Genomic DNA, 57,671 nt, shown 5'->3' with positions numbered 1-57,671 from the left:
TAAAAAAGAGCAAACAGGGAAAATTTCAGATCATCGATGTAGTCAAAATGATGCATCCGCTTACCAAGTATACCAGACAGGTAACCCATAGTTCGCACATTCCGTCTATGGTCCGGGAGGCATTTCGGCTGGCGCAGGACGAAAGGCCCGGAGCGGTCCATATAGAACTGCCCGAGGACATTGCCGAGGAAGAAGTGGAAAGCTCCAGGATATTTGAGGTGGTAGATTTTAAAATACCTTATGCCGGGGAAGATACCATTCAACAGGCTGCAGACATGATCAAAAATGCAGAGAAACCCATCTTGCTCATCGGTGCCGGAGCCAACAGGAAAAGGGCCAGTATGGCATTGACTGCCTTTGTCGATACTATAGGGATCCCTTTTTTCAATACGCAAATGGGAAAAGGGATTATAGACGAACGCCATCCGTTGTACCTGGGAACAGCGGCATTGTCCGATTACGATTTTTTGCACGAGGCTATTAACGGATCGGACCTGATTATCAACGTAGGACACGATACCATAGAAAAACCACCTTTTTTCATGCATATCGAGGATAAACGTAAGGTGATTCATCTCAACTTTTTTCCCGCCGAGATAGACGAAGTCTATTTCCCGCAATTAAATGTTATCGGAGATATAGCAAACAGTGTTTCGCAATTGACAGAGAATCTGGAACCCTTTGCCAATAGCTGGAATACCGATTTCTTTTTGAAGATAAAAGACAACGTATCCACCCACCTGACAAAATATGGAAAGGATAATCGTTTTCCGATTTTACCGCAGCGTGTGGTGAAGATTGTGAGGGATACCCTCCCCGATGACGGTATCATCACTTTAGATAACGGAATGTACAAAATATGGTTTTCGCGCAATTACCCGGCTTATGTGCAAAATAGCCTGCTTCTCGATAATGCATTGGCCACTATGGGAGCAGGACTCCCCTCGGCAATGATGGCAAAAAAACTGAATCCGGATAAAAAAGTAATATCCGTAAACGGTGACGGAGGGTTTATGATGAACTCCCAGGAATTGGAAACCGCCATACGTCTGCAACTTGACCTGGTAGTCATTATCCTGAACGACAATGCTTATGGCATGATACAATGGAAACAACAGGATGAAGGTTTTGTGAAGTATGGTCTGGATTATGGGAACCCGGACTTTGTCAAGTATGCCGAAAGTTTCGGGGCAAAAGGATATCGGCCTGCTTCCGTAGAAGAATTTCAACAGATCCTGGAAAATGCTTTGAATTCCAAAGGAGTACAGCTTATTGATTTATCTGTGGATTATTCCCTGAACCATGAAATTTTGAATATATTAATAAAAAAATATTCCAGTAAACTTAAGAAATAAGATGATGAGTAAAGCAACAACGATAAATCCCGTAAACGGGGAAATGGTAGCCGAATACGAAAGGATAGATACCTCAAAAGCCAAGGAAAAGATATCTCAGGCCAGGAAAACGTATACTTCCTGGAAGAAAACAAGTTTTGCGGAACGTTCGAAACTAATGCATGCACTTGCCGATCTGTTCGACGCCAATAAAGAAGAATACGCCCGGTTGGCTACAATAGAAATGGGAAAAACCATTGTACAGGCCAGGAAGGAAATAGATAAATGTGCCTGGGTTTGTCGCTATTATGCTGATAACGCGGAAAGTTTTCTGGGGAAAGAGATGGTAGATACCGAGGCAACGAGGAGCTATGTCACTTTTCAGTCGATGGGAGTAATTCTGGCCGTGATGCCGTGGAATTTTCCTTTTTACCAGGTCATACGTTTTGCTGCTCCGGCATTGATGGCCGGCAATACCGGGGTACTGAAACACGCATCCAATGTACAGGGAACTGCTTTTGCCCTGGAGGATGCTTTTGTAAAAGCAGGATTTCCGAAAGGAGTATTCACCAACCTGAATATCAGTGCCGGTAATGTAAAAGATGTTATCGAAGATAAAAATATCGTAGCGGTAACCCTTACCGGAAGCGACCCCGCGGGACGATCAGTTGCGTCAATTGCAGGAGCCAACCTTAAGAAAACGGTATTGGAACTCGGAGGAAGCGATGCATATATAATCCTGGATGATGCCGACCTGGAAGAAGCAACCGATCTGGCTACGTTGGGAAGATTGCAGAACAATGGACAAACCTGTATAGCAGCCAAGCGTTTTGTAGTTCTCGATGCTATTTACGATAGATTCCTGGAACTCTTTACCAAAAAGATGCGGGAAGCGAAAATGGGCGATCCTATGGACGAATCAAACTATTATGGTCCTATGGCCAGAGTAGATCTGCGCGATGAAATACACGAACAAGTCACCAAAACCATTTCACAGGGGGGTCGATTGCTGTTAGGGGGAAATATCCCCGAAGGAAAAGGAGCCTATTACCCTGCAACCATCCTGGCCGATCTGCACCCCGGTATGGAAGCTTTTGACAATGAACTTTTTGGTCCGGTGGCTTCGGTTATACGGGCTAAGGATGAAAACGAAGCCATAGCACTGGCCAACAATTCCCAATTTGGTTTAGGATCGGGGGTTATTACGTCAGATAAAGAACGTGGAGAAAAAGTGGCGCTGCAACTTGAAGCCGGAAGCAGCTTTGTAAACAAACTGGTGGCTTCAGATCCCAGACTGCCTTTCGGAGGTATTAAAAACAGTGGATACGGAAGGGAACTTTCCGGTTATGGAATACGGGAATTTGTGAATATCAAATCTATCTGGGTAGATTAATCTATCCTGTCTTGATAAAGAAAGGAATATAAGGACTATTGCATTTTAGGTAACCGGCTTTTAAGTCAGAAAAAGGTTTTAAAAGCTGGTTCTTTTGCGTTTTTCTATCACCGCGAATCTTAATTTTAGAATGTGCCGTTTCAATCTGATTGAACTCATAGTTTGTTAATTCCTTATTTTCGGCTCCCGGATTTTCTTAAATTCGATGCAATTTTCTTGAGTCCGGAATGGGTGCGATAAAGTCTTTTTTATGCAGTATCCGGGCCAATAAAATCTGTGCAGATGTGGCATTTTTTTTGCAAAATGACAAAATCAACTATCTTGTGGTAAGCCCGATATTATGAGGACGAAAGGCGTATTCAAATGAACAAACAACCTTAGCTCATTTCGATGCAGAGCCCTTCGATATCCCGATATTCTTATGGATCAGGACAGGCGTTGTGGAATAAGGCCCGTTTAATGGGATTTAAATGTGAAAAAATATTGTTGTGCACTTATACTTATTGCTTAATCAATTCCACTCTTCGGTTTTTCGCTTTACCCTCCTCTGTGCTATTATCCGCAATGGGGTTTTGAGAACCAAATCCTCTTGCAGACAGCCGGGCTTCGTCCACACCTAACCTCACCAGTTCGGTCCGTACAGATTGTGCCCTGTCTTCAGACAACTTCTGGTTGTGGGTGTCACTTCCGGAGTTATCCGTATATCCATGAACCGCAACCTTGAGGTTTTTGTTGCCCTGCAAGGTTTCGGCTATTTCAGCTACAGCTTCTTTTCCTTCCGGTTTAAGTATAGCTTTGTTCAGTTCAAAATTGATATAGAGTATAGCTTTACCGGTCTCCTCCAGGTCTTTTTGAATCCTGGATGATCTCAATATGGAAATGGTTTGCTTAAGCCCTTCTTTTTGGAGGATATTAAGGTTTCCGGAAATGGAATCCCCGGTCATTTGTATGTAAATATCACCACCATCTGCACGCCGAATAACATATACCCTGATCTTTTGCCCCACATAACCAATAGAACCGTCTTCCCCTAAATATTGGGCATCATCGTGATACCTTTCATACTCTTCATAACTTATTTCTCCATCAAAGATCTTAACGCCCCCTACCGATATAATAGCATCGTCATAACTTTTGAAAAAATAGGGCAAAGACCATTCGTCGTAGCCCCCCTCTGCGGAAATGTATGTTTTCCATACCTTTCCTTCCAATGGGGTCATTATACTGTCTATGGGAAAATACAATACGTCATACTTTCTTTGGATAGGTCGGTTGGTTGTCTTAAGCCCTTCAGGTAAACTGAAAAACGGGAAATCGCCAAGATCAGCATCGGAAACCGGAATATTGTTGATATCAAAAACGGCATTTTTTTCTTCCTTTCCCGCTTTTTCTTCTTTTGATGTCTCATCACCCAAAGCATCTGCTGTAATCGGTGCATTGTGCTCTTCTGTGTCATCTGTATTTTTACTGCTCCTGTCATGGCAGGCCCAGAGGAGTGCCACTGCAAAAAAGCCTATTGATAGTTTTTTCATGGTGTATCGGAGTTTTGATAATAATTTATTTCAATTTGACTTTTACAGTTTCATTATCAGGTTCTACCTCTATGATCCGCATCAGGAAATCGCTGTGCGATACGGTATAATATTGACGTTCATAATAGTCCACCCGCCCCCCATAAGAACCATAACCACTTCCCGAATATTGATTATAAGAACCACCGGATGTCCAGGGTAAAGTTCCCATAATGATATATTTTCCGGGTTTCATTTTGGGAAAAGTAAATTCTCCCCTGGAATTGGTTTCACAGTATAACCTATATTGATAAGCTATACTGTCCATATAGACAATTTTGTTTTTCTTCACATTTTCCTTCTTTTTTTTAAGGTTGTACCATTCCTCAAAATAAGGTGTATAAGGAAATAACTCTACCGTAATATGATTGGCAAAGATCCTGTCGGCCAAAGGTGCTTTGAATCCCAAATTAGTTTTAGGTTTCGTAAAAGCAACCCCTTTTACGGTTGTTGTACCCTGAACCAACGCGTGCCTCGCTGCAACGGAATCGAACTGTTGTTGCGGAAAAATCTTTTGAAGTGGGTGTTTCTGATACTCTTCCTGTTTGTATTGGGCATTTATGTGAACCATACCCATAAAAAGAAAGACGATGGATAAAAGAATAGGTGCTTTTTTCATGTGTTCATTTTTTTATCTTACGGATAGTTAATCTCCATGGACCATTATTGTTCCGTCGTTATAATAATTGACCAGAAAAGAAAGGGATCCATCGGCATCCACCGCCCCGGTATGTGAGGCAACCAGTTCATCATCCCGGTAAATTTCGATGGAAACAATCTCTCCGGCTACACCATCATCAACACTAACAGAAAGGCCCACCCCGGAAGCCAGGTGATGCAGGGATACCTCTTTTGTCCAGGGGAGCGTGATGGTTTCGTCATATTCCAAATCATCCAAATCTTCATAAGGATCTGAAATGGTCGGTGTATATTGGACCTCAACCGGGCCTGTGACCGTTCCCGATACTTCATAGCGAAAATGACGATATTCCCGGGTAGTGTCATCATCGTTTGTACACGCGGTTGCTAAAATGGTTAGCAATGCAATAAATACAACGGTTGTATAATCTTTTCTTTTCATGGGAAATGGTTATTGAAATTATGTTATCAGTTTCCGAACATAATTCCCATCAGTTTGGCAGCTATGGCTTCGGTATCTGACTTTGCCTCGTAAACCGGTTGGCTTTGCCTGATTTTCATATCCGAATCTCCTACTGAAACCGGGGTTACTTTTTTAAATTCGTAAACCATGGGTATATCCGACTGCATATCCTGGTAAATGGCAATTTTCATGATCCCGTGTTCCTCTTCCAGGTAGAACGGGTGGATAAAGTTGAGCGATTCAGGCATTTGCCCTGAAGTCCAGACCTCCAGTTTCCCAATGCCCGCTGCGGAGGTATTTTTTAATGTATATACAGCTTTATTGCATGTGTATCCTGCTATTTCTCCGGTTTCATCAGTCAGCTTTCTATCGTACATTTCCATGTCTATCTTGGTTTGAAGCTGGCTCTCTCCAAAATAGTCCTTATCGTAATGGAACGTCACCTGACGGTTCTTATCGGACTGCGATTGTACAAATACTGTCCCGGTCTCCTTACTTGCGTTTAATGTATTTTCCAGGTGATACATCAAACCATCACATTTTGCCGTAACCTGATCTCCCTTGACAAAAATTTCATTTTTCAGCATCGGGGCAAACATGATCTGCATGGCAAGCATGGGATTAGCTCTCATTACTTTTTGTACGTTTTCCGCTTCTCCGGCCGACAGTTCTTTAGTATACTTTTCCAACTGTTGCTGTATATCTCCTTTGGAAGGATCTACTTTATTCAGAATTTCACTTAAACGGTTTCCGGGAAAGTAAATCTGTATGTCTATTTTTCCTTCTGTGAAAAATCCTTTTAAATCCCCTGCTTTCACGGTTTCCTCTCCCTTCAAAGAAAGTAGCCGCTCTTGTACGGGTTGTACGGGTTCCTTTTTGCACGCAATAACGCACAAGAAGAACACTAAAAGCACGATTCCTTTTTTCATTTTTAGCTGGTGTTTAGGTTTTTGCAGGGATTTAATTGAGATTGAATTTTATCCCGGCAGCAATAACAAGCTGGTCATAGTCCCCGAGAACGTATTTGATCTCCGCAAAGGGCAAAAAACGCTGTCCTATGTGAAAATTAGCGCCCGCCCCCAGATTCAGGCCAACCTCTCCATTACTACCGCTCCCACTGGCAAAGTCATTGTCGATCTTTACTTTCACATGCGTATAGTTCAACCCTCCCAGGCCGTAAAACCCAATGGTTTTCGCTTCAACAAAGTAGTAGTTTACATTTCCGTTGACCTCAAATACATTGGTCTTTATGCCTTGCTCATTTTTCGGAAAATAGAATCCGATATCCGGGGCAATTACCAGTTTGTCAAGAACAGGAATTTCAGCCGTGGCCCCTATCCCTATATTCTCGATCTCGCTTCCGTATATCAATTTCCCACCGATACGGGTATCGTTCTGGGCGAAGGCAAACCGGCATGTCAATATCAATAATCCCATGCTTAGTAAAAATAATCTCATTTATTGAATATTTAAAGTTATAATTGATAAAATTATGTATTGCTTCCTATACGAACAGCGTAACCTCCTGCTATTTTTAGCATACTACCATAATTAATGAGAATTCTAAGTGAAATAGCAATTCTCTTAGAATATCCATATGAATTCATTAGGCTGTTGTAAAAATATTTTCCCTGGAAACAGGTCAAAATTATGAGGTATCCCCTAATAGGGCAATCCTCAAAAACAGGTATTTCCTTCTACTGGTTTTCCAGTATTTTTAACAGGAAAGAATCGAATGAACAAACTAATTTTTAAATTGCATATATGAATCGCAATATTTTCTCCTTTTGTCTTTTATTCTATGGGGCTTTTGTCTGTTTTGCACAGACGCCATCCTTAGATATGTCTGCTTATGCGGATAGCCTGGATCAGCATCTGAAAAATACAGAAAACGACAGCATCAAAGCAGGGGCGAGTTTTCAATTGATCAACTACTGGTTATATAAGGACACAGTCAAAGCAAGGCAATATTTAGATCAGGGCAGGGCATTAAGCAAAAACTATCCCTACTTATACGCCATGTCCTACTACAGTGAAGGCCTCTTCTATTTTAACCATGACGAACATAAAAGTGAAGCAGCCTTCCTTAAGGCCGATAGCCTGTTAAGCAGGTTACAAACCAAAGAAGCCTATGTGAGCAGGTCGAACATATGGAACAACATGGCCGTACACCGGCAACGAAATGACGACGACAGGGCACATATTAGAATACTTATAGACAAAGCTATCCCTCTAGCAAAGCAAGCAGGAGACCGTGCTACTATGGGAGCGGAATATCTCGCCGTAGGGCTGTCTTTTATGAATATGGATCAATACGAAAAAGCAGAAATATACCTGGATAAGGCCATCGATATGCTGAAGGGAAAACGGTCCCAGCTTTTCCGGTTGGTATCGGCTTATGGAAGGGCTGCTGAAAATTACATTCTACTAAAAAAATATTCCGAAGCCAGGTCCGCATTAGACAGTCTTCATACCATTTTGGCCCCTTATCCCGACTCCGAACATCACTCTTTGTATTATATGGCAGAGGGTATGTATTACCACGAGACCAAAGCATATGACCAGGCGCTTGCCAGTTTTAACAAAGGGATACAGTCTGCAGACGGCACAAATAAGCTATACAAAATACAGGAGCTGAATTTTTATAAGGTAAAGACCCTTATGGCTGCTCAAAAATATCAGGAGGCAAGACTATTACTGACCGGATTCCTGAAAGAGGAAGACATGATGGAATTGTATGGGAACCGGGCAGAAATATATGCGTCCCTGGCAGAAACTTATGCCGGACTGGGGAACACACAGCAGGCCTACCATTGGCAAAAACAATACAGCACTCTGAGCGACAGCCTTCACACCAGTAAACTGAAAAACGACATAAATGCACTGGAAATAAAATACAACAACGCAGAGAAAGAAAAGCGGATAACCCAGCTGGAAGCAGAAAAAGAAATGGCATCATTATCCGCCAAAAACAATCGGCTGGTGAATTGGCTGTTGGGTACTATCAGTCTATTTTCCTTTATTATCATCGTCTATTCTTACTTCTATTATAAAAAAGACAAAAAACTCGCTTTTGAGAAAGAGCAGAACTATCAGAACCAGCTAAATAAACTGGAACAAGAACAACAATTGCTCTCCACCCGGGCCATGCTTAAAGGAGAAGAACAGGAACGAAAACGAATGGCCCAGGACCTGCACGATGGGCTGGGAGGCATATTGGCAGGGGTACGCATGAACCTTTCCGAAGTAGAATCCGGGTTGACCAGCACTTTCCATACGGAGATCAACAAGATTATCTCTAATGTGGATAAATCCATGAAAGAACTGAGAAGGATAGCCCGCAACCTGATGCCCGAATCCCTGTCGCGAATAGGATTGGAGGGCGCTCTGGAAGACCTGTGCAAGTCCTACGAAACCGCTTCATTCAAAGTGGATTACCAGCCTTATGAGATCGGTGTCACTCTTACGGATAGCGAAAGGCTTACCATCTACCGGATTGTCCAGGAATTGCTCAATAATGCTCTGCACCACAGCAAAGCTTCTTTGGTCATTGTACAATGCAGTCAAAATGAGAACGGATTTTACATCACCGTGGAAGATGACGGAAAAGGGTTTGACCCCGAAAATCCCAAACACAAAAAGGGGTTGGGATTACGTAATCTGGAACACCGTGTAAAGACCATGGATGGTACATTGGAGATCATTTCCGGGAAAAACGAAGGAACCACCGTAAATATTGAACTTTATGTGGGCGGATAAAATTTCTTTAGTCATCGTCGATGACCACTCCATTGTTATCGAAGGGTTAAAGTCTTTACTGGTACTTGATCCGCGTCTGGATGTTACGGCCCATTTCACGACCGGTAAAACGGCATATAATTTCATCAAGCGGGAACATCCCGACGTGATACTGCTGGATATCAATCTTCCGGATATTAACGGCATAGACCTATGCCAGAAAATAAAGACCGTAACACCCACGGTAAAAATACTGGCATTGAGTAATCATGCCGAACGCAATATTATTATGCAGATGCTTCAGAACGGTGCTAACGGATATATGCTGAAAAATGTATCCCAACAGGAACTACTGAAAGGTATTTCTGCAGTAATGAAAGGGGAGATTTATTTCAGCAACGAGGTCAGGGAAATCATTGCAAACCCCGCTAAGTCCGAATTAAAAGGTGTTCCACGTCTGACCAAAAGAGAAAAACAGGTGCTCATACTGATCGCCGAAGGAAAAACCACGCCGGAAATCGCAGCACAGTTGAATGTAAGCCCCCTTACCATTGAAACGCACCGCAGAAATCTGCATTATAAATTCCAGGTTAAGAATGTGGCTGAACTGATTATGGTCGCAACACGGTATCAATTGTTATAATTCTATGACCTTTTGTATGGTGTTTATACAACGCCTTTATAGTAATTCGATACCGTCTTCCTTAATTACAATTTGTTTGTCTTTGTAGAGGGTACCTATCGCCTTTTTAAAACTCTTCTTGCTCATTCCCAAAAGGTTCTTAATTGAGTCCGGATCCGATTTGTCGTGAAGCGGCAAAAAGCCACCAACGGCTTCCAGTTCTTCACGAATCAAGTTTGCGTTCGGCTCTATACTTTTATATCCCGGCGTTTGCAACACAAGGTCAATTTTATTGTCGGGACGTATTTTCTTTACGAAAGCTTTCCTTAGATCACCTGTATGGATGTCTTCAAAAATATCCTCGATATAGATAAGCCCTTTGTGAATGCCGTTTACAATTGCGCTTGCGCCTTTCTCCGTGATATGCGTCACCAAAATATCAACTTCCTGAAAAGGTTCAACCGTCAGGTTTTCATTTTGAAGGAAATGGTTCGTCTTGCTGGAACCTACCAAACGATCGGTTTTTTCATCAATGTATAAATAAATAATATACCAGTTTCCCTTTTTCATTGGGCGCGCCTGCTCCTTAAAGGGAACGAACAACTGTTTTTCCAACCCCCAATCGATAAAGGCCCCGTATTCCGTAATCGCGCTGCAGCGCAGATATCCAAAAGTGTTTAACTGAAGAAAAGGATCCAAAGTTGTGGCAATAGGGCGCTCTTCATTGTCAAGGTAAATGAATACAGTAATTTCATCCCCTATTTCATATTTCTCCGGCTTGTATTTATGTGGCAGAAGCACCACATTTTCCTCGTCATCGCCCAAATATAGCCCCGGATCAGTTTCCCGAAGGATTTCCAGGGTATTGTATTCACCAAGTTTTATCATAGTTGCAAAGGTACTGCTTTATAGTGATAAAATAATGTGAAACACTTACATACACAAGACAAACGCATTATATTGGAGAGGAGCGGTAATTGGTAATCTGAAAGAGGAGTCCCGATATATATCGGGATGGAATTGAAGGTTACAAGTTGCAAGTTACAGGTTACCAGTTACATATATAGCCGTACAACTTGTAACCTGGAATTTTAAACCTGCAACCATCGTCAGTTGCAATTATAGTTTTTTTAATGCGTTTACCCTGCTTACACACAAGTGAACCTTAAAAAGTACATTCACGGTAAAGCGGAATATTATAATTCTATAACCTTTTATCCGGCTTTCCAAACCTGGAACCCTGACCAGCTTTACCTACTATCTCCTAAGGGGAGTAGCCAGTGTACCGGAAACTGAGATCCTAAAATATTCTAAGCTTAATATATGTTAAAAATATTTCAAACTTTAATTGTATTGAGTCTAAATAAGTATAAATTTGCAGCCAAATCCGAAAAACTAATGAAGACATTCAGACTATCCCTGTTATTCACTCTGTTTACATACGGAATTTATGCACAGGAACAATTTTCCATATCGGGCACAGTAAAAGATACGGAAGGAAACCTGGTAATGGGAGTTAACGTTTATATCCCTTCTTTGGAAAAGGGGACTATCTCCAATGAAAATGGTTATTATGCTTTGGAAGGCGTCTCCCGGGGAAAATACACCGTTATAGCCAGTGCCATGGGTTTTGAAAAGGTGGAAAAAACCGTCGGAGTGACCAAGGATATAAGGGGGTATGATTTTACTTTGGCCGAAAATGTACAGTCGCTTTCGGAAGTGGTCATCAGCGCATCGCGTACGCCCGAATCCAGGGATGAACTGGCTACCACCGTCACCATCCTGTCCAAAGACATAATAGAGCAGGAATTAAAGATCTCCACGAATATTTCGGATATCATAAGCGCTAAAGTGCCAGGTTTGGCCCCAGGTACCGGAACATCGAGCAACTTCGGGCAGAAGCTGAGGGGAAGGAATTTCGTGGTTATGGTAGATGGCGTATCACAATCCACTCCCCTGCGTAACGGCCAACTCGATATCCGTTCGTTAGACCCCTCTATCATAGAACGGGTGGAAGTGATAAAAGGAGCAACCGCTATATACGGGAATGGAGCCGAGGGAGGGATCATTAACTACATTACCCAAGACAACTATGGCAACAAAGCCCTTTCGGGAAGTACGGATTTAAGCGCTTCCGGTTCCTTCACCAATATAGATAATACCGTAGGCGCCAGGTTGAATCAGAATTTATATGGAAAAACCGGTAAATGGTCTTACCTGGTCAACGGTACCCTGGAACAGACCGGGGAATTTAAAGATGCCGAAGGTGATGTCTTGCCTCCCACCTATGGCCTGGGGGAAAGTAACAATTTTAGTGCTTTCGCTAAAATAAGTTATGACATTACAGAAAACCAGAAGTTGCTGTTGAGTTATAACCATTATACTACCAGGCAGAATACTAATTATGTTCAGGTGGACGGGGATTACGATACCCGTCAAAAGTCAACCGCAGTATTGGGGACTCCTCCCGGGGTGCCACAAGGGACAAAAAACGAAAATATACACCTGACCTATGACCACAGGCACCTTTTCGGGAATACCTCACTGAATGCCGACATCTATTATCAAAATTTGAAAAACACCTTTTTCTGGTCCGATACCTTTGAATTTGGCGGACAATCACGGATTGATTCCGAAAAGAAAGGTATCCGCTTTGTACTGAACACACCTTATGATTTTTCGCAAAACATATCAGTATCCGCAACATATGGAGTTGACCTCCTCAACGACATCACTTCACAGCCCCTGGTAGACGGACGTATATGGGTACCGGAAATGGACATGGTAAATTTCGCTCCCTTTGCACAGCTGAAATTCAATCTGTTGCAAGACCTTATCGTCAAGGGAGGGATACGCGTAGAACGCATTACCATCCATGTGGATGATTATACCACCCTTCGGACCGTAAATCCCGTAACCGGGGAGATAGACAACCCGGGATTTGATGTAAACGGAGGAAAACTCGATTATACGGCGACTGTTTTTAATGCGGGTATTCGATATAACAAATTCGACTGGCTCAGCCCCTACTTTAGTTTTTCCCAGGGATTTTCCGTCTATGATATAGGTAGTATTCTACGTGCTGCCAGGGTAACGGATATTAAGGACATCAACACCGAGGCATCTATCGTAAACAGCTATGAACTGGGGCTTGTCAGCAAGCTGTTCCACAAGGTTCGTCTGGAAGCGGTAGGTTTTATCAGTACCTCGAAACTGGGTTCGAGCGGAGAATTTCGGGAAGGGGTTTTTAACATACTCCGGAGCCCCGAGAAATTGTATGGCTTTGAAGGTACCGTGGATTATCGTCCCCTGTCCAATTTAAGCGTAGGGGCCACGTACAGCTATCTGGAAGGTAAACGGGATGTCAATAACGACGGGGATTTCTCAGGTGATGAAGATGTATACCTCGGCGGGGACAGGATTGCCCCGTCAAAGATCACTGCTTATGCGAAGTATAGCCCGACGGAAAAACTGGATATATATACCGGGATCGTCCGTATAGGGAACCGGGACCGTTTTTCACAGAACGATAGCGGCACCTATGATGTATATCAGGGACCTGTTGAAGCCTATAACATAGTGAATTTGAACCTCGGGTATAAGCTTACCAAAAGTACCGCGGTAAACTTTGCTATTGAAAATGCCTTTAATGAGGATTACTTTCCCGCACGTTCGCAATGGTTCACCCGGGAAAACCTGTATACCAAAGGAAAGGGCAGCAGTTTCAGGCTTGGGCTAACAGTAAACTTCTGATTTTTTCCCCCTTCTTCGGGAATTTTACGGTGTTTCTTCCCAATCCGGAACGCCCTGAAATATTACAGTTGTTTTGGTGAAAAGCAAAATTTCATAATCTCCATTCCCAAAATGATCAGGAATTTTGTTCTATGTAAAACACGGGGTTTTATCCACCCCGTGTTTATTTCAAAAGAAACCAGTAGCTAACTCAAATACTAACTTACATGAGAACAAAAGTTTAGTAATGTTTCTTTTGACAACCAGGTTTTACCCTACTAACAAAATTTACAGTTAAATACTGTATGCGTTCTTATTCAACGGCACTCCATTCAACCGAAGATAAATAGCGTTCGGCTTCCAGTGCAGCCATACACCCGGTCCCTGCCGCGGTAATCGCCTGCCGGTAAACGTGATCGGCCGCATCTCCACATACAAAAACACCTTCCACACTGGTCTGTGCCGTGCCCGGAGTATTAATAATATACCCTGTTTCGTTCAGCCGGAGATGGTCTTTAAATATATCTGTATTCGGTTTATGCCCTATGGCCACGAAAAATCCGGTTGCGGGTATTTCCGTGATCTCACCCGTGACATTGTTTTTAACACGGACACCGGTCACCAATTGTCCGTCACCCAGGATTTCTTCCGTTTCCGTATGGAATAAAATCTCAATACTTTTTGTTTTGCGAACTCTTGCTTCCATTATGTCGGAGGCCTTGAATTCATCACGCCTTACCAACATGGTTACTTTACTGCACAATTTGGAGAGATAATGGGCTTCTTCACAAGCGGAATCACCAGCTCCAACGATAACCACTTCCTGGTTTCTGTAGAAAAAGCCATCGCATACCGCACAGGCCGAAACACCTCCTCCTGATTTCAGGTATTTTTGTTCCGACGGTAATCCCAGGTATTTTGCCGAGGCTCCGGTAGCTATGATCACGGTATCGCAATGAAGTTCTTCCGTATCGTTTATCCATACTTTATGTACAGTACCGGTAAAATCTACTTTGGTAGCCCAACCATCCCTGATGTCTGTTCCGAAACGTTGGGCCTGTTGCTGTAACCGGACCATCATTTCAGGGCCTGTTATGCCCTCCGGGTAGCCGGGAAAGTTTTCCACGTCATTTGTCGTTGTTAACTGTCCTCCCGGTTGTGTACCCTGGTATAAAACGGGGGTCATACCTGCCCTGGCGGCATAAATTGCCGCCGTGTAACCTGCCGGCCCCGACCCGATGATAAGGCATTTTATATTTTCTTTCATAATACTTTTTATTTTCAATTTTAATGGCCTTTTCTTCTTCCCCTTTTTACGAAATATTAAACACATTATCTAAGTTTAGATTCCGGTCAGGCATTTTAAAAGGTTCAAATTCATTGTTAGCCGGGTTGTATTTATAATCTTTTCCCCATTCTACCTTATGTTTTATGATCTGTCGAATGGCCATTGCGATATATCTGACCTCTTCGGGCTCCATGGTAGGATGTAAAGAAAGGCGCACCCAGCCCGGTTTGTTTCCCAGGTTTTTCCGGGCAATTTCGCTCATCACAACCGATGAGGATGATTTATCAAGGCCAAACAGGTAGTGTGCGAACGTACTGGCACAGGACCAGCCACCCCTCACCTGGACCCCGAAACGGTCATTTAACAACCGGACCACCAGATTGTAGTGTACGTCTTCAATATTGAAAGACACACATCCGATACGTTTAGTTTCAAAGTCTCCCAGGTATCTTATTTCCCGGGTACCTTCCAACTCCTTGTAAAACAGGGCAAGCAGTTTTTCTTCTTTTAAAGCCATCAGGGCGGGATTCATTTTTTCCTTTAGTTTCATCGCCAGAGCAGCCTTTATCGTCTGTAAAATCCCGGGGGTCCCACCATCTTCTCTTGTTTCAATATCTTCGAAATAGGAATATTCTCCCCAGGGGTTTGTCCACTTTACATTTCCCCCTCCCGGGTGATCGGGTACTTCATTTTTATACAGGCTTTTATTGAAGACAAGGACTCCACAGGCCCCCGGCCCTCCTAAAAATTTGTGAGGGGAAAAGAAAATGGCATCCAGGCGTTCATCCTCGTTTTCCGGGTGCATATCCATATGTACATAAGGGGCAGAGGCTGCAAAATCGAGAAAACATAACCCGCCATAAGCATGCATTAATTCAGCCAGTTTTCTATAATCGATGATCTCCCCGGTTACATTGGAGCAAGCGGTAAATGAGCCTATTTTCAGTTTGCGGTCTTTGTATTTTTTCAATAGTTCTTCCAAATGACCTACACCGGGTTTTAAATACTCGTCCGGTGGTACAATGACGACATCGGCATGGGTCTCCAGCCACGACACATGATTGGAATGGTGCTCCATATGGCTGATGAACACGACCGGTTTTTCTCCGGGATCCCGGTACTGGTATTTCCGGATTCCCAAAATCCTTTGAAGGCAGGCCAACGCACCTGTCATTCCCGAACCTGTAGTGACCAGGATATCATCATCGTTAGCATTGACATGCTTCTTTATCACGTTACGCGCCTCTTTATAGAGAGCGGAGGTTATTTTCCCCGTTTCACTGGAAAAGGAATGCGTATTGGCAAAAAAGGGGCCGATCTCTTCCGCAATCTTTTTTTCTATCGGACCGTACAATCTTCCGGTAGCAATCCAATCGGCGTACAATACTTTTTGCAGGCCGTACGGCGATTGAAAACTACACTGATGTCCTATAATATTATTTCGAAAAGCCTTAAAATGTTCTTCTAAGTGTACTTCCATGCTTTTAAAGGCAGTTTAAGTTTTTTTGAGTTATACTTTTAATTTCTATATCTTTTGTGAACCTCTGTGCAACCTTTGTGAGTCTCCGTGTAATAACATAATGAATGCAGGCGCTATTACACAGAGAGCCACAGACACACAGAAAAACACGAAGTCAGGATTTTTTTGAAAAGCTTTTTCATTTTATAAAGCATATGAGTTTTAATATGTTGATCATGATCTGAAAATAAATGTATAACTCAGAAGCTGTTTTTACGGTAATTAACTATTAGCTCCGGCCATTTCGATCATAGCGGACAGCTCTTCGACCAGGGTGTCATCTCCTCCTCCGCTGAATCCAACAACCTGAAACCGGATGTTTCCCTGAGCATCAATAATCACTTTTGTCGGTATACCATTTATACCAAAAGCTTTTGCTACATTATTTTCTTTGGTCTCCTGGTTTTTATAGTCCATATAGAGATCAAAGTCATAGTTATTATCCTCCAGATATGTCTGGGCCTCTGTCAAAGAGTCCTCCCCTTTTTCAAAGGTGTGGACAAATAAGAATTTAACCTGCGGATCATTTTTATATTTATTTACAGCCATCTGCATCCCCGGAAAAGATTTTTTACAAGGGCCGCACCATGTTGCCCAAAAATCCAGGACTAAAATTTTGCCTTTAAGGTCCTCATTGGTTACCGGTTTTCCTTGCGCATCCCTTAACTCAAAAGAAGGTGACGGTTTATCGACCATAATTTCTTTTAGGTGCTCTTTGGTTTTTTCGGCCAGGGCGGACTGCAATTCTTTTAAGTATCCGTCGTAATCTTTCTTTCGCAGCGAGGTATAGGCCAGCTTTAAATATTCCTTAATATCTTTTGTTGCAATGCCTTCGGAAACGGCCTTTTCCAACAGGGGAAAGGCTTTTTCATAATCTCCGGACCGGGTTAACATGGCGGCATAGGTCAACGTTACCGCATTGCTTTTCCTTTCGGAGTTCGTATACACATCCCCGATGATATTCACGGCTTCTTCCGGATTACCGGCTTCTTCCGTCAGGTTGGCCAGACTGAGTTTCAAATCGTTAAAAACATGTTCTTTGCCCATACGATTTCCTTCTTCGAGAACCAGGTAAGTCTCTGCATTCTTTAGCTCTTCCTTAACAAAGTTGAGCTTATCCGTAATGGAATCATCATCCATACCATTTACAATAAATTTCGTAGCATAATACCGGAACCTGCTTTTTTTGCTGTTTTTATCGTAGTAGGCTAATGCTTCTTCTTTCCTTCCGGCTTCCATAAGGGTTGCCGTCACATCAAAATAGGCCATGCCCGGATCTTGATCCGGGAATTCACTGCGGTAGGTGTTTAGTTTTTCGATTTTCAGGTCCGGGTCTTTTTCCGTATAGATCGTGTTTGCCATCCTGATAGCCGCAAATTCTCCCTTAGGAAACTTTGCAATGGCTTTGTCCATGATCGTTTCTATTTCTTTGTTGTTCCCTGTGCTCCTGTAATAATTTACCGCCAATTGATAATCTTTCTCATCATCACTTTCCAGTAATTGTTCGATCTCTTTCTTAACTTCTACGGAATCCATCTGTTTTAAATCTTCCAGGGTCCGCTCCTTTTTGGAGGAGGTATTGCAGCCTGCAAGGAGAAATCCCAGGACCATTACCATTAAACTCAGTTTTTTCATCGTTATTCGTTTTTAGTGTAGTTTTGAATTCCTTCTTTTAACCAAGTCTCATATGCGTCAATATCGGGTGTATACCCGACAGGTTCATTAAGGTTATTCCCTTCGTTATCTGCCAGCACATAGTACGGTTGTGCATTGGCTCTGTACCTGGTGATCTGGAAATCACTCCATTTATTCCCTATGGTCTTTATCTCCTTTCCGGTGGTTTCGGATACGTACTGCCCGCTTTCAGGCAATTCGCGTTTATCGTCAACATACAGGGAAATGAGCACGATCTCGTTGTTCAGGATGTTTAATATTTCGCTTTCGCTCCATACGCGCTCTTCCATCTTCCTGCAGTTTACGCAGGCATGGCCGGTAAAATCTATCATCACCGGTTTATGTACTTTTCGGGCATAGGCCATCCCTTTTTCATAATCGAGGAAGGCTACAATATCGTGAGGGCCATAGTGTGCGCCTTCGGGTAATTCGGCATGTGCAACACTGCTTCCCCCGCTTTTGGTATAACCTACTCCGTACGGGGACTCGCTATAGTGCATGGGCGGCGGGAAACCGCTGATGAGTTTTAACGGCGCCCCCCAAAGACCGGGGACCAGGTAGATAGTAAATGACAATACCAATAGCCCTAAGCCTAACCGGCTCACGGAAATGTGTTTTAGCGGTGAATCGTGTGGCAGGGTGATCTTCCCGAAGAGGTATAGTGCCAGAATACCGAAAATGGCAATCCAGATAGCGATAAACACTTCTCTTTCCAGCCAGTGCAATTGTAATACCAGGTCGGCATTGGATAAGAACTTAAAGGCCAGGGCCAGTTCCAGGAAGCCTAAAACGACTTTTACCGAGTTCAGCCATCCTCCCGATCGCGGTAAAGAATTTAACCATCCCGGGAACATGGCAAATAACATGAATGGCAAGGCCAGAGCCAGGGAGAAGCCCAGCATCCCGATGACGGGGGCCAATCCGCCTTTGCTGGCAGCTTCCACCAACAGGGTCCCGACAATGGGACCGGTACAGGAAAAGGATACAATAGCCAGGGCCAGGGCCATAAATAAGATGCTTATGATTCCCCCTTTATTGGCCTGACTGTCTACTTTATTAGCCCATGAATACGGCAGTACGATCTCAAAAGCTCCCAGGAACGAGGCGGCAAATACCACCAGCAGTAAAAAGAAGATCACGTTAAACCAGACATTGGTGGATAACGCATTCAGGGAATCTGCTCCGAAAACAGCTGTTACTAATGATCCTAAAAACACATAGATCACAACGATGGAAATACCGTAAAATACAGCATTTTTAATCCCGGCTGCCCTTGTCTTGCTCTGTTTGGTAAAGAAACTTACGGTCATGGGGATCATGGGAAATACACAGGGTGTTAACAGGGCTGCAAAACCTGATAAAAAGGCTATGAAAAAAATACCCCAGAGCCCTTTCCTGCTTTTACGGGTTTTCGCGCGTTCTTCTTCCGTAGCTTTAACAGGTCCGGAATCTTTCGCGGTCTTCATCGTATTGGTTCCCTCACTATCCTTCCCGGCAGGAATCACTGCCTTGTTTCCTTTTCCGGGAATGGTGAAACTCAACTTTTTTGTTTCCGGCGGAAGACAGCGCTGTTCATCGCAGACCATGTAGGTGACTTCTCCTTCAATGGTAAAGCCTTCTTCGCCGTCAGTTTTGATCTTTTGCGAAAACGCGGTCGAATCGGAAAAATAGGTGATCTCCATATCAAATACAGGGTCGTGGACCGTATGGCCTTTTTCCTCTTCGACAGTATTTACCAGGCTATATGTTCGGGATTCCTCAAAAGAAAATTCCGTAGCTACCGGACCATTGTCAGGAACGGACTGGGAATACATATGCCAGCCGGGCATTATGGATGCTTTTATCCATAAAATATACTCGTGACCGGAAACGGCTTCAACTTCTGTCGTCCACTTTACGGGATCGTAAATTTGCCCCGAGGCGTTTAACATTCCGGTCAGTCCGATAACCAGGAATAATGCAAAGCGTTTTATATGGCAAAACCTTGTTTTTCTCATACGGTTAATCTTTGTTTTCCAGTGTTCCTGCTTTTATAATAACCAGTTTTTCAGGGTCCAGGTATTTTTTGATGGCTTTGTTTACCTCATCCAGACCGGGTTTCATTATTCTGGACGGATACTCATAAATGTACTCCGGTTCATTACCCTTATTTACAACATTCAGGATGGTACCGGCCAGCCTTCCTGTAGTTGACATCCCTACTTTGTAGCTTCCCACGAGGTAGGATTTTATATTTTCCACTTCTTTCTTTGTCGCTCCATCGGCATACCATTTATTGATTTCCCTCATGGTGGACTGGTAGCCTTTATCCATCAAATCCGGGTTAAAAGTGCCACTTACAGTCCAATATCCACCTGTCAGATCATCGCCGGAATGCCTGGAGCCTATTCCGTAAGTAAGGCCTTCATTATCGCGGACAGTTGCCATGAGCCTTCCTGAGAATCCGGACCCTAAAATCGAATTTGCCAGGTAAAACGGTATATAATCCGGATCTTTTTCATTCAAACCGGTATATTGACCGATCAATAATTCCGCACTGCTTTTTTCGGGAATAAAGACTTCCTCTACTTTCCGGGATTTGATCTTTGCTATCTCCTCCCCTTTTCTAACGGATATATCCTCCTGAATTCCGCCCTTCCAGTTGGAAAAACTATGGCGCAGTGCCCCGTACACTTCTTCCTCATCGACATCGCCGACTATCACCATGCGGAACGAGGCCGGGCCGAAATACTTTTGGTGAAAGGCTTTTACTTCTTCTATCGCAGCCTTGTCGAGCAATTCCAGGTTTTTTTCCGTCGATTTTGCGTAATTCGGGTGACCGGGTTTGTAAATGGTCTGCAACAGCTTGATCCTTGCCTGTCTTCCCGGGTCATTGATCTGTTCGCTCATATTGCCTTTAAGCTGTCCCTTCAGGAGGTTAAATTCATCGCTCTCGAACAAAGGGGTCTTCAATTCTTCGGCAAGCAGGCTTATTACTTCGGGAATATCTTTCTTCAGGCATTTAAAGGAAAAATTGATGTTCCGGTCGGAAGCCGATGCAAAGATATTCACCCCTAATTTTTCCAGCGCCTGGGAAAATTCTATCTTATTTTTTTGCTGTGTTCCCTTGTTTAGCATGTATGCAGTGAGCATGGGGATCAACTCATTCTCCCCGGATTCCATATAATCGCCGATCGAGAGGCTCGCATTTACGGAAACAAAGTTTTTGGCAGAGGTTTTCAGGCTAATGACATCTATATCCGCCACTTCCTTTCTTTTTATTTCAGAGTCAATTCCCGTAACAGCATTGAGATCACCTTCTCTTCGGGATGGTACTTCTGCTTCTGTTTCCACGACGAGGCCGGGATCCCTGAAAAATAATTTCGTTCCTTTCTCATTCTCCTGCGAACCGGGATTTCCTCCTTGTTTTGAATCCCTGTTTTCAGGAATAAAATACCCGGTGGTACTTTGATCTATGTCCAGGTATTTTCGGGCTACCCTTTTAACGTCTTCCCGGGTCACTTTCTTCAGTTTTTCAATATCGGTAACATAACTGGTCCAATCACCGGATGCAATGGCTTCGGTCAGCGTGGAAGAGATCACTCCGGAGCCATCTCTGTACAATGTATTTTGTGCTACCTTTTTGGAAAGGATACGATCGATATCACTTTGGTCAAAATCCAGGTTTTTAATACTATCTATAGCCACTACCAGTTTTGAATCAATGTCTTCGTGTTCTTTTTCGGTGTTTATACCCAACTCAATCGTAAATAACCCGGCACCTTTGAAAGCGTTTGCCCTGGCCCCGGCATACAAGGCTATTCCGGTATCCACATAGGTTTTGTTTAAAATTGAAGAAGGACCTGCCGCCAAAAGATCGGACAAAATTTCAAGGGCGGGATAATCGTCATGGAGTTTCCCCGGGATCTTATATGCCCTGGTTATAATACCGACGGTTCCGGGCTTTTTGACTACAAGTTTACGGGGGCCTAACTGTTCCGGTTCTGTAGTATAGGATTGCGGGATCTCCTGCGGAGACCTTGAGATCTTTCCGAAATATTTATCCACCAACTGAAAAACCTCATCCTTTTGAAAATCCCCGACAACAGTAAGTGTGGCATTGTTTGGCCAGTAATAGGTATCGTAGAACTCCCGGAGTTTTTCCATAGGTACATTTTCTATGTCTGATCTCCAGCCTATGGTAGAATGATGGTATGGACTGGCCATATAGGCCGTAGACCATATCTGGTCTTGCAACAGCCTTGCAGGGCTGTTCATTCCTTGCTCAAATTCATTGCGCACCACCGTCATTTCACTTGCCTTATCTTCTTCCAGTAAAAGGGAATTTCGCATCCGGTCGGCCTCTATTTCCAGGGCCAGTTCGAGTTTGTCACTGGGGATGGTCTCAAAATAGTTGGTACGATCGTACCATGTTGTCGCGTTCATTCTAGCCCCGACGTTCTGAAGTGTGAAAAAAATGGCCGTGCCTTTTCTCTTGTTGAACTTCGGCGTTCCCTTGAACATCAAATGTTCGAGTAAATGCGTGGCCCCGGTCGTTCCGCTGACTTCGTCAGTGGAACCCACGTGATATACGATCTGTACGGTCACCACCGGGGTACTGTTGTCCGGCAGTAACAATATGTTTAAACCGTTGGGCCGGTATTCGTATTCCTCGATCCCTCCCAATTCCTTATTTTTTTTGAATTTGTCCGAAACCTGGGCCGGGACGACTGCTACGATTAAAAAGCAGAGCAATCCCAAAATATTGTTTTTCATGATAATTTCTTTGTTTAGATTCGATAAGATTATGCAAACAGCTCCCTGTTCACCTGGGAACTCCCGGTGAAATTTCTGTATGCCGATTTTTAAATGTGTATTTCAGTGCTTCTCTGTGTAACAGCCTGTATTCATTGTGTTATTACACGGAGACTCACAAAGATTGCAAAGAGGTTCACAAAGGGTAATACAGAACTCAAAAGGTCTAATAAACGCTATTAGCCGGATTGCCATTACCCCACTTAGGCCCGAAACTTTAAATGCTGTTTGACACGGACTTTGGTCAGTTGACTGGTTCAAAAACTTCCTTTAATTTTTCCTGCAGGTCTTCTCCCTTTAAATCTTTACCGATAATTTGTCCCTGCGGGTCGATCAAAAAATTCTGGGGAATGGCCTGAACACCGTATTCCTGGGCTACTTTATTTTCAAACCCACTGAGGTCCGAAAGGTGAAGCCATGTCAATCCGTCCTCTTTAATGGCTTTTTCCCACTTGTCTTTTTTGTCATCCAGAGAAACAGCCACGATCTCTAAGCCCGCTTCATGATATTTCCGGTAAGCTTTTAAGACATTGGGATTCTCTTTTCTGCAAGGCGCACACCAGCTTGCCCAGAAATCTAGAAAAACATACTGCCCTTTGAAATCCGAAAGACTGACCATATTTCCATCCCGGTCAGGTTGGGTAAAGTCAGGGGCATTACTCCCCACAGCCGTTTTCTTCATTTTCGTCAGTGAAGCATGCAGCTGTTTCCCATAATAGGATTCCTGAACTTCCGGGGTAAGATTGCTATACAATTTGTCGGCCACTTCTAAATTCGGGTACATAATATACCTGTCCTGAATGATCAGTGCCGAGGCTATGGAATTGGGATGCTCAAGTACGAAATCCGTAGTTATTGAAATTAATTTTTCGTCTAACTCATTCCATTTTTTATCCATCATGGTTCTTTGCTCCGGAGTCATTTCCACTTTTCCCTGCCGGGTGATCGAATCTGATAATTTGTAAACAGGCCCTGCCATGTCCCGGAGTTCTTCAAATTCATTATTGTAATAACTCCGGTACACTTCTTGTGTTGAAGCTCCTGTAACCTTTCCCTTGAAAAGTGAGTCTTTTTTAACCTGAATTTCAATAGCATCATTACTCAGAATAAAGTACAACCCGTTATCTTCTTTCCCTTTTAGCGTTAACCTGTAACGGAGCGGTTCTTCCAATACCCCGTCAAAGCCAAATTTGCCATTTTCGACAAGCGAAGAATCCCGTTTTCCTTCTTCGTCTACCGGTTCCAGGTACACGACTCCGTTATTCAAATCTTGAATATTTCCTGTAATTGCATATCCTTCCTGTTCCTTCTTTTCCGCACACGACACTAAAAGAACGACACCAAAGCACAATATGCTCCATTTTATTGCTTTCATATTTTATAGATTTTTAATTTTTGACAGTTGTGTAAATAGAGCTTGTCTAAAAAGTTTCAAAAATAGTTAAAACCACAAAGAGCATGGAGTAGGCACAAAGCACTCAAAACATTAAATATATCATAATCAACAACTTAAAGATTTACGTTCTTTGTGTATTCTTTGTGATCTTAGTAGTTAAAAGACTTTTTAGACATCTCCTTTGCTCAGACTTCCTCTTTTATCCGGTTATTATTTATCTACATTTTGGGTTATAGTACCATTTCCCGGGTTATCCGTAGCCCCCTGGGGAAACGGCATGGTCCATAAATGGGAATCCGGGGTCAGGGAATATGTTTCTCCTTGATAGTTTTTGGTAAAACCAGTGGTATATATACCTTCAGCATTTAAACGACGGGTATCGCAAAAAGGAATTAAGGTTAAAATAAGTTCGTTCTTTTTGGTTCTTAGAATAACCTCCATGGCCTCTGCTTCGTTTGCTGCGGTTAAATCCTGGTAAACATCCGGTAAAATCCGGGTTTTGCGCACCTTATTTAACACTGCCATGGCATCACCTATTTTAGCCTGACGGGCTAAACATTCGGCTTTTATTAAATAAACCTCCGCAGTGGTAATTCCCCCCTTATTAAAATATCCTGACAAGGTCGAGTTATAAAACGTCTCTGCGCCTACAGTCCTGATTTTCCAACGGGATAAAAAACAGGCATCTCCTTCTTCAAATCGTTGTGCCCGTTCTACCGGGATGTTATTCTCGGTACTAATCCTGGAAAGGGCTCCATGGCGATAATTATAGTTTTCGACATAATCGAATCCCATTGGTGAAGGCGTACTTATATAAGTGTCCGGGTCTTCTATAATAGATTTATTGTCGTTATAATAGGCTGTCCAGTCGTATAAGCTATTATTTTCCTCCAAGGCCTTATCGGCATAATTCAATGCCTGTTCGTAATTGCTCATTTGCAAATACACCCGCGCCAGAAAGGCGTAACCCGTCCCCAGGTTTGGGTGCAATACGGTTGAAGAACCCCCTGGCAAATAAGGCAAGGCTTCTTCCATATCTTTCAATATAAAATCATATAATTCCTGAATACTCACCTGTTCACTCGGTGCATTGATATCTGCACTGGTAATTACGGGTACAGACAGTTTTTCGGATGCGGTAGAGGTTTCATAAGTATCGGCATAATAATTAGCCAGATTAAAATAGCTCATGGACCTTAATACTTTGGCCTGCGCCCAAAGCGCTCTTTGTTCGGCTTCCGTGGCTTCTGTTGTTTCCAAAGCATTTTCAATGATTAAATTATAGGTGGAAATTGCAGCATAGCCTGAATAATATGTTGCTTCATCCGCCCGGTTCAAAGCGATACGATCTGCGGATTCATCCCAGAGATAATTGGCTTTATATAATGGATATAAGGACAGTGTCGATTCTGTTAAATAACTGTCATTCAACAGGTACAAAGCCTGATTTACATTAACCATATGATTGGTGTATTCATCCCTTATCAAAGCTTCAAAATCGGCTAATGCTTGTGGTACTTTAGACCCTTTTGGTATATCGTCTAAATAATCTTCGCAGGAAGTTATCCCGACGGCTAATAACAAAGGACATATGATGGTAATATATATTTTTTTCATCTGTTCATTTTTAAAATTAGAGATTCACGTTAAACCCAAGCACAAAATTCGGAGTTTGGTACCCTCCCAACAGGTACTTCGCATCCCTGCTTCGGGCTATGGTAAAAACATTTTCCACATTAAAATTTATGCGAATATTCTCTATACCCAGTCCGAAAGCCAGTTCAGACGTTTGATAGGCCAATGACACATTGCTCAACCGCAGGTTTGAAGCATCCAGGATATTCACGTCTGCATAGGAATAAATGGATTGCAGGTCGTAGCTATAATCCGGATCGTATTCATATACCGTACGGGGTACATCCGTATGTGCCTCGTCCCCGGGGTTTAACCAGCGGTCCCTGATACGATCGTTTACCGTTCTTATATTGGTAATATAGCCCCCCGTAGCACCTGAGTAACTGTTATTGAACATGGGTAAAAACGTATTTCTGATCTTATGCCCTAACTCGTAAATAAAAAGGGCTGAAAGCGAAAATTTCTTATAAGATATTGATGTTCTGAACGATCCGCTTTGCACCGGTACGGTTGTACCGTAATCTTCAATAGCTTCCAGGTCGGCCGGGTTATAAGATACCGCAGCCCCCGATGCGTCATAAACCTGTGGTAGGCCAGTATTGCTCAAACCCGCCCATTTGTATCCGTATATGGAATTAAAGTTCTTCCCGACCCTGGGATAGGCTGAAGAATGATCCAGCTGCAAGTAATACGCCGGGGCTTCTACATTTACATAAGTTACCTTGTTTTTATTGTAAGCATACAACAGTCCGGCATCCCAGGAGAAATTCGGGGTTCTCAAAATACTGCCATCAAGACTGATCTCTATACCCCGGTTGGTCATTTCCCCATTGTTCAGCGTATAGGTAGAATATCCCCAACCTTCTGTCGGAACGCCATTACTGTTAGCCAACAGGTCTTCTCCTTTTTTATTATACAGATCTACGGTTCCCTTTAACCGGTTATTGAATATGGAAAAATCAATCCCTATGTTGGTGGTGGTTGTTTTTTCCCAGGATAATTCCGGGTTCGGCCTGGATTGTACGTTTCCCTGTATACCCCCTACATTATTGTTAGACCTGTAATATGCCGTTAAATACGGCGCTGAATTTTTGGCAACATTCCCCCCGATACCATAAGAAAAACGAAGTTTAAGCATATTTACCCAGGACGGTTTAAAAAAGGTTTCGTTGTCTATATTCCAACTCGCCCCGGCTGACCATGTCGGTTTGTTTTGATACTTGTTATCCGTCCCCCATAAGTTGGATCGGTCCCAACGCAAACTACCCGTAACGGTATATCTGGCATCGTAAGTATACCCCGCATTACCATAAACAGAAACGTAACGGTTGAGCAATTCCCTTTCGGCTGAAAAATCGTTTTGAGACATATATCCTCCAAAAACCGAACCGTAGACCTGTAGCAAATCGGCCTGGTTAACAGGTGTGAAAGTTAAGGTCTGGGAGTCGTAGCCATAACGGGTATAATCGCTGTATTCTAATTTGGAATGGCGCATTTCCGTTCCGGCAATGATACTTACATCGTGAATATTATTAAATAATTTATCAAAATTCAATTGCTGACGGAAATTATATGCATTTGAATACTGATTGCTATTAAAGGAGATGTCTCCATAAGGCAAATTATACACGGCCATATTTCCCGGTGAAATGGTAGCCAGGCTATTCACCCGCTGCCGAACCTCATATGAATTTTTATCTTTTAACTGGTTTATACGCTCCACGCCATATTCGTATTGGAACATAGCGCTATAAGAAAAAGCATCGCTTAGTTTGACATTGAACTTCGCATAGGTCCTGTTTAAAAAGTTTTTGCGTTCTCTTATGTTTCTTCCCAATTCATCCATTGGGGTTATATCCATATTATACATATTATAGGTATCCAGGGATTGAAGGGTTGAATTATTGTACCGTGATGCCGCAGTAGAGGTAAATGAAGTTCCATCTTCATTTACCAGCCTGTTGTAAGGCTGGTATACAAAGCCGGGGTTTAAAGCATCGTAGGCCTGTTCATCCGCATTGTTGAAATGGATATAGGTTCCGACATCCATGGTCAGCCAATCCGTAATTTCAGTAGAATTCCTCAAATTGATCCCCAGGGAATTGTCTTCCGAATAACGATCCTCGAACTTATTGTCCTTATAGGTCACCGAGGCGTTGAAACTATTATTTTTGGTAGCCCTACCGAAGCTAATATTATACTGTTGGTAGTATTGATCCCTTTTGGCATATTTATCCAGATCATCATAGTATTGAAACCCGGATGCTCCTAATCTGCCTAAAACACTATTCGATTCGCTTTCTGAAATATTCCCTGCATAATAATTTAAAAGTGTTTGCATCCCCTGGCTGGTATATACGGCATTATCCAGTAAGGAGGAAGCATAAGCCGCTGAACCGGCACCTTGAAGGTTGGGATTACCATTGGCCCATTCCTGTTCTAACCCGATAATATCAGCCGAATTGGTCAGATTGCCTGTGTAATATTTATAAGGGGATACCGTCAAATTGCTAGAAAATGAAATGTTCGTTTCTCCTGCTTTGGCTTTTTTAGTTGTGATCACAACGACACCATTGGCAGCACGGGCGCCGTAAATGGAGGCGGCGGCGGCATCTTTAAGAACAGTTATACTCTCAATATCTTCAATATTTAAATCCGGTAGATTTTCCTCCAGGCCATAAATTCCATCATACCTGGTCTTTTCAACAGGAAATCCATCTATGACATACAATGGTGTTGTTAAACCATTCATGGAGGTTACGCCCCGAATAACCCCATCCTGGTATCCAACGATCCGGCCTTCCAGTACGGCATCCAGGCTGTTCAGGCGTTGCGATTTAAAATCATCGGTTTTTAATTTAGAAAACGAACCTGTAGTTCGTTCACTCGAAATGGTCTGGTATCCTGTAACCGTGATCTCGCCGAGTTCATTGGCTTGTTCGGTTAACCTCACGTTGATCTCCTGTTCCGCTCCTACAGGTATTTCCCTTTTCGAAAACCCGATATAACTGAAGACCAGAATATCGCCCTCCTCAGCTATAATTTCAAAATGTCCTTCTTCATCTGTTGAAGTCCCTTGCTGTGTTCCCTTGATCAATACCGTCACGCCGAGCAAAGGCATGCCATTTTTATCCATGACCCTCCCGGAGATCAGCTTCTCCTGCAGGTCATCCCTGCCATCCGATTTAACGGTTTTTGAGGTAAATGTGTTTAGCACGATTTGATGATCAACTACGCGGTGGGAAATGTTCGTGTCTTTAAAGACCCTGTTTAACACCAGGGATAAAGGCTCTTTCCAGGCATATACACTGATCTTCCGGGAAATATTCACATCCCTGTGATTATACAAAAACCGATAGGAGGTCATGGATTCCACAGTTTTGAAAAATTCACCCACTGTTACTTGTTCCAGGTCGACAGAAATTTTGACGTTCTGTGAGTAAGAGCTTGCCTGAATGCGGAATAGGGAAATGAAAAGAAGTAGTAGTGCAAGTCTCATTTTCAGGTCAAATTTTAAGGCAAAAGAACTTTGCCTCATTGTGTTAATGAGTTTTTTCATACTTTTGTTTTGAATTAGTTGGTTTATTTCTGTAAATCAATGAACACAAATCGGGAAATGCGGCTACATTTTCCGATTTTTTTGTTCAAGGCCCGTGTGTACTTTAGGTTTTCATTTTAGTTTTTATTGGTTAGTTGATAATTATTTTATTCTTCTTTATCGTATATTCAAAAGGGTAGCTTTGCTGAAATGATTTTAAAATCTGCTGAATGGATTCTTCTTTGAATTTAGCCGTAAACTTCTCTTTCGCCAACCCGCTGTTCCGGTTTTCTATTTCCACATTAAATTTCCGTTCCAGGCTCTGTATGATGTCAGAAAAATGAGCACCTTCAAAGATCAATTCCCCCTGCATCCATGAAGTGTATAACGAAGTATCCACAGTATGGGTATTGACAGGTTGCCCGGCCTTGTCAAAAACGGCCATTGTTCCGGGACGGATGACGAGGGACTCTTTCTCGTCATAGCGATCTGTATCTGCATAGAGTGCCACTTTCCCTTCCACAAGAACCGTATTGACCGTGGTATCGGATTCGTAATTATTGACATTAAAATGCGTTCCCAGCACCCGGATATTGACATCATCAGCATGTACCACAAAGGGCCTGGACGTATCTCTCGCCACATCAAAATAGGCCTCCCCTTTTACATAGACCTCCCGGGTACCGGTAACTCCTGCATTCCGGGGAAATTTCAGCCAGGTCCCTGCATTGAGTGTAACACGACTGCCATCACTCAAAACTAAAATTGCTGTTTTTCCATGCGGGACATCTATTTCGTTATAGGCCAGGGTACCTTTTTCTCCGGTAGCCATATATTTTATCGTATCCCCGGCCTGTTCTACCTGTATATCTTCCGAAGCGTTGATCATGGTATAGTCCGTTCCCTGTAAAGATTTTATCAAGGTATCCGACAAATGGAGTATCACCGGGTTGTCTTCTACGATCAACTGGCCCGGAGTATTTGACCTCTTGTTCGTCATTATAAAACCAAGTCCAAGTAAAACCACGACGGCTGCTGCATATTTAAAGAATACAGGGATCGTAAATACTTTTCTTTTTGTTCCCGGATGTTCCATGATCTTATCCAGGATCACTTTCTTTTTTTCCGGAGGTGTTGGTTTATACGACAATTCCGAAATACGTTTGTTTAATCGTGCATAGGTTTTAAACTCCTCTGCATAAGACTCGTCCTTTAACAACTCGTCAAGATCATATTGTTCTTCATCCGATATATCACCGGAGAAATACTTATGTAATAAATGTTGAAATCGTTTTTTTTCCATAATACTACGACAAGGGGCTTTTTACAACAAGACACAAAGGTTTTAAAAAACCCCTACGCCGGATTCATATTTTTTTTTTCATTTTTGTTAAAACAAAATTATTTTTTCTTTAAATAATGATTTACACGGAAGTTAATGAAGTATTCCCTTGAAAATAGCACCGAATTAATAACCGCTCTTAAATCGGGAAACGGCGATGCCTTTAAATTTATTTTTGAAGCGTTGTACGACGATTTGGTACGTTATGTATTCAGTTTGTGTAACGACAGGGCCAAAGCTGAAGATATCGTCCAGGGGACTTTTGTAAAAATATGGGAACAACACCAATCACTTGCTATAAATTCGTCCGTAAAAAGCTATCTCTTCCGCTCTTGCCATAATAGGTTTATCAATAGCCTTCGGGGGGATAAGAACACTGTTTCCCTTTCGGATAACATGTATCTCGAAAATTTCCTGGAAGATAAGAGTGATCTAAAAGAGGCTTCCCGGAACTATGAAATACTTCAAAAAGCCATCGAAGATCTGCCTCCGAAATGTAAAGAGATTTTTACACTACACAAATTCAATGGATTAAAATACAGGGAAATAGCGGAAAAATTAGACATTTCCATCAAAACTGTGGAAAACCAGGTATCGAAGGCGTATCAAAGGCTTAGGGAAGTTTTTTTTGACGATAAAATATAGAGTTTCCGGAGACTTTTTTAAATTTTTGTTTAATATCCGTTATATCATCATATCACGTGCTATATTCTCAAAACACGAGGTGTTCTACCCCGTGTTTATTTCAAAAGAAACCAGCGGCTAACTCAAATAGCAAACTTTCTGGAAAATAAAAGTTCAGGGCCTGTGCACATGTCTGCCGCATCTCCACATACGAAAACTGGTCTGTGCCGTGCCGGGAGTTTTAATAATATCCGGATTCGTTCAGGTGGAGATGGCCTTTAAAGATATATCGTATTCTATAAGCAAAATCTTGTTTTTTTAGAAAGGATTGAATGAAATGCCTATATTAAAATAACCATTGATATCCTGCGTAGTGGTAATAATTTGATCAACCGAGTTTATTTCCCGTAATTGTCCACTGAAAATGGTTGAAACTCCCCCCTGAAATGTGGTGAAAATTTTATTACTCAATTTATATTCATATATGAACCCGGTTTTTATTTCATTTCGTCTGTATGCATAATCATCCTGAAAACGGGGCTGGTTTGGGTAAGCGAATACATCTTCCCCGTCAAAATTCAGACCAAGCGACAGGCGGTCACGACCAAATAAAGTCCTTCTAAAATAGACATATTTGGGCAATACTACATCCAAGGTCCAGGGCGAACTTTGAAATTTGTGCTCATAAGAAAAAACAGGTAACACCGGAAATATGGATGTCCTTTTGGTTTGCACCAGTAAACCTGCAGTTATTGTTGTCTGTTCTGTGCGTTTGAGTACCAGGCTTCCTATAAGCACGGCATTTATTCGTTCATATCCTTTATCGGATCCATCAGCGGTAATGGAACCATTATAGATAAATGTTTTTCCAAATAACTTGGAGAAATAAGTAAAATTCAAAGCGGTACTGAAATAATGAAAGTTTTCCTGCCCGTCGTGAAACAAACTGTTTTCCGGATCCAGTTTATTTTCCACATCCGAAAATTCGAAAGAATCATATTTATATCTTACAGAACCACTTATTACATATTTCTTTTTTTTGACGATAGGAAAATTTAAAGCGACTTTAACCCGTTTTTGGCTTTTTATGGTTCCTTCTTCTAAATCTCTGTTTTCCAATTCCGAAGTATAATCAGTAGGGGTGAATTGCTCGTACTGAATGTCTAAAAAACGAGTGCCTGGGAATTTATCTGTAATTTCTTTTGCTACCTTTTTCTTAACGGAATCATTAGATTCCTGTGCATAAATAGCTGACGATGATAGTAATGCTATAAACAAAATCTTTTTCATATTTTTGAGAATTACGGTTATCTGGTTTGAATATCAATTTTTATCGGGTGTTTTATGTAAAGTGACTGAAGGCGCTATTAGTTTATAAACTACGGGAGTTACCAATCTTGTGAGTATGGTAGAACTTATAAGACCGCCTATAATAACCAAGGCTAACGGGGAGTAAAAAGGGGAGTTTTCCAGTACCAGGGGCACAAGTCCCAATATGGCGGTACAAGAAGTTAAAATAATGGGTAAAAACCGGGTTTCTCCTGCAAGTTCAATGGCTTCATCTATGCCCATTCCTTCTTCGCGGAGCTGATTGGTAAAATCGACCAAAAGGATGGAATTTTTAACCTCTATTCCCGCTAAGGCTATTATTCCTATGGTAGCCATGAACGAAAGGGTATTTCCGGTGATAAATAATATGGCCACCGCTCCTACTATTCCCAAAGGAATAACCGATAGTACAATAAGGGTACTTTTGAAGGTTTTGAATTCTAAAAGAAGAATAGCAATAAAACCGAAAACGGTGATCAGGATAATTGTTCCTAAACCTGCAAAGCTTTCCTGGCTGCTTTCCAATTCTCCTGCCGCCATAAAACGATAACCTTCCGGGAGTTTTATCTGTTGGATTTTTTCAAGTATTTCGTGGGTTACTTCCTGAATATTATACCCGTTCTTTACATTGCTGGTTACCAGTGCATACCTGTTTTTATTATAACGCTTAACCAGGGGAACAGAAGTTTTGTACTCCAGATCTGCCAGGTGATTTAAAGGGACACTCTCATTTGAAGGCGTTTTTATATATAGTTCCTTAAGAATATCCGGCGTGGGAGTTCTGCCAGCATCCATGATAGAAAGATTGATTTTGTAGTTGTCACCTTTTTCATCTTTATAATCCGCAATATTAAGGCCGCTTATCGCCATCCGGATCATCCTGTCAATCGTGTTTACGGGTATTCCCAATAAAGCGGCTTTGTCCTTATTGATAGCTATCTTTAAATCTGTCTGGTATGTCTGAAGTAAGTTGTTCGGATAAATTATGCCTTCCGTTTGCTTGATGATATTTTCAACTTTTTCCGAATACACCCGCAGGGAATCCAGGTTGTCCCCAAATATCCTTATGGCAATAGGCGCTTCTACGCCGGGACCTTGTTCAAATTGTTTGACTTCAATTCTGGCCCCGGGATAATTGTTAAATTTTCCTCTGAACTTTTCAATGGTGGCTTCGAGGTCTTCAAAATCCATTACCTCTGTACGGATAAATAACTGGGCGAAATTTTCGGCTGTTTCGTGGGTATCCACGTTATAATAAATCCTTGGATTTCCTTTCCCGATATTCGTATGGACGGCTTTTATCTTTTCATCTTTTAAAACCTCATTTTCGATATTTCTGGTAACCTCTTCTGTTTTATAGAGGTTAGTGCCTAAAGGAGTTTCTATATTGATCAGGAACATCGGTTTTTCCGACTTGGGAAAAAGGCTAAACCCAACCACATTCACCAGGGCAATGCTTCCGACAAATAGTGCTACAGCAATAAAAATAGTAGCGTATGGACGTGATAACGCAAGGTGCAATACCGGACTGTAAACTTTATTGATGCCTTTTTGCAATTTTCTCAGAATAATATTGCCTCCTTCATGTTCATGCTTTTTCAATAATAAACTGGCTAAAAAAGGAACTATAGTCAACGATACGAAAAGGGAAGCTAATACCGTAGTAATAACGGCCATGGGCATACTCCTGATAAATTCTCCCGAGGTGTCCGGTAAAAACACCAAAGGTATAAAAGATACGATGAGAATGGCGGTACAGCCTAAGATTGCCACCCCGATTTGATGGGTTGCTTCAATAGCTGCCTTATATGGAGAATACCCGTTTCTTAAATAACGTTCAATATTTTCAATGACCACGATACTATCATCAACCAGTATCCCCAGGGCTACGATCAAGCCTACAATAGTCAACTGATTAATGGTATATCCTAAAAAATCTAAAAGAAAAAGTCCGATGGCTATGGAAAGGGGAATCGAGATCATAACCACCAACGATGCCCGCCAACCAAGCGGTGTTAATGTGAAAATGACCAAAATAATGGCGATAGCAAAGTCCCTGAAGAAATGGTCTAACCGGTGTTTTACATCATTTGCCTGAATAAAATTATTTTCTAATGTGATATGGCTGGGCAGGGTTTTCGAAAAATCATCTATAATCGGGGCAATTTGATCATAATCCTTTATGATATTGGTCCTGCGTTTTTCACTTACGGCTATATATATACATCGCTTACTGTTGTAACGGCCTAAGTAACTTTCCTTTTCATACCCGGACCGAACAGTAGCTATATCTTTAAGAAACAAAATATTGCTCCCCGAAGAGCCTACAATCGTATTCTCTATTTCGTTTAGGCTTTGATAGTCTCCACTGGTTTGTACATTATATTTTTTATCGCCGGAATGCAGACTTCCTGCCGGAAGATTTGCAGCTTCTCCACTTATAGCCGCCATGATCTGGTCTACAGAAATATTATTTTCTGCCAGTTTTACGGGGTTAATATTTACCTGGATCTGTTGTGTAGGATAAGCCAATAATTCAACCCGTTTAACGGCTCCAACCTTTTCTATTTGCGTTTTCAATTCATCGCCCCGATCATACAATTCTTTATAGGAAGCCGTTTCGCTAACCAGGGCAATTTGATACGTATTTACGTTCGAAGGGTCCGATCTGTTAATTTTAAGTTCCTGTAGATCGCCAGGTAACTGATCCCTTAAGCTGTTTACCTCCCGTATGACTTCATTGTACTTTTCATCAACATTTACTCCATAATCAAATTTTACAGACGTTTTTGAAACCCCGTCGTTTATATCCGATGTTATTTTTTGAACATCGTCTAAACTGTTTATTTTTTCTTCTATAGGTTTTACAATGAGTTTTTCCATATCCTGCGGACTCGTACCGGGATAAATGGCAGTAATGGAAAAGGATGGAGAATTGATCACCGGGTCTTCCCCCCTGGGCATATTCAGGAAAGAATTCAACCCTAAGCAGCTCGAAAGCAAACATATAACGATGGTAAACTGATAGTTTTTAACTGAAAAATCTACTATTTTCATTGAACGCAGGAATTATGGATTGCTGTTTTTTACAATTATTTGAGCGTTAGGACTGAGGTAGGAAGCCCCGTCTGTAACCACTTCTCCGGCATCTTCAAGGCCAGCGGATATAGCAACCCGATGTTTGTCGATAAAGGCAATTTCTACTTTTCGTTTTTCAACCGTTTTTTTATCTTTTTTAAGAATGTAAACACTCCCTGCATAGCCATTTGCTTCCGTAAGGGAAATACTGGGGATAAACTGTAGTTTCGCTGTTTGAGAGGGGGATATTTTAACTGAAGCCACCAGGCCATTGACCAGTTGGTAATTACCGGGATTTATTTTCAGCTTGATCTTGAAAGTTCCGGTGGAAGGATTTGCCGCACTGCCTACCTCTGAAACAGATGCTTTAAATTCTACCTGTTTATACGCATCTATGGTAACTACGGCAGCATCACCAACTTTAACTTTTGTCCAGTCTTTATCTGAAATGCCAAGTTCTATAATCCAATCGTTTTTATCTGTTGAACTTATCCGGTAAACTGAAGTTCCTGCCGGAACAAATTCGCCTTCATTCATAAATTTGTTTAGCAAAGTTCCTGAAGTATTGGCATAAATGGAGGTATATTTCTGATTGAATTTTGCAATGTTATATTGTTGCAGGTTACTGCTCAAAACGGCTTTTTTCTGATCAAATTCTTCTTTGGTAGCCGCACCTTCTTCATAAAGGTTTTTTATCCTTTCAAAATCCTGTGCTGTCATTTCGTAATTACTTTTTGCAATGGCTAATTGGGCATTGATTTCTGTCGGGTTAATGGTGGCCAGCAATTGTCCTTTTTTTATGGCTTCCCCTTCCTTTGCATATAACCTGTTTATATATCCCGCCGTCTTAAAAGAGAGGTTTGTTTCCACGTCAGAGGAAATAACACCACTGGATAAAATGGGGGACGCATAGTTTTTTGAAATTACTTTAGCGGTTTTTATCGGAATAACTTCGGTTTCCGAAGTAGGTTCTTCCTGATTTTGGCAAGATAAAATCAAGCTTGTAAGACTTGAGTAAAATATGATTTTAAATATTTTCATGGAGAATGTTTTTTTAATTAAAATGGATAGGATGCGGTTATTTGCTCAAGGGCTGTTTGTTTGAACAATACATCGGTTTTTGCTTGTTCATATTCTAATTGTTGATTAATCAACTGATGAAAAGCATCGTTCAGTTCAATTAAAAGCATAATCCCCTGGTCATAGCGAGCCTTTATTTCCCTGTAATATTTTTTGAGATCTTCTACATTTTGCCGGGTGTTTTCCAGTTTGGTTACTGCGCTTTCCAGGTCACGCAGCACATTTTTTGTATCCAATTGGTATTGTTTTTCGGCCTGGGAAAGTTCGTTTTGTAATCTTTCAACATTAATCTTTGAAATGCGTACGTTGTTTTTATTGCGAAATCCTGTAAACAAGTCCCATTTTAAAGAAACCATTCCCTGTAAATACTGATCTTCGGGTTCAAACTTGAAATAACTGTTTTGATACCCCAGATCAAGAGAAGTATAAATCGTAGGTAGGAATGCCGATTTTTTAATTTTCACATCGTATTCGGCCTGCACAATCTGACTTTGTAAAGATTGCAGTTCGGGCCTGTTGGCAATACTGTGTTCTTGAAATAATGTATTATCCGAAGTATATGAAAATCCGCCGGTATCCATGTGGATGGTTCTGGTTAAGGGTTGGTTGGTAAGGAAATTCAAATATGCACAGGCATTCTCAAAATCATTTTGTGCTTTTTCGAGCGCTGCACTGTTGTTATTTATCTGGGTGTGTATTTGCAGCGCGTTACCTTTAAGGGCCGTACCGTTTTTCACCTTTGACAACGTGTTGTTGTAGTTATCCCGAAGGAGTATATCTGCCTTTTGAAGTGTTTTTATTTGATTATTTGCCTTAATAATATTATAATAGGCCTCTTTAATATCTCTTACTAATTTTCTCTTATACACAAGTACTTCTGCCTCTTGTTGGGAGATATTTTCCTTCCTTAATTTCTTCTGTACAAATATTTCTTTATCTATAAGCGGAACTGCCAGGGAAAGCCTGTGATTGTAAAAATCATTAGCGTTTAAATTAAAAGTAGCGTTGGGTATATTTTGAAAGTCGTTGGATTGCGTAAGCTCATTTAATGAATTATAGACCGGATTAAGAAGATCTCCTATAGGAAATGTAAACGCCCTTCCGCCGGAACTATAAGTATAGTCACTTTTAAAGGCCAGTGTGGGATAGAACATCCCTTTAGCAACTTCTAATCGGTAATGTGCTTCTTTTAGGCTTAATTCTTCATTCTGTAAGGCTATATTATTGTTTAACCCTTCTTCAATATAACCTTGAATAGTTTTATTTTGCGCAAAAGAAGAAATACAAACCAAGAGGAATGACCAAAATATTCCTCTTCTTTTAAAGCTTTGTAAAAAGCTTCCTTGAGAACTTACCTCAAGAAACTTATGGTATATCATTGAAAGTATCCTTTTTAAAAGACCGAAGACCGGTCTCGATTATCTGGATACAAATCAATGCATTGCTGTACAATTAAGAGTTTCGATTTATCGGAACTCTATAAATCGGGACATATTTGTGAAGAAAGATAGATTGAAGGAGTGGTTCCCGTTTCTTTTTTAAAGGCCTTATAAAAAGAAGATTTAGAATTAAAACCGACTTCATAAGCTACAGAAACGATGTTATATTTTGAAAACTCAGGATGCTGTAATAGCTCCATAGCTTCTTTGATCCTGTAACTATTAACAAGACTGCTGAAATTTTGATTATAATTGGAATTTATGATTTCCGATAAATATCCGGGGCTAATCCCTATTTTTTCCGCAATATACTCCCTACTGAGATCAGGTTTCCTGTACAACTTACCTACATTTAGCAACTCATCAATTACTCTTACATATTCGGGCTCATTTCCCCTACTGGTTTTTCCCGAGCCGGAAAATGCCCGCTTTCCGGGATTATTTGAAGCAGGTTTTAATTTTTGAGTTATTTCATTTCTTTCATCCTTAATCCTCAGTTCTGAAATTCCTCTGAAACAAAGCCAGAAAAAATAAACGGAAGTGAATAGTTTTAAAATATTTGAAAACCATTCGACCTTAAAATCGAAGACCAATTTATAACAGTTAAAGCTAATAAACAGTAGCGTTAGTAAATAGCTGACCCCTTTGATTTGATTTAACCAGTTTTCATCGAGTTTTAAAGTGTTTTGTGTTTTCTCGGCCTTAATTGTACCAGAGATCTTATAGAAAAGACAGGAAGAGAATACAAATAATGAAATATTTTCAAACCAATACAGGTAGCTGAATTTAAGCCGGGTGACCTCAACATAAACGTCATTATGTAATTTAAAAATTACACTTAAGGCCGTAAAAAAAACAAAAGGGATAAACAATAAAATACTGTTCCTTTCTTTATCACTTTTCACAATATTTGCTATGAATAAATAGATAAATACCGGAAATATAAAAGCGAGTCGTACCCCCTGAAAAAAATTAATAAGAGAATTTCCAAAAAAGTCTTTTTGAAGGTATAGGTTTTCGGTTTTATCGATCAATAAAATTGAAGTAATGGTAAGAATAGCAAACAATATATATTTATTGTCTTTAAAGTTGTATTCTTTATAAAAATAGAGAACACTACTCAGAAAACAGGTGAAAATTGAACTGATAATAAGAGAGTAATTAGAAATTTCCAATTCTTATTGATTATGATTCGTCTGCTTCTATAACTCCAATTCATTTATTTTATTTTATTCGAATAAATCGCTGTGTTTTAAATTGTTGTTAAACTTAGTTCTTCTCTCTAATAGAGTTCAGTTTCACATAGATCCTGTATGAATTATTTTAGTTTTTTTGAAATCAATTCGTGGAAATTGCATTTTAAGTGCAGGCTTTCATACTATAAAGTACTTTTGAGAAATATACACATATCAAGTATCCTGTCTACGGAAAGGATGAGCGCTATTTGTTAGTTCTCGAGGGGACAGCACTATTTTTGACCCAAGCACCTTATAACCAGCATATTTGGTCTTATCTTAAATCGAACTCAAGTTAAATTACTGTAAAAGAACACGCGTAGAGAAGCAAGTGGTACACATCACTTTGTTCCTTTCTACAGGGATTAATTCTGTACAGAACAAGTTTATGTAATAGGTCCGCCAGGCAACCAATTTTCCCGACGGACCTGATATTAATAAGCCAGTTTTATTATTTTTCCATGTCTGGTAACTCCTGGCTTAATATTCCCGGATAAACAACACCTTCGGATCCGGGGAGATCGATATTGAGCAGAAAAGCTATTATGGACGGAATATCTTCCAGCTGCATAAACGGAATATTTTTCCCTTCTTTGAATCCGGCCCCGTACCCTATAAAGCCGGTATATATTTCATGAAAATCCGGATAATAACCGTGTTTGCCACCTGTTTTTTCCTTTAAAAGCGGCCCTTTCATATCGTTATCAAAACAAAATCCCTTGTTTGCTGAGATAGCCAGGGACACACCAGGGGTGCTTTTTATCTCTTTCAATTGTTCTGCATCAATAATTTTGAACATACTTTTCCAGGCCAGGGGTAAACCCTTCAACATCTGTTTCGTTTTTTCAATTGTCTTTTTATCATTTTCATCCCGTAAATGTAAAAATGCAGATCCTCCGGTAGAGAAGAAAAATGCTTTATCCGCAAGGCCGTTTTCCTTTAGCCACAGGTTGGGTGAAATACTCGTATGTGTAGTTACAAAACCGTGGTCACCGGTAATAATGATAGCGGTATTCTCCAGAATCCCGGCTTTTTCCAGGGCGTCATAAATGTAGCCAACGCTGTTATCCGCTCCTGCTATAGCCCTCTTTACCTGGCTTCCCCGCCTTCCTTCTCTGTGCTGTGCCCCGTCCGTATTGGGCAGGTGTACCGTCAACAGATTGGGTTTGTATTTTTCCACGATATAACCGGCAATTCGCCCGAGATTCGCATCCATTCTCAGGGAGGATAAGTTGTATTCATCTATTTCCAGTTTTCCCGTGACCTCGGATACCGCTTCTTCAAACAGGCCTTCCGGATGGGCATACTTTGCTGTGGCTCCTCTCCTGTCCATTGGATTATCAAAAGACCATATTTCCGGTATATTATAATCTATATATGGATTATTGACCGTTATAGGCCAGGAAACCGAAGCTGTAGTCTTCCCCTTTTCTTTGGCTGCCTGCCATATGGTTTTCGCCCTGATCTCTTTATGGTCGTATATCCAGTTGCCTGGTTTGCCGTCCTTATTCACACTGGTATTGTAATAAATACCGTGTTCCGCGGGCAAAACTCCGGTTGCCAGGGTAGTATGTGAAGGATAGGTCACCGATGGAAAAATAGTTCTTACTTCATCGGCATAAATTCCTTTTTCCGCCATTATTTTCAGGTTGGCCGTCGGCCAATAATCATCTTTATAAAATTCCGGCCGGAAACCATCGATACTTATCAATACTACGTGTTCTACTTTTTGGGCACTGCTTGAAGCAAAGGTAAAAACAGCCCCGAAAATCAGTATGGTCCTTATTATGTGTTTCATTATTATTTAGCTTTAAAAGAACGGAACAACTTCCGTCGCGCTTTTGTTTTCTACAATTATTTTGTTCATATCCACATCCATGGTAATATTTCCTTCGGCATCCGTCCGGAAATTATCCAACTGACCTCCTTCCGGAATAAAGGAAGGAATCTGTGCCACAGTATATTCGTCGGGGACATTGGGATTGTTGTCCTGTTCTGTCTGGGAAACAGGATATTTGATCCCCAGGTCCGTCAACCTCCTGCCTTCGCTGATAAATATTTCCTGACGGAGCTGGTATACCAGGTACAGGAGTTTATCTACCGTGACAGCGTTTTCAATGTCATCACTTGTAATGCTGGTTCCGGAAACAGTATAAACGTTTACATTTCCAACCTGGCGATCCAGGACGTATCCTTCCCTATAAACACTTTCACTATCGAACCTGACCAATACTTCTGTTAAAGGATAATCGTCCCGGTTACCACCGTTCCTTGTCTCTCCGCTATCATCAATAAGTACTACGGGGCGTTCTGCCACTAACGTCAATAAAGACTGTAACACAGTTTTGGCTTCAGTCATGTTTTGCTGTGCCAGATAGGCTTCGGCCATGATCAGATAGGCTTCTTCTGATTTTGCCAGGGCAACAGGTTTCTGATCGGTTTCGGGGGTTCCTTCCGAATAATATTTCGGATCGAGAAAATCCAGTCTCGGTAGCGGAGCCAAACGATTGGGCAACGCATCAAAAATGGCGTTCTGCATTTCATTCCGTACTCCGTTCTGACCGTCAAATTGTATATGGTACAGCAGGGAAGGGCTGGATAAAGATGCCCTGGCTGCTTCGATGGCATTGGACACATCTCCTACGTTATAATACACCCTGGCTTTCAAAAGCTGGTACACGGCTATCCGTTCAGGATCGGTTTCCAGGCTGATAGCAGCTTCCAGATTTAAAATGGCATTGCCAAAAATTTGTTCGGGGGTAAGTACTGTTCCCAGGTTTGTCTCCGGTAACCCGGTAAAGAGTTCTCCTCCCAGGATATTGGCGTATCCCAGGCAAAAATGCATAAAAGCCTCGTCTTCTGCCGTGGCCGAGGCGTCGGCAACAACAATATGATTTATACCATATACGGCCATTTCCCGCAACGCCTGTACATCAGCCTGGAGACTATTGACATCCACATCAAAATAATCGATCTGTGGAATATCAAAAACCTTACTGTATTGCGAATAGTTGTTGAAATAATTGTCGGAGGTAATGGCAACATTTACATTTACGGTATTGGCAGTAACGGCCAGCTGGCGTTTTAATCCTACAATCCAACTGCTTACGGAATTGGGATTTTCGAGATAAACATCCTCCGTAACGTTGGGATTCTCTACACAAGATGTTATACAGATCAAAAGAAGTAATAGATATATGCTGTTCTTTTTCATCATCGTTTTTTTAAAAGTTAATTTTTACAGATGCCAGAAATTGTCTCGGAGCCGAATAGGTCGCGTAAGAGATCCCCCCGGTGCTTGCCCCTCCCTGTCCCTGGGCGGCACCACTTATGGTAGCTTCCGGATCAAATGTCGAGGAAGTAAAATTTAGCGGGTTTAGGGCTGTAAGTCCAAAAATCATATTATTATAAAAACTTTTTTCTTTTGGTCTGAACATATAGGTCATTCCAATTGTCCGAATTTTAAGGTAGTCTGTTTTTTCCACAAAACAATTGGTGAAATTTAACCAGTTTGTCCTTCCGTTGGTCTCGATTTCTCCTTGCGGAATAAAATCTTCCGAAGCGCCGTAGTAGTACCGGAATTGTGCATCCCAGTTAGCGGCATAAGCCCCGGTCTGGTAGGAAGCATTACTGAACAGACTGAAATTTTTATAGGAAAAATTCAGTCCGAGATTACCAAAAACCTTTGGGATAGTGGAACCGAGATAGGATTGTGGCGTGGTTTCTTCGAGTACACCGTTTTCATCAAAAACACCATAATTCCCACGGATGAAGCCTACGGGATGCCCTTCCTGTACAACTGTTTGCAGTGTCCTGGAACTGAATCCGTTAATATTGAATGCAGGTGCTCCTCCCGCGTCGATTACTTCATTGTGTAGGGTGTTTACGGAAGCATTGATACTCAGGGTTATGTCTTCGGTTTGTACCGGAACTACAATGGCACTGATCTCCAGACCATAGTTTTCTATTTCCCCGATATTATACAACTGGCTTACCCTGTAGCCTCCGGAAGGAGCCGGCGGTACATAAAACAACGCATCCTTTGTAAGTGCACGGTAATACCCGGCAGAGAGGTTTATCCTGTTGTTCCAAAAGGCTATATCCACACCTGCTTCTGTTGTGGTTGTTTTCTCCGGTTTCAGGTTATCATTTCCGGGTTGGCCGAAAAAAGCGGCTTGTTCTCCCAGAAAACCGTCAAATGAGATTGTCTTTTCGTTGGCGTATGCAGGTGGCAGGTTTCCGGCAACACCATAACTGGCACGAAAACGCAGCGAATTTAATACCTGTGATTTAAACCAGGGTTCGGAGGAAATCATGTATGATAATCCTGCTTTAGGATAAAACTGAGTCCCTATATTATCCCCGAAAGCAGGGTTACGGTCCCCTCGGATACCCAGGTCGAGAAACAGTTTATCGGCATATCCTATATTTTCCTGGAGGTATATTCCATAGTTCAAGACTTCATTGAGGTATTCGTCACTGTCTTTTATGGCTGCATCGCTTATGGTCTGTGCACCATCCCGGATGTTGGTCCCGCTGAACAATATCTGGCGGTCCCTGGTCCGGAAAAATTGCCCTCCCAAAGTGCTTATCAAAGAAAAATCCCCGGTTTCATAGGTGTGTTGTGCCGTCAATTCCAATGTTACTCCCAGATAGTTGCGCTGTACGTTTTGTATACTCCCCTGGTCGGTAATCTCCTGCCCCCGGGTAGCGGAGAGGTATTCATTGGTCTGTACGACGTTTTGCTCCTGCATCCGGAAATCAATACCTCCCGTAAACTTCACTAAAAGGTTATCAAAAGGCCGGTACTTGAAAATTTGTGATGTCGTAAAGCGATTTACAACAATACTGTTGTCCTGAAGCCTTTCCGCATTGTCCACAAAATCCCTGATCTCCCCGAACTCTTCGTCCGAAAGCTCATCGAGCCTGTTATTAAAACCAGGCCCGGTAATAGAAGAAGCCCCGTCCTCTGCAAACCAAAGCCCGGTATACCCTCCCTGGTTACCGTTACGGCTTCTCTTGTACTTGTTATAAACATATATAAAGGAACTTTCGTAATCTACGTTATCTGCCAGTTTTGCCCGGAACCCGGTACTGAAATCGGCTTTCTGATTTTCGTTCTGATCGTGTATCTGTACCCCTGAACTGTTCAGAAAACTTCCGGCAAAATTATATCCGAACCCTCTTTCGCTCTCCCCGTTGACATTAAGCCTGTATTTCTGGTAGGCTCCTGTACGGAACAAAAGGTCTTTCGTACGGTCGAAATACAGAAAATCGGTAGTAGGCGTTTCAAAACCTGCTTCGGTTCCTACTGTGAGATGGGTTCCGGGCCTACCCCCTTTTTTAGTAAATATCTGGATGACCCCGTTAGCTGCATCTGATCCGTAAAGTGTGGTTGCAGCTCCCCCGTTTATATATTCTATCTTTTCAATATTATCCATCGGAATATCGGCTATGGCACTCATGGAAGCCCCCTGGGAAGTTCCTCCCAATGCCGATTGGGTATTGAGATTATCCAGGCGAACACCGTCCAGGTAAATAATAGGCGTGGAATTCAGAAAAGCAGAGTTCACTCCCCTTGCCCTTATGATAGATGTAGCTCCCGCCTGTCCCCCGGTAAGATTGATCTGCGCATTAGGTAATTTAGCCGATAACTGCTGGTCGATACGTTGTGCCGGCAATTGCTCCAACTCATCTGAACTGATGGTGGTTACCCTGGTAGACAGGCGTTTTTTACGCACATCTGCTCCCTGCCCCGTTACAACCACTTCATTCAGACTCTCAAAAGAGGGTTCCAGACTAACCAGTATGTTACTTACCGGGTCTTCTACAATCTCCATGTGCATCTTGTATCCGAGGTAGGACACCTTGAGTTCCACAGGGAAAGACCGGATAGCAAGCTCAAAATTTCCATCGAAATCCGTTACGGTACCTAAACCGGTCTCCTCAACAAACACATTGGCGCCGAAAACGGGTATATCATTTTCATCCAGTACTTTACCACTTATTATGCGTTGTTGTGTTTTTGGTGTAATTGTCTTGCGCTTTAAAGCTATAGTATGCCCTTCAATAAGGTAAGAAATCGGGGCCAGGCGTCCCAGATTGTTCAGATTTTCACGAATTCCCAGTTCTTTTTTCAGTTTATAGTCCTTTACGCTTATGTCTTTAAAATTGTCGGGGTTATAAACAAAGTTTATTTCCTGGTAATTTGCTTTCAGGAGTTCGAGTATCACACTTAATTTTTGTGTTTCATAGAACACGGTTGAAAGACTGGCAGCGGTAGCCGATACATGTACCGAAAACAGGATTACACACCATATTTTCAGGGTAAAAAATTGTTTTAGTTTCATCTTTAATACTATGTTACAGATTGTTTTGGCTATCACAAGGGCCGGTAGTGATAGCATTTACAGTAGCTTAGACGATACCTCCTTTTTGGAGTAGTCTTTTTCTTTGGTTTTACTTGAAATTTCTCATGAGATTAGTTATGTTTGGTTATTCTTTATTACTATGTAATTTCAGATACTCAGGAGGGGGATCGGGCCGGATCTTCCTCTTGTTTATTCACAGGAACCGGAAACCAGCCGGTATTGGTTCGTTCCTTTCTTTTCAAAATCTATGTTGTGAGAAAAACGGATAAGGCGAAACAAATGCGATATATCGTCTTCTATTTTGAAAGTTCCCGTTATCCGACACTGTTGTATGCTATCCGCATCATATAGCAACTTTATGTGATAGTAATTCTCGATCTTTACAAACAGTTCAGACAACGGAGTCTCCGAACATTCTATGGAGGAAGAAGTCCAGGCTATGGTACCTCTTTTATGAAACTCTCGTATGTACCCGCCGGCATTCGTAAAATCATAGACAAATTCCCGGCCGGGTGATAATTGTTCTTGCAAACCATTGGCCATGCCTATTGCTACTTTACCGGAGTACAGAGACACCCGGATATCCGGGTTTTCCTTATAGGCATATACGTTAAAGCTGGTACCGAGTACGGTAACGGCCAACGAGTCGGTCTCTATCCGAAACGGGTGCAGACTGTCTTTGGAAATATCAAAAAACGCTTCCCCAAAAAGCGTTACCTTTCTCTTTTCGGAAGGACTGTAGGACAGCGTGGAAAACCGGTTGAGGATAATCTCTGATCCATCCTCCAGTTTTATATGTTTCGGCTTGTTCTCGTTATTGACAATAAGCACTTCTTCTTTTCCGGAAAAAGCGTACCACGACAGTCCCACAGATAGCATAATTACTACTACAGCCGCCGCAGTCAGACGATACATGCGCCATTTTTGCCTGGATATGGACAGGGATATACGTTTCCATACCCGATTACCAACGCCGGTTTCGTTTATCTTTGCATGTTCCGAAGCTTTCCATACCTCATCGATATGTCTGTGCAGATCCGCTTCGGAAGTATAAGGATACTTCTTTTTCTCTTCCATACTTTAAAGAATGAATACACCCTATATTCGATCTTTAAAATACTTTCCCCTACGGGTTTACAGTTTGGTAACTTTTTCTTTAAATAAAAAACAGCCAAAGTTATAGTGTCCCAAGCTCTTTTTTAAGTATTTTATTAGCTTTGGAAATCTGATTCTCAACGGTTTTCACCGATATATTCTTGTAGTCTGCTATTTCTGTTCGGGTAAGCCCCTCTATCTTGTACAGGGTAAAGATTTCTTTACACCTGGCAGGTAACTGCTCTATGGCACGAAGCAGTTTTTGCTGTTGTGTTTTACCTATATCAGGGATTTCCCCGGTTTCAGGGTCTTCCTGGCTTTCGGGAAGGGATAATTCATCGGTAGAAAGGAAATGCTTTTTCTTTTTAAGCGCATCGAGTATAAAAAACCTGGCAATACGGACTAATTGAGCCTCGACGGTCACCGTATCGGAAAGCCTTGCCCGGGTGTTATAAAACTTCAGAAAAATATCGTGAACCAAATCTTCTGCTTCGACGGGTGCTTTGGTAAAGTGAAGCGCTAGAAGGTAGATCCGTTGATAATACTTCCGATAGATGCGTTCCAATGCCTTCTTATCTCCATTTTTAAAATCCGAAAGTAAAGACATAGATAAAGGCAGTTAAAGTTGCCTTCAAATTTAGGCCTGTTTATGCCTGTCCGCCTTGAAGAAATATTAAATAACTTTAAAGTTATTGTTACTGTCACTCATTCCTAATTCCGGAACCGGCAAAATCTTTTATAACAACTTAATTTATCTGAAAAAGGAATGGAGCATGGAAAACTGCTGGGGCAGGTTTTTGGACAGACACAGGTCGAGAGACTGGACCTGTCCAGCGCGGATCTTGACGACAGCCACCTCCCGGTGGTCCGTAACGAACAACCACAACAACCTTTATAACATTGAAGTCTTATACTTCGAGTACATATCTACTGAAGGCTTGCTTTAATTTTTTTTGTTAATGCTGACGGACTTACTTTGGTCAGTTTTACGGATTGACATCCGTTAAAGGTAGCAAAGCGATTGACTGCCTCCACAAAAGCTTCTAACCATGATTCGACTTCTAAATGTTTATTTTCAATGTGTAAATGAATAAGCTCAAATTGCCCATTTTTACGATGTGCTTTGCAATCGACACGTCCGATAAATTCGTCTCCAAACAGAATGGGCAAACAGAAATAGCCATACTGCCTTTTTTCTTTAGGCGTGTAACATTCGAGACGGTAAGTGAAATTAAAAAGTTGTTCTGCACGCTCACGGTGAATAACCGAGTTATCGAAAGGAGATAACAGTCGAATATCGGGAGATGGCTTTTTAATTTTGTTTTCAAATAGTTCAGGGAGCACAAAAATAGTGGGCAGCCCATCAATGTTTACTTGTTGCACTGTTTTTGCTTCAAGCATTGATTGCAAAACGAGTTCAACATTTTTTCGTAGTGCTTTACCGGTTTTTAAGTGTGTTATTTGTTTGACGGTAGTAATACCATAAGCCCGCAAATACGTTTTGATTAAATATTCAGCAAATTCCAGAGGATCGGGTTCAGTAGTGTTGATGGTATTGGGCAATACTCTTTCGGTCAGGTCGTAGATTTTTTCCATACCATTACGCCCACATATCATTAAATCACCCTGCATAAAAAGTTTTTCAAGGGCTACTTTTGTCGGTTTCCACTCCCACCAACTTCCTGATTTTTTATTAGTAGATTTAAAATCCCTTGCTTTTTGCGGACCGTCTAAACGGATTCTATCTTTTACATAACTAAGGATTTTTGGGTCCACATTATTGTAATAACGTGCTTCTCCTCGTTTAAAGAGAAGCATTTGGGGCAAGGCGTATCGAAAATCCCTTATGGGCAAATAAGATGCTGCGTGAAACCAATATTCAAAAACTTTACGCTCTTCGACCAACTGGTCTAAATACTCCGTTTGATAATCAGGCACCCTGGTCCAAAAAGTATGGTGATGTGCCCGCTCAACTATTGCCAGTGTGTCAATTTGAACATAACCAAGGTGTTCTAGTGCAGATAACACAGCTTTCTTGCCCTTTCCAAATGGATCTGTTTTACTTAGTCCCTGGCTTTGTAACGTCACATGTTGAAGTTGTTTTAAGATCGAACTTTGCTTCATTTTATTCTTCTATTGAAATATAGGTTTCTACCTCGGCATTGTCTCCATCGTAGTACTGGTCTTGAATATTTTCTCCCCAAAGTTTTTCTGAATCTTCGAGCGATTATCCGTTTTGGTTTGTTGTTTCAATTGATAGTTTTTAGTGAAGGGGCCAGCTGGCGTGTGGGCAGAATAAAAGAACCGAAGGATCAAATTTAGACAGTTTCTTAGAGTTAGTTCAGTATTACACCATTGATTTGTTACAATAAGTTGCTTTTTCAAAATCCCTGATATTGATTGAAATAATCGGAACGTCCGGGAACATTAATTTCAATTCGGCAATAATTCTTTCCGAAAGATTCTTTTTTTGAGAAACAGTTCGTCCTTCCATAATATTAGCGAAGATGTGAATAAAATCATCTTCGGTATTTCCGATATTGTAATACTCAAAAGGGTTAATTCTTACTTTAATATCTCCTTTGTCAAAAAGATCGGTTGATTCAGCTGTATCATACACTTTCTGAATAATTTCTTTCGGAGATTTTATTTTTATAATATTTTCAGAACAGTCAATTACAAAATGTGGCATAAATGATTTTTATTTAGTTTTTTGATTTGAATGTTAAGTAACATATTATTCAATCACAAATATACCTCTTCTTCCTTTAAAATAGTTGGGCAATAGCACTTTTTGCACCGCTTCTTCCGGTATTTGTTAACAATGCAACTGCCTGAAAACAAAACTGCTTTTTCACAGGGAATAACGAAGAAACGGCTCGACACCAGGTAGAAGCCTTTAATAAAAAACGCTTTGAGGTCAATGTCATCGGTTTTTTGAGTCCGGCAGAAATAAATGACCAGGCACAGAGCGGTAAAGCAGATTTTGGAGAACCGGCCGGAATGATCCGGCAGACGAGCAACAAGTCCTGGAACATGTATTATCCTTTAAAGACGACTTGTTTGTCGTTTTATAGATGACGATAAAGTCACAGATCTTAAAGCACCTTTAAGCCTGACTTCAGACAGTGTTATTGCCTTTATCTGAATGATGTTTCAAGTCGGTTCGTATTGGTAAGTAATTATCTAAAGAATCTTTGATAGACTTTAAGAGCCTGCCCGAGTTTTATCCCTTCGGCAGGCTCGGGACATCTTTGGTTCTTTTTTAAATATCACCGAAATCGGGTATTGAACTCCGCTTCCGATGGCCCAACTTTGTAGTATTATTAAAAAACTAAGATTATGGATTTTAAGACAATGATACAATTACCGGTACTTGAGACAAGTCAAGTATTAGAAGTACTTCAGGAAATAGCGAATAAAGAGCGTAACCAGGAAAGACCTAATATGCCCAAGGTTTCTATAAGCAACAGTTCAGGACAAGTTTCGGGTTATTTTATAAATTATGATGCTGATAAAGGAGTGATTTTAGTGGGTAATTGGTATGATAATCAAGCTGATTTACAATACATTAATTTTCACGGCATTTCTTCTATTTCTGTAGCCAATATTAAGAATTACGCCTACTTATTATCAGACGGAAAAATCCCGTTTATACCTGATCCAAATGAAGTTCCTACAATGCTTCAGCTTAAAAAAGAAATTAAAAACCTAAGCTTAGCCCTTAAAGATACGCTTGGCAAAGAACTTACTATCACCTACAGGCATACGGACACTTCTACGGATACCGAAAAATTCTATGCCGGAAGGGTAATAAATTTACTAAAAGAGACCTTAAATACTGTTTCGGAAGATAATCTGGCCAAAAAAGCGTTTACAGAAACCGTAAATACCCTTCATTTCTCATTTTCTGAAGAGAATACAGTTACCCTCGAGAATGATGAACTTCACGTTTCACTAAGTCTTGCTAAAGGCTGGAAAAGTGTCGCTTCAAAAACAGAACTGCAAGATCAAATTGAAAAAACCCTATAACTACGATTAACAGTCACAGTCCGTCTTTTACTGAAAATAATCCGTGTACTCAAGGTGCGTATTTTTCGGCTGTGTTAAAAGGTGTGGTTCTTAATAAAGTTAACGACCTCGGGGCATCCCGATACCGGGACACTTAGTGAGTAAAAATGGATTAACACCATTGGAGAAACTAACTTAAAATGTCTTTAAGAAGATTCATAAAGACGTTTTTTATACTTCATTTTTCAGTCGTATACCATTGAATTTCTACTCTGAATTCAGCCCAATAAAAAAGGAAAGCCTGTTGAGCTTTCCTTTTTATGAAGAGTATAGTCTGCCTCTCTTACAAACTGTTTTCCAGATATTCACGAATTACAAGATCTGAGAAATATCCGCTGTGGTGACCACCCCAGCAAGCGGTAAGTGAAAATACACCACCTTCTAACTTTAATTCTTTTTTATCTTCTGCTCCTTCGCCGGGAATACAATACACCTCTACGGTATTAATACTTTCCTGTACGGCTTCTTTCCCCATATCATCAGCGCAGATTTCTTTTAGAGAATCGGTGAGACGTTGTAAACACACGCTTGGCACGAACTTTATAAAGTCTAATTCAAAAGTATCCCAGTTGATATTAACCGGTAATTCTTTACCTACGATCTCATTGATCTCTTTTTGGTAATCTCCCAGATATTGATCTTCAATGGCTTTAGCTGCTTTTCTTTCTTGTAGTCCCATAATGGTTTTATTATTGAAATTAATACTTCAAAAGTACCCTGCATTAAGAGACAAAAACTGCCCTGTTTTGATGAATGTTAAAACTCACGGAATTCCGTGAGCCGGTCTTTGCGACTTCCTCTTAGATTAGCATTTATAAATCTGTTTATTTATGAAGCATATGATCTATTTAGTAATACTACTGGTTGTCACCCTATTGTCTTTGGGCAGTTGTGCCAGATTATTTGGCGGTATGAGTAAAAGCCGGGCAGCTTCGGTACTCGACCAGTATCTTTCAGAACGGTTTCAACAAAATTTAGGCTTTGACAACTTGCACCGCTTTTTTAATGAAGGCAATATGAACCCCAATATGTTCTCGGTTGAGATTTTTGAAAAACAGCGTCCCAAAATACGTTTTGCCTTACACTTTGATGCCAAACGTATGAAAGAAGAAGATACTTTATATCAAGGGGCCTTGCATAATAAGTCTGTTGCACAAATGTATAAGGAAGCAGAAATTGATTACAACCTAAAACAAAACCTGACTGCTCAAATAGAAAAGAAAGGTGTTGCTTTGGATTTTAATTATTTTACCGCTGAAATGGATTTTACGGTCTCCCATACTCCCGAATTTATAAAAGAGACTATTTCAGAATTACTGAGAACTATGAACCTCAACCGGAGTGTGCTCAATTGTGCCGGATATTTCAAATTCAATATAAAAACACCAGAGTTACCTAATGCGCTTTTGCAGGGTGCAACCTCACCGGAAAGCGGCGGATGGGAGTTTACAGAATTTACTCTTAATCAAAAAGCCGCCGGTTATAAGCAGTTGGAAAATAAGCTTACTACAAATACCATTGCCTATTTAAAGGAAACACATCCCGGTTACCGTTTGCATCCCGTTTCTAAAACAATGGTAAACGCAGACACGTTTGATGAGGCTGTCCGGATGCAATTTTTATGTGATCGAAAAGAAACTGCAAGTCCAGATACCGCTGCATGGAAAGACCCGGCGACCGCAGTACTTCTGGTATTTTTTGATATAGAAACTCAAAAGATTATTCGCAGAGAATTGCAACCGGTTAACGATACACGATCGTTTATAGAGCGGTGGGAAGCCCTAAACCGGGAGCTGCCTTTTTCTACCGCATTATAATCTCATCTACCAGTTATACAAAAAAAACCGGTGCGTGTCTTGCATCGGGCTTTTTGCGTGCCTAACATATTCCTTTAATCGTCGAACAATCCGGATTCTATCGCATACCTGACCGCGCCTGTGGTAGTTTTAGAACCTGTTTTTAAAAGAATATTCTTGCGATGGGTCTCTACCGTATTTACCGAAATAAAGAGTTTTTCTGAAATCTCTTTAGACGTGAGTTCTTCTCCTAAAAGGTGAAGTACTTCTTTTTCTCTGGGCGACAATTCTATGCTTTTGTACTTTTTTCGTTCAAAAACGCTTTCCATATAGCGCTGCTTAATAAGCTCTGAAAAATATTGCTCGCCGTCAATTACAGTGCGCACCGCTTTTTGCAATTCTCCTTTACTGGTAAATTTTGGCACAAAACCATTCGCTCCTTTTTGAATCACTTTATGCACGGTACGGTGATTATCCAGCATGCTCAGCATAATAACTTTTACGTCACTGTGCTTCTTTTTAATTTCGGTAAGCAGTTCGAGTCCGTCCATTTTAGGCATACTTATGTCACTGATAATCAAATCAATATCAAACTGATTGAGTAAGCGTATAACCTGTTTTCCTTCGGTAGCTAAATGTACTTCTCCGATCTCCGGCATATCTTGTAAAATGGTATTTATACCTTCTAAGAACATTAAATGGTCGTCTGCAATAATGATGTTTATTTTCTTCAAAATATCTAATTTAAAGGAATAGGAATGTCTATGGTAATCGAAGTTCCGCTGCCAGAACCGCTGTCTATATCTAATGTGCCCTGCACTTTTTGCAGGCGTTCTTTAATATTACGAAGTCCGATTCCCTGTTTTCTGTTTTTCTGAAATCCTTTTCCGTTATCGTTAATCACGATATTTAAATGGTCTTCGTGCTTGGTAAGTTGCACTTCTGCCCGGGTCGCTTCGGCATGTTTTAAAATATTGCTTATCAACTCCTGTACGATACGGTAGACGTCTGCCAGAAGTTCATCAGGCAAGGCATCTATATCTTCTTCCGGAAAGAAAAACGTCTGAATTTCCAGCTCTGTTTTATTCGTAATCTGATCGATAAAATCACTGAGAAAACTGCTAAAACCTATTTTCGAAAACGGTAACGGGTGCAGTTGATGCGAAAGTCCGCGTATTTCTATACACGCATTGCTGATGGCATCTAATATTCGTTTAGTCTGTGGTTTTTCGCGCTGATCTTCTGTATAATGCTCAAAAGCAATTTTTATCCCCGCTAAATCACTCCCGATACCATCGTGAATTTCCCGGGCCAGACGCGCGCGCTCTTCATCCTGTCCTTCCTGATACCGCTCTATAACCGATAATTTGTGATCTTTAATCATCTGGTTAATGCGTTGTTTGGCGTTTTCTTCCTGCTGCAAACTCAACTCTTTTTGCACACGCAACCGCTGAATGTAAAAAAGACGCAGTATGATTAACGAAATTAAGACCAGTACAAATCCTGCAATAAATACATTTCTTATAATGCGCTGGCGTTTTACGGTAAGCTCCGCTTTTTGTAATTCTGCTTCGCTGAGCTTTTGTTCTTTTTCAAGCAGTTTAATCCGGGTCTCCTTTAACTGGGTTTCGTAACGTTCCTGAAGCCTGGCGACATATTTTTCTTTATCAAGCGAGTTTTGTTCTGCTGTTGTATTAACCCCCTTATCGTAGAATTTCAACGCATTCTCATAATCGCCCTGATCCTGATAGAGCTGTGATAGGTTCTTATAAATATCTGAATTGTATCTCAACAGCGATTGCTCCTCGCCAATAGCTAAAGCCTGATGAAAATAATCAATGGCTTTTTCAGTATTGCCCAGTTTGCTTTCGCAAAGCCCCAGATCATTGAGTACAATGGTAATGTCTGAATTAAACTGAAGTTCTCTTAGAAGCCTCAGTGTTTTTTTAAGGGCAACTATAGCTTCCTGGTAGCGTTTTTCTTCCAGAAGCATCTGCGACAGATTGATGTGTATGTAGGCTATTACTGCTTTGTTTCCTTCGCGTTCTCTGTAATCTAATACCGTCTGGTACTGCTTTCGGGACTCGTCAAACCTCCCCTGTTCTTTTAAGATATTTGCAAAATTAAATAAGGTGGTAAGCACCCCGTCATCATCTTTTAACTCCCGGTATAAGTTTGCCGCACGATCCAAATTCTCAGAAGCCTTTTTGTACTCCTTCTGAAGCACATAAAGCGTCGCGATATTTTGATACGCATTCGCCTCTTGCTGCTTGTCATCGTTGTTTTTGGCGTAACTCAGACACTGCAAAAAGCCGTCCATCGCCTTAGGGTATTCGCCCAGATTTTTATAACCCAACGCCAGCAGGTTGTAACAGGCTGCCAGCCCGTTTTCAAAATTGAGCTGTTTTAATATCTTAATGGTTTGCTGCGAATGAGCTACCGTGCTCTGGTAATCTCCCGATATATTTCCCAGATTTCCCAGCGCATAATGTGCCTGTGCCTGTTGCAATTTTAAGTCCGGTTTATTAGCTTCAGCCAGCCATTCTAAAGCTGCTTTTTTTGCCAGCCCGGGATGCGCATATAAATTCTGGCGATATACGCTGGCCAGGGAATCTATTACTGCCGACGATGGTACACTCTGCCCCGATAGACTGTGACCTGTTCCCAGAAAAAAAAGCAGAATTAAAACCGGATGCTTTACAAATTTCACCATTGAACTCATTAAATACGGTTCGCCTTTAGGCAAAATACGTCGTTCTTAAATAGGATTTAATTTTCTGTAATTCTTGCGTTTCCAGAACTTCCATCTCCATACTAAATCGCGATGAACTTTCTAATAAACCAAAATGCAAAAAGAGGTCTTCTTTAGAATTAGAATCGGCGATTTGCTGATGTTCTTTTAACTGATTTTCCTGCAGGTTTTCTTTGCTTAAAAACATCTTATTATATTTAAGACAGTTTCTTAGTATATGGACCAACAGCTCCCCGTTTTCCGATGTATTTTTTATAACTGCCGCAAGATAATTAATATCTTCAGGATAATCGTAAAAAGCTCTGTAAGGATACGTGGCTATTCTCATGTCCTTCAACAGCGCATAAAAAAGCCCGTTTGTAATAGGCTCCTGCATTCATAGCTTGATAAGGGGTGACAAATTAGGGTAGCGCTTACGGCGGCACGTTACTTATAGTTAAAAGTATAATACGGTAAAAAATAGATTATCTGATACATATGACTTTTATTGTCTGATAAATAAGCTGGAAGTCCTTCTTTGGTATTGCTAGATCAGGCTTTCTAAAAAAGCACTTAAACTTTCTGCTTCCTGATAGCCTATTTCCTGATCGGCACCAAAACGAATGACTTGCCCGGGTTTACCTTTTTCTGTGGGTGCAAAGTCCAGTCCGATGAAATTCCCGTTCCGCAAGTCAAAAAAAGGAATCCAGTACGGAGTGATATACATCGTCAGAGTCTTCCCTTCATTTTCACTATAAGTATCCAGCAACTCTTCCTGTGTCCAGTCAGTATAGATGGTTTGCCAGTCTTTCCATTCCTTTACGATGTTTTCCGCACTCATAAATGCCGTGTTTTCCACTCCATTATGCAGGGTCAAAAAGGCTTTCAGAATTTCGGGAAATGCAAAACCGGATTCAGATTCAAATTCAGCATAAACCGCTTCGTTATCTGCTGGTGGAATAACCTTAAGATTGTTAGCAGCTACCAACTTTTCAAAGTGTTCTTTAACCGTTGTGAAGTCGGTTTCTATTTTAAAACTGATATAAGGCGCTATAAAATCTGCTTTCTCTTTCGCTAATTCTTCTGCAATAAATGCATTGGGAATAAACTTTGAAATAAACAGGCCTGTGTCTTTAAAAATAAGATCTGATTTGTAATTGGAAACAGGCTCCATACTGTACTGGTTTTTACCAAAATGAAAGAGTTTAGCACTCACCTTCGCAGGTTCTATTCTATCTTTTTCTATCACCCGAAACCAATCTCTGAAAACTTCTGTTTGTTTTAGTTCTACGGTTACGATTTCCTTACTTTTCAAATAAGCAATACCGTAGTATTTAAAATTAAACACGTAATCCGGTGTAAGCATGAGCACTTTAAGAACAGGCTTTTTTGAATAATTTTCAAAAGCTTCTAAAAGCGCATCTCTAAATGTAAAACTGTTTCTAAAATCCTCAGGATCCGACATAGCATGAAGGGTATCAATTTCAATAATATCAAACCGAAAATCCTCCCATTTCTTTAGGTCAAGTGTATCGTTATAAGCGACAATAGTTCTCATGTAATCTCTTTTTTATAGGGTGCTAAGGTACCCGGGAATACCGGAAGGCGTATCCCTGAATGGGGTGATTTTAAAAAATAAGGGGTGTTTTGGAGGCTAACATTTGATAGTCAACTACCTCGGGGCAAGAGACATTCAAAAGAAACAAAATATAAATTCATTCCCGATGCATCCCGATGGTTATCGGGACGGAGCATAAATTTCACTTAGCGAGTTAATCCTTTTCCGGCACCATCAAAACCTAAATCTAATACAATACTCCACGTGGCTATTTACAGTATAATTTCTACTTCAGTATCTGTGCTATCTGATGCAGTGCCTCCTGAACCCGGTTCGTTATTTTAAATGCTATTTAAAAGAATATATCAAGCTTTATATAACTACTTCCAATTTCTACGAATGTATAATATCCCTGAAATCGGTTACTTCATTTTGAACATAAGATGCCACTTTTGTAGTAACTAATAAGGAAATATAAAATTAATTTAACCGCTGTTTATCATGAAACTAGAATCAAGCGAAATTTTTAATCAAGAACTTCCCTGTTCTTACATTAAATTTCTTAAAGAAAATCCTAATGCCGAAA

At 41.2% G+C, this 57,671-nt stretch carries 42 protein-coding genes (1 of these 42 only partly in view); 9 read left to right on the top strand and 33 right to left on the bottom strand.

Annotated elements, in window-relative coordinates:
* Both ACVBDU_RS12360 and ACVBDU_RS12355 read left to right on the top strand, forming a co-directional pair.
* Nucleotides 1-1,355: the 3' portion of an acetolactate synthase large subunit gene (locus ACVBDU_RS12360; RefSeq protein ID WP_447180065.1), read on the top strand. The gene continues 304 nt to the left of window position 1, outside the view; the window shows 1,355 of its 1,659 coding nt (coding positions 305-1,659); its start codon lies beyond the left edge, outside the window; it ends in the stop codon at nt 1,353-1,355.
* 4 nt (nt 1,356-1,359) lie between these two features.
* Nucleotides 1,360-2,727 (top strand): NAD-dependent succinate-semialdehyde dehydrogenase, encoded by a 1,368-nt coding sequence (locus ACVBDU_RS12355; protein ID WP_447180126.1) that lies wholly within the window; start codon nt 1,360-1,362, stop codon nt 2,725-2,727.
* Nucleotides 2,728-3,227: 500 nt separating this feature from the next.
* Here ACVBDU_RS12355 and ACVBDU_RS12350 read toward each other — a convergent pair whose 3' ends face one another.
* From ACVBDU_RS12350 to ACVBDU_RS12330, 5 genes are read right to left on the bottom strand one after another with little or no spacing between them, the layout of a single operon-like run.
* On the bottom strand, nt 3,228-4,259 hold the full coding sequence (locus tag ACVBDU_RS12350; RefSeq protein ID WP_447180064.1) for an OmpA family protein: 1,032 nt from the start codon (nt 4,257-4,259) through the stop codon (nt 3,228-3,230).
* 25 nt (nt 4,260-4,284) lie between these two features.
* Complete coding sequence (locus ACVBDU_RS12345; RefSeq protein WP_447180063.1) at nt 4,285-4,917, bottom strand: peptidase associated/transthyretin-like domain-containing protein; 633 nt, start codon at nt 4,915-4,917, stop codon at nt 4,285-4,287.
* A 27-nt stretch (nt 4,918-4,944) separates the two neighbouring features.
* Nucleotides 4,945-5,379: a hypothetical protein gene (locus ACVBDU_RS12340; protein ID WP_447180062.1), complete on the bottom strand. Its 435-nt coding sequence runs from the start codon at nt 5,377-5,379 to the stop codon at nt 4,945-4,947.
* A 26-nt stretch (nt 5,380-5,405) separates the two neighbouring features.
* On the bottom strand, nt 5,406-6,329 hold the full coding sequence (locus tag ACVBDU_RS12335; protein ID WP_447180061.1) for a hypothetical protein: 924 nt from the start codon (nt 6,327-6,329) through the stop codon (nt 5,406-5,408).
* A 31-nt stretch (nt 6,330-6,360) separates the two neighbouring features.
* Complete coding sequence (locus ACVBDU_RS12330; RefSeq protein ID WP_447180060.1) at nt 6,361-6,858, bottom strand: outer membrane beta-barrel protein; 498 nt, start codon at nt 6,856-6,858, stop codon at nt 6,361-6,363.
* Between the two features lie 306 nt (nt 6,859-7,164).
* Here ACVBDU_RS12330 and ACVBDU_RS12325 point away from each other — a divergent pair, with 306 nt between their 5' ends.
* Nucleotides 7,165-9,159 carry a tetratricopeptide repeat-containing sensor histidine kinase gene (locus ACVBDU_RS12325; protein ID WP_447180059.1) on the top strand — a complete coding sequence of 665 codons (1,995 nt, stop codon included), beginning with the start codon at nt 7,165-7,167 and terminating at the stop codon, nt 9,157-9,159.
* The gene (locus ACVBDU_RS12320) at nt 9,146-9,781 is read left to right on the top strand and encodes a response regulator (RefSeq protein WP_447180058.1); all 636 of its coding nucleotides are present in this window, start codon (nt 9,146-9,148) and stop codon (nt 9,779-9,781) included. Before ACVBDU_RS12325 ends, ACVBDU_RS12320 begins: the two co-directional genes overlap by 14 nt.
* Before the next feature lie 36 nt (nt 9,782-9,817).
* Here the strand turns inward: ACVBDU_RS12320 and ACVBDU_RS12315 are convergent, their stop codons facing one another.
* Entirely contained in the window at nt 9,818-10,648 is an 831-nt protein-coding gene (locus ACVBDU_RS12315) for a CvfB family protein (RefSeq protein WP_447180057.1), read from the bottom strand.
* 510 nt (nt 10,649-11,158) lie between these two features.
* Here ACVBDU_RS12315 and ACVBDU_RS12310 point away from each other — a divergent pair.
* A complete protein-coding gene (locus ACVBDU_RS12310; RefSeq protein ID WP_447180056.1) occupies nt 11,159-13,513 on the top strand; it encodes a TonB-dependent receptor in 2,355 nt (784 codons plus the stop codon).
* Between the two features lie 292 nt (nt 13,514-13,805).
* Here ACVBDU_RS12310 and trxB read toward each other — a convergent pair whose 3' ends face one another.
* From trxB to ACVBDU_RS12265, 9 genes are all read right to left on the bottom strand, one after another.
* On the bottom strand, nt 13,806-14,759 hold the full coding sequence (trxB, locus tag ACVBDU_RS12305; protein ID WP_447180055.1) for a thioredoxin-disulfide reductase: 954 nt from the start codon (nt 14,757-14,759) through the stop codon (nt 13,806-13,808).
* Between the two features lie 46 nt (nt 14,760-14,805).
* On the bottom strand, nt 14,806-16,260 hold the full coding sequence (locus ACVBDU_RS12300) for an aminotransferase class V-fold PLP-dependent enzyme (protein ID WP_447180054.1): 1,455 nt from the start codon (nt 16,258-16,260) through the stop codon (nt 14,806-14,808).
* A gap of 261 nt (nt 16,261-16,521) precedes the next feature.
* On the bottom strand, nt 16,522-17,934 hold the full coding sequence (locus ACVBDU_RS12295) for a TlpA family protein disulfide reductase (protein WP_447180053.1): 1,413 nt from the start codon (nt 17,932-17,934) through the stop codon (nt 16,522-16,524).
* A gap of 2 nt (nt 17,935-17,936) precedes the next feature.
* On the bottom strand, nt 17,937-19,970 hold the full coding sequence (locus ACVBDU_RS12290) for a protein-disulfide reductase DsbD family protein (RefSeq protein ID WP_447180052.1): 2,034 nt from the start codon (nt 19,968-19,970) through the stop codon (nt 17,937-17,939).
* A gap of 4 nt (nt 19,971-19,974) precedes the next feature.
* Nucleotides 19,975-22,728, bottom strand: a complete 2,754-nt coding sequence (locus tag ACVBDU_RS12285; protein ID WP_447180051.1) for a M16 family metallopeptidase — start codon at nt 22,726-22,728, stop codon at nt 19,975-19,977.
* A gap of 283 nt (nt 22,729-23,011) precedes the next feature.
* Complete coding sequence (locus tag ACVBDU_RS12280; protein ID WP_447180050.1) at nt 23,012-24,142, bottom strand: redoxin domain-containing protein; 1,131 nt, start codon at nt 24,140-24,142, stop codon at nt 23,012-23,014.
* Nucleotides 24,143-24,373: 231 nt separating this feature from the next.
* Nucleotides 24,374-25,780, bottom strand: a complete 1,407-nt coding sequence (locus ACVBDU_RS12275; protein WP_447180049.1) for a RagB/SusD family nutrient uptake outer membrane protein — start codon at nt 25,778-25,780, stop codon at nt 24,374-24,376.
* 16 nt (nt 25,781-25,796) lie between these two features.
* A complete protein-coding gene (locus tag ACVBDU_RS12270; protein ID WP_447180048.1) occupies nt 25,797-29,357 on the bottom strand; it encodes a SusC/RagA family TonB-linked outer membrane protein in 3,561 nt (1,186 codons plus the stop codon).
* A gap of 130 nt (nt 29,358-29,487) precedes the next feature.
* Complete coding sequence (locus ACVBDU_RS12265; RefSeq protein WP_447180047.1) at nt 29,488-30,639, bottom strand: FecR family protein; 1,152 nt, start codon at nt 30,637-30,639, stop codon at nt 29,488-29,490.
* Between the two features lie 135 nt (nt 30,640-30,774).
* Here ACVBDU_RS12265 and ACVBDU_RS12260 point away from each other — a divergent pair, with 135 nt between their 5' ends.
* On the top strand, nt 30,775-31,323 hold the full coding sequence (locus ACVBDU_RS12260; protein WP_447180046.1) for an RNA polymerase sigma factor: 549 nt from the start codon (nt 30,775-30,777) through the stop codon (nt 31,321-31,323).
* Between the two features lie 297 nt (nt 31,324-31,620).
* Here the strand turns inward: ACVBDU_RS12260 and ACVBDU_RS12255 are convergent, their stop codons facing one another.
* From ACVBDU_RS12255 to ACVBDU_RS12210, 10 genes are all read right to left on the bottom strand, one after another.
* Nucleotides 31,621-32,592, bottom strand: a complete 972-nt coding sequence (locus ACVBDU_RS12255) for a DUF6268 family outer membrane beta-barrel protein (protein WP_447180045.1) — start codon at nt 32,590-32,592, stop codon at nt 31,621-31,623.
* A gap of 33 nt (nt 32,593-32,625) precedes the next feature.
* Nucleotides 32,626-35,688: an efflux RND transporter permease subunit gene (locus ACVBDU_RS12250; protein WP_447180044.1), complete on the bottom strand. Its 3,063-nt coding sequence runs from the start codon at nt 35,686-35,688 to the stop codon at nt 32,626-32,628.
* 12 nt (nt 35,689-35,700) lie between these two features.
* The gene (locus ACVBDU_RS12245) at nt 35,701-36,750 is read right to left on the bottom strand and encodes an efflux RND transporter periplasmic adaptor subunit (RefSeq protein WP_447180043.1); all 1,050 of its coding nucleotides are present in this window, start codon (nt 36,748-36,750) and stop codon (nt 35,701-35,703) included.
* A 17-nt stretch (nt 36,751-36,767) separates the two neighbouring features.
* The gene (locus tag ACVBDU_RS12240) at nt 36,768-38,168 is read right to left on the bottom strand and encodes a TolC family protein (protein WP_447180042.1); all 1,401 of its coding nucleotides are present in this window, start codon (nt 38,166-38,168) and stop codon (nt 36,768-36,770) included.
* Between the two features lie 98 nt (nt 38,169-38,266).
* Nucleotides 38,267-39,133 carry a helix-turn-helix domain-containing protein gene (locus tag ACVBDU_RS12235; protein WP_447180041.1) on the bottom strand — a complete coding sequence of 289 codons (867 nt, stop codon included), beginning with the start codon at nt 39,131-39,133 and terminating at the stop codon, nt 38,267-38,269.
* Between the two features lie 781 nt (nt 39,134-39,914).
* Nucleotides 39,915-41,261 (bottom strand): alkaline phosphatase family protein, encoded by a 1,347-nt coding sequence (locus tag ACVBDU_RS12230; RefSeq protein WP_447180040.1) that lies wholly within the window; start codon nt 41,259-41,261, stop codon nt 39,915-39,917.
* A gap of 12 nt (nt 41,262-41,273) precedes the next feature.
* Complete coding sequence (locus ACVBDU_RS12225; RefSeq protein WP_447180039.1) at nt 41,274-42,677, bottom strand: tetratricopeptide repeat protein; 1,404 nt, start codon at nt 42,675-42,677, stop codon at nt 41,274-41,276.
* Nucleotides 42,678-42,687: 10 nt separating this feature from the next.
* Nucleotides 42,688-45,813, bottom strand: a complete 3,126-nt coding sequence (locus tag ACVBDU_RS12220) for a TonB-dependent receptor domain-containing protein (RefSeq protein ID WP_447180038.1) — start codon at nt 45,811-45,813, stop codon at nt 42,688-42,690.
* A gap of 210 nt (nt 45,814-46,023) precedes the next feature.
* A complete protein-coding gene (locus ACVBDU_RS12215; protein ID WP_447180037.1) occupies nt 46,024-46,911 on the bottom strand; it encodes a FecR family protein in 888 nt (295 codons plus the stop codon).
* Between the two features lie 100 nt (nt 46,912-47,011).
* Entirely contained in the window at nt 47,012-47,536 is a 525-nt protein-coding gene (locus tag ACVBDU_RS12210) for an RNA polymerase sigma factor (RefSeq protein ID WP_447180036.1), read from the bottom strand.
* A gap of 159 nt (nt 47,537-47,695) precedes the next feature.
* On the opposite strand from ACVBDU_RS12210, the gene ACVBDU_RS12205 reads away from it, so the two are divergent.
* Nucleotides 47,696-47,827 (top strand): hypothetical protein, encoded by a 132-nt coding sequence (locus ACVBDU_RS12205; RefSeq protein ID WP_447180035.1) that lies wholly within the window; start codon nt 47,696-47,698, stop codon nt 47,825-47,827.
* Nucleotides 47,828-47,856: 29 nt separating this feature from the next.
* Here the strand turns inward: ACVBDU_RS12205 and ACVBDU_RS12200 are convergent, their stop codons facing one another.
* The 3 genes from ACVBDU_RS12200 to ACVBDU_RS12190 all read right to left on the bottom strand — a co-directional run bounded on the left by ACVBDU_RS12200 (nt 47,857) and on the right by ACVBDU_RS12190 (nt 49,967).
* Complete coding sequence (locus tag ACVBDU_RS12200; RefSeq protein WP_447180034.1) at nt 47,857-49,053, bottom strand: winged helix-turn-helix domain-containing protein; 1,197 nt, start codon at nt 49,051-49,053, stop codon at nt 47,857-47,859.
* Nucleotides 49,054-49,276: 223 nt separating this feature from the next.
* On the bottom strand, nt 49,277-49,621 hold the full coding sequence (locus ACVBDU_RS12195) for a 5-carboxymethyl-2-hydroxymuconate Delta-isomerase (protein WP_447180033.1): 345 nt from the start codon (nt 49,619-49,621) through the stop codon (nt 49,277-49,279).
* A gap of 76 nt (nt 49,622-49,697) precedes the next feature.
* The gene (locus tag ACVBDU_RS12190; protein ID WP_447180032.1) at nt 49,698-49,967 is read right to left on the bottom strand and encodes a hypothetical protein; all 270 of its coding nucleotides are present in this window, start codon (nt 49,965-49,967) and stop codon (nt 49,698-49,700) included.
* A gap of 304 nt (nt 49,968-50,271) precedes the next feature.
* Here ACVBDU_RS12190 and ACVBDU_RS12185 point away from each other — a divergent pair, with 304 nt between their 5' ends.
* Nucleotides 50,272-50,961, top strand: coding sequence for a hypothetical protein (locus tag ACVBDU_RS12185; RefSeq protein WP_447180031.1), 690 nt, complete (start codon nt 50,272-50,274; stop codon nt 50,959-50,961).
* A 322-nt stretch (nt 50,962-51,283) separates the two neighbouring features.
* Here ACVBDU_RS12185 and ACVBDU_RS12180 read toward each other — a convergent pair whose 3' ends face one another.
* Nucleotides 51,284-51,679 (bottom strand): hypothetical protein, encoded by a 396-nt coding sequence (locus ACVBDU_RS12180; RefSeq protein WP_447180030.1) that lies wholly within the window; start codon nt 51,677-51,679, stop codon nt 51,284-51,286.
* Nucleotides 51,680-52,100: 421 nt separating this feature from the next.
* Between ACVBDU_RS12180 and ACVBDU_RS12175 the strand changes: the two genes are divergently transcribed.
* Nucleotides 52,101-52,817: a hypothetical protein gene (locus tag ACVBDU_RS12175; RefSeq protein WP_447180029.1), complete on the top strand. Its 717-nt coding sequence runs from the start codon at nt 52,101-52,103 to the stop codon at nt 52,815-52,817.
* 74 nt (nt 52,818-52,891) lie between these two features.
* Here ACVBDU_RS12175 and ACVBDU_RS12170 read toward each other — a convergent pair whose 3' ends face one another.
* The 4 genes from ACVBDU_RS12170 to ACVBDU_RS12155 all read right to left on the bottom strand — a co-directional run bounded on the left by ACVBDU_RS12170 (nt 52,892) and on the right by ACVBDU_RS12155 (nt 57,085).
* Nucleotides 52,892-53,530, bottom strand: a complete 639-nt coding sequence (locus ACVBDU_RS12170; RefSeq protein WP_447180028.1) for a response regulator transcription factor — start codon at nt 53,528-53,530, stop codon at nt 52,892-52,894.
* A gap of 5 nt (nt 53,531-53,535) precedes the next feature.
* Entirely contained in the window at nt 53,536-55,518 is a 1,983-nt protein-coding gene (locus tag ACVBDU_RS12165) for a tetratricopeptide repeat-containing sensor histidine kinase (RefSeq protein ID WP_447180027.1), read from the bottom strand.
* Nucleotides 55,519-55,534: 16 nt separating this feature from the next.
* Nucleotides 55,535-55,876, bottom strand: a complete 342-nt coding sequence (locus ACVBDU_RS12160) for a hypothetical protein (RefSeq protein WP_447180026.1) — start codon at nt 55,874-55,876, stop codon at nt 55,535-55,537.
* Nucleotides 55,877-56,074: 198 nt separating this feature from the next.
* Nucleotides 56,075-57,085: an SMI1/KNR4 family protein gene (locus ACVBDU_RS12155; RefSeq protein ID WP_447180025.1), complete on the bottom strand. Its 1,011-nt coding sequence runs from the start codon at nt 57,083-57,085 to the stop codon at nt 56,075-56,077.
* Nucleotides 57,086-57,671 lie beyond the last annotated feature (586 nt).

The sequence above is a fragment of the Sinomicrobium endophyticum genome (genome assembly GCF_052983315.1).
The sequence above is the reverse complement of the archived record's forward strand: the minus strand, read 5'-3'. Positions and strand labels throughout refer to the sequence as shown.

Excerpts from the sequence above, each read along its gene's own strand:
- ACVBDU_RS12270 (WP_447180048.1), bottom strand. The coding sequence starts at position 29,357 with ATGAAAAAACTCATTAACACAATGAGGCAAAGTTCTTTTGCCTTAAAA.
- ACVBDU_RS12250 (WP_447180044.1), bottom strand. The coding sequence starts at position 35,688 with ATGAAAATAGTAGATTTTTCAGTTAAAAACTATCAGTTTACCATCGTT.
- ACVBDU_RS12220 (WP_447180038.1), bottom strand. The coding sequence starts at position 45,813 with ATGAAACTAAAACAATTTTTTACCCTGAAAATATGGTGTGTAATCCTG.
- ACVBDU_RS12210 (WP_447180036.1), bottom strand. The coding sequence starts at position 47,536 with ATGTCTTTACTTTCGGATTTTAAAAATGGAGATAAGAAGGCATTGGAA.
- ACVBDU_RS12165 (WP_447180027.1), bottom strand. The coding sequence starts at position 55,518 with ATGAGTTCAATGGTGAAATTTGTAAAGCATCCGGTTTTAATTCTGCTT.
- ACVBDU_RS12280 (WP_447180050.1), bottom strand. The coding sequence starts at position 24,142 with ATGAAAGCAATAAAATGGAGCATATTGTGCTTTGGTGTCGTTCTTTTA.
- ACVBDU_RS12205 (WP_447180035.1), top strand. The coding sequence starts at position 47,696 with ATGGAGCATGGAAAACTGCTGGGGCAGGTTTTTGGACAGACACAGGTC.
- ACVBDU_RS12330 (WP_447180060.1), bottom strand. The coding sequence starts at position 6,858 with ATGAGATTATTTTTACTAAGCATGGGATTATTGATATTGACATGCCGG.
- ACVBDU_RS12215 (WP_447180037.1), bottom strand. The coding sequence starts at position 46,911 with ATGGAAGAGAAAAAGAAGTATCCTTATACTTCCGAAGCGGATCTGCAC.
- ACVBDU_RS12200 (WP_447180034.1), bottom strand. The coding sequence starts at position 49,053 with ATGAAGCAAAGTTCGATCTTAAAACAACTTCAACATGTGACGTTACAA.
- ACVBDU_RS12265 (WP_447180047.1), bottom strand. The coding sequence starts at position 30,639 with ATGGAAAAAAAACGATTTCAACATTTATTACATAAGTATTTCTCCGGT.
- ACVBDU_RS12180 (WP_447180030.1), bottom strand. The coding sequence starts at position 51,679 with ATGGGACTACAAGAAAGAAAAGCAGCTAAAGCCATTGAAGATCAATAT.
- trxB (WP_447180055.1), bottom strand. The coding sequence starts at position 14,759 with ATGAAAGAAAATATAAAATGCCTTATCATCGGGTCGGGGCCGGCAGGT.
- ACVBDU_RS12315 (WP_447180057.1), bottom strand. The coding sequence starts at position 10,648 with ATGATAAAACTTGGTGAATACAATACCCTGGAAATCCTTCGGGAAACT.
- ACVBDU_RS12185 (WP_447180031.1), top strand. The coding sequence starts at position 50,272 with ATGGATTTTAAGACAATGATACAATTACCGGTACTTGAGACAAGTCAA.
- ACVBDU_RS12310 (WP_447180056.1), top strand. The coding sequence starts at position 11,159 with ATGAAGACATTCAGACTATCCCTGTTATTCACTCTGTTTACATACGGA.
- ACVBDU_RS12295 (WP_447180053.1), bottom strand. The coding sequence starts at position 17,934 with ATGAAAAAACTGAGTTTAATGGTAATGGTCCTGGGATTTCTCCTTGCA.
- ACVBDU_RS12190 (WP_447180032.1), bottom strand. The coding sequence starts at position 49,967 with ATGTTCCAGGACTTGTTGCTCGTCTGCCGGATCATTCCGGCCGGTTCT.
- ACVBDU_RS12340 (WP_447180062.1), bottom strand. The coding sequence starts at position 5,379 with ATGAAAAGAAAAGATTATACAACCGTTGTATTTATTGCATTGCTAACC.
- ACVBDU_RS12275 (WP_447180049.1), bottom strand. The coding sequence starts at position 25,780 with ATGAAAAAAATATATATTACCATCATATGTCCTTTGTTATTAGCCGTC.
- ACVBDU_RS12320 (WP_447180058.1), top strand. The coding sequence starts at position 9,146 with ATGTGGGCGGATAAAATTTCTTTAGTCATCGTCGATGACCACTCCATT.
- ACVBDU_RS12350 (WP_447180064.1), bottom strand. The coding sequence starts at position 4,259 with ATGAAAAAACTATCAATAGGCTTTTTTGCAGTGGCACTCCTCTGGGCC.
- ACVBDU_RS12175 (WP_447180029.1), top strand. The coding sequence starts at position 52,101 with ATGAAAGAAGAAGATACTTTATATCAAGGGGCCTTGCATAATAAGTCT.
- ACVBDU_RS12255 (WP_447180045.1), bottom strand. The coding sequence starts at position 32,592 with ATGAAAAAGATTTTGTTTATAGCATTACTATCATCGTCAGCTATTTAT.
- ACVBDU_RS12345 (WP_447180063.1), bottom strand. The coding sequence starts at position 4,917 with ATGAAAAAAGCACCTATTCTTTTATCCATCGTCTTTCTTTTTATGGGT.
- ACVBDU_RS12260 (WP_447180046.1), top strand. The coding sequence starts at position 30,775 with ATGAAGTATTCCCTTGAAAATAGCACCGAATTAATAACCGCTCTTAAA.
- ACVBDU_RS12160 (WP_447180026.1), bottom strand. The coding sequence starts at position 55,876 with ATGAGAATAGCCACGTATCCTTACAGAGCTTTTTACGATTATCCTGAA.
- ACVBDU_RS12325 (WP_447180059.1), top strand. The coding sequence starts at position 7,165 with ATGAATCGCAATATTTTCTCCTTTTGTCTTTTATTCTATGGGGCTTTT.
- ACVBDU_RS12300 (WP_447180054.1), bottom strand. The coding sequence starts at position 16,260 with ATGGAAGTACACTTAGAAGAACATTTTAAGGCTTTTCGAAATAATATT.
- ACVBDU_RS12335 (WP_447180061.1), bottom strand. The coding sequence starts at position 6,329 with ATGAAAAAAGGAATCGTGCTTTTAGTGTTCTTCTTGTGCGTTATTGCG.
- ACVBDU_RS12355 (WP_447180126.1), top strand. The coding sequence starts at position 1,360 with ATGAGTAAAGCAACAACGATAAATCCCGTAAACGGGGAAATGGTAGCC.
- ACVBDU_RS12290 (WP_447180052.1), bottom strand. The coding sequence starts at position 19,970 with ATGAGAAAAACAAGGTTTTGCCATATAAAACGCTTTGCATTATTCCTG.
- ACVBDU_RS12285 (WP_447180051.1), bottom strand. The coding sequence starts at position 22,728 with ATGAAAAACAATATTTTGGGATTGCTCTGCTTTTTAATCGTAGCAGTC.
- ACVBDU_RS12195 (WP_447180033.1), bottom strand. The coding sequence starts at position 49,621 with ATGCCACATTTTGTAATTGACTGTTCTGAAAATATTATAAAAATAAAA.
- ACVBDU_RS12240 (WP_447180042.1), bottom strand. The coding sequence starts at position 38,168 with ATGATATACCATAAGTTTCTTGAGGTAAGTTCTCAAGGAAGCTTTTTA.
- ACVBDU_RS12230 (WP_447180040.1), bottom strand. The coding sequence starts at position 41,261 with ATGAAACACATAATAAGGACCATACTGATTTTCGGGGCTGTTTTTACC.
- ACVBDU_RS12245 (WP_447180043.1), bottom strand. The coding sequence starts at position 36,750 with ATGAAAATATTTAAAATCATATTTTACTCAAGTCTTACAAGCTTGATT.
- ACVBDU_RS12155 (WP_447180025.1), bottom strand. The coding sequence starts at position 57,085 with ATGAGAACTATTGTCGCTTATAACGATACACTTGACCTAAAGAAATGG.
- ACVBDU_RS12225 (WP_447180039.1), bottom strand. The coding sequence starts at position 42,677 with ATGAAAAAGAACAGCATATATCTATTACTTCTTTTGATCTGTATAACA.